Consider the following 54,978-nt stretch of genomic DNA (forward strand, 5'->3'; position numbering starts at 1 on the left):
CGCCACCACCGGCGCGTGATCCGACGGCTGCTCCCACTTGCGCGTCTCGCGGTCGATATGGCAGGCGGTGCAGCGCTCGGCCAGCGCCTTCGACAGCAGGATGTGATCGATGCGCAGGCCGCGGTTGCGGCGGAACGCCATCTGGCGGTAGTCCCACCAGCTGTATTGCTTCTCGGGCTGTTCGAACAGGCGGAATGCGTCCGACAGGCCTAGGGCCATCAGTTCCTGCAGCGCGGCGCGCTCGGGCAGCGAGAAGTGGATGCGGCCTTCCCATTCGGCCGGGTCGTGCACGTCGCGCGCTTCGGGCGCGATATTGTAGTCGCCCAGGATCGCGAACTGCTCGTGCGCCGCCATTTCGGCCGCCACCCAGGTGCGCAGCGCGTCCAGCCAGGCCAGCTTGTACGCATATTTGTCGGAACCGACTTCCTGCCCGTTAGGCACGTAAGCGCAAATGAAGCGCACGCCCCGGATCGTGGCCGCCAGCAGGCGCTGCTGGGCGTCTTCATAATGCGGGTTGTTCCTGACCACATCCTCGATCGGGTGCCTGGACAGGATGGCCACGCCGTTATAGGTCTTCTGCCCGGAAAACGCGACCTGGTAGCCGGCGGCGTTCAGTTCGGCCAGGGGGAATTTGTCATCCGTGAGCTTGGTCTCCTGGATGCAGAGCACGTCGACCGGATTGGCGTGGAGCCATTGCAGAAGATGCGAGAGTCGGACTTTCAGGGAGTTAACATTCCAGGTAACTATTTTCATTGTTCTATGTGTGTCATGGTAGAGTGTTGGCTGTAACATACTGTCGTGCGGCCAAGTTGCTTGCCAACGAGCTATTATCACCGAGTTTGCGGTGTTCCATCGGGCGACCGCCCTCTCCAGGGAGAGAGATGCAGGCTGGTCCCTTGGTGAAATCGCAACAGGTGATAATAAAATTGATTAACAGATTGCCAAAGAGTATTGCTCCATTGCCGGGTCGGCGCTATAAACCAGATCAGTGGAGTTGATGTGAACGAACTCGGCAGTGTGAGTTTGTTGCTTTTCGGTAATAATAAAATTGCGTGAGGGCAACTTCCATTGTACCATTAGCGGGTCGTGAAACAGGTTCGGTCGGACCGCACAGTTGTCCAGGGCCATCGACACGCGGTAGTGGTACTATTGTGAAATATTCGGTTTCACGAGTTAATAATCCGAACGCAGATTTGAAAAAGGACAGAAATGCGCAGTGCATTTGAAGCGTGGGCCCAGCGTGAGGGTCATATTGTTCGCCGCCGCGAAGACAAGCCCGAGGAATACCTCGTTTTTGAAACCCAGCGCCGTTGGGTGATCTGGCAGGCAGCGCTGGCGCATGGCGCCAAGGCCGCCGCCGATGCCCCGTCGAAGTTCGCCAAGGATGGCGAGCAGAAGCCGGCGATCGCCCAGGACGAAGCAGCCGTGCGCAATCGCGTGCTGAACGAAGTGCTGGACGCCTTCAGCGAACTGGACGAAACCGCCGGCATGGAAGGCGTGCTCAAGGTCATCCAGGGCCTGAAGAAGAAGCAGAAGGCCGAGACCGAGAAGGCTTGACCTCGTCCGCATGCCGACGCGTTACCGTCATTACAAGGGTGGCATCTACGAGCTGGTGTGCGAAGCAGTGCTCGAAGCCGATCACACACCCGTGGTCGTCTATCGCGGCCAGGATGGTGTCGTGTGGGTACGGCCCCGTGACGCCTTCTTCGAGGAAGTGACGGTCGACGGCAAGATCCTGCCGCGCTTCACCCTGCTCGACGCGCCGCGCGCGTGAGTAGCGGGCAGGGCTTCAGTTACGGCGCACCCCTGCCGTTAACGAGGCATCTGCCTCTCGATGCTCGCCATGCCGTTTCCATTCCGCCCGTTTGCCGTCGCCGCTCTCGCCTTCCTTGCCCTGGGCGGATGCGCGACCATGTCCGATTTCCCCGTGCAGCAGCTCGAGGTGCGCGCCGTGCTCGATTACCGCGAGATCGGCGGGGTCGGTTGCATCCTCAGCAATGACGTCGGCCGCTGGTACATGATCGCGCCCGGGCGCGTGACCGTCACCCGCAGCAGCCAGCCGCTGTCGATCAGCTGCAAGAAGGGTTCGGCGGCCACCGCCGCCGAAGTGGTCCAGGCCAGGCTCGACACCGGCAACCTGATGGGCAACCTGGCCATCAGCGCGGGTCTCGGGTATTTCGTCGACCGCCATTCGGGGGCCGGGTATGGTTATCCGGCCATCCTGACCGTCGTGATGCAGCCGTCCGCGCCGCCGCCCGAGGCGGCGGGCGCGAATCCGCTCGAGACGCGGGTATTCTGACCCACCAAGTACAACGGCCCCGCAAGCGGGGCCGTCTTCGTTACACGCCTCAGGTGGCAATTACACTCGGTTCATCAGGAACGTGGTCAGCAGCGGCACCGGACGGCCGGTCGCGCCCTTGTTCGCGCCCGATTTCCAGGCGGTGCCGGCGATGTCCAGGTGGGCCCAGGTGTACTTGCGGGTGAAGTTCTCCAGGAAGCAGGCCGCGGTGATCGAGGCCGCGCCCGGGGTGCCGATATTGGCCAGGTCGGCGAAGTTCGACTTGAGCTGGTCGTTGTAGATCTCGCCCAGCGGGAAGCGCCAGGCGACGTCGCCGGCCTGCTTGCCGGCGTCCAGCAGCTCGGTCGCGAGCGCGTCGTGGGCGGCGTCGTCGCGGGTGAACAGGCCGCTGGTGTGGTGGCCCAGGGCCACGATGCAGGCGCCGGTCAGGGTCGCGATGTCGACCACGGCGGCCGGCTTGAAGCGCTCGGCGTAGGTCAGGGCGTCGCACAGGATCAGGCGGCCTTCGGCATCGGTATTCAGGATCTCGATGGTGGTGCCGTTCATCGCGGTGACGATGTCGCCCGGCTTGCTGGCGCGGCCGGACGGCATGTTCTCGCAGGCGGCGACGATGCCAACCACGTTGAGCTTCAGGCCCATCTCGCCGATGGCGCGGAAGGTGCCCAGCACCGAGCCGGCGCCGCACATATCGTATTTCATCTCGTCCATGCCTGGGCCGGGCTTGAGCGAGATGCCGCCGGTGTCGAAGGTGATGCCCTTGCCGACCAGGACCACCGGCGCGTCCTTCGCCTTGCCGCCGTTGTGCTTGAGGACGATAAACTTCGGCGCTTCGTCGCTGCCCTTGGCCACCGACAGGAAGCTGCCCATCTTGAGCGCTTCGAGCTGCTTGCGTTCCAGGACCTCGATGTCGAAGCCATAGTCGTCGGCCAGCTTGCGCGCGGTGGTGGCGAGGAAGGTCGGGGTGCACACGTTCGGCGACAGGTTGCCCAGTTCCTTCGTCAGGTTCATGCCGTTGGCGATGGCCGCGGCCTGGGTCAGGGCAGCCTTGTCCAGGCCGGCGCTTGGTGCGGCAACGACGATCTTGCGCACGCCGGCAATGGCCGGATCCTTCTTGCTCTTCTGGCCGTCGGTACGGAATTCCGCATCGCTGGCGCCGATCACCAGGGCGCGCAGCGCCCAGTTTGCGTCGCGCTCTTTCACGCTGTCGAGCGGGAATGCGATAATGGCGTCCGCCGCGCCCAGGGTGGAGAACACCTTCAGTGCGGCGGTGACGCCGGTGGCAAAGCTTTTCTCGCTGACGACTTCATCGGCGCCGAGGCCGACCAGCAGCACGCGGCTAGCTGCCACGCCGGCCACGCCGCGCAGCAGCAGGGTCGAACCCGGCTTGCCGCTGATGTCGCCCGACTTGAGCGCCGCGCTGATGTCGCCGTTCACATCGAGTGCTTTTGCCGCAGCCGACAGTTTCTTGTTTTCGTACACCGCAACCGCGATGCAGCCGGATTTCGCAGCGGCCAGGGTGTTTTTTGTGTCGAATGCTTTTATGCTAAAGTCCATTTGGTTCTCCGTTTCGATGTTTGGCGGCGGACTGCCTAATCTGCAATTATAACTACTCTATTGAATGATTTTCCGACGTTCCCTGCAACGTGAACTGGCGAGCGCCGCGGGCGCCACTTTCACGGTGCTGTTTTCCATCCTCGTCACCTGGACCCTGATCGCCATCCTCGGCCGGGCCGCGGGCGGCAAGGTGGCATCCGGCGACGTGCTGGCGCTGATCGTCTTCCGCAGCGCCGAGCTCTTGCCGATCATCCTTATCCTGACGTCCTTTATCGCGGTGGTCGCGACCATCACGCGCAGCTACCGCGATTCCGAGATGGTGGTCTGGTTCGCGTCGGGGCAATCCCTTCTTGGCTGGATCCGTCCGGTGCTCACGCTCGGCCTGCCGATGGTGGCCCTGGTCGGCGCGCTGTCCTTCGTCGTCACGCCCTGGGCCAAGATGAAGAGCGCCGAATTCGTCGAGCGCTTCCAGAAGCGCGAAGACCTGCAGCGGGTGGCGCCGGGCCAGTTCCGCGAATCCAGCTCGAGCGACCGCGTGTTCTTCGTCGAACGCAGCGCCGAGGGCTCGACCGTGGTGCAGAACGTGTTCGTCGGCGGCGTCGACGGCGACAGCCACTCGGTGGTGGTGGCCAAGCAGGGCGTGATCGAATCGGACGGCAAGGGCGGCCAGTTCCTGGTGCTCAGCAACGGGCGCCGCTACGAGGGCGTGCCGGGCCAGGCCGATTTCCAGACCATGGAATTCGAGCGCTACAGCATGCGCGTGGCGACCCAGGCGCCGATGATCGGCGCCGACGTGCCGGTATCGGCGCTGTCCACGCCGGCGCTGCTGGTCGCGCCCAACCGCTTTACCCAGGCCGAGCTGCTGGCCCGCATCGCGGCGCCGATCACCTGCCTCGTCCTGATGCTGCTGGCGATCCCGCTTGGCTTCGTCAATCCGCGTGCGGGGTCGTCGGCCAACCTGATCGTCGCGCTCTTGATCTTCTTCACCTATAACAACCTGGTGCGCCTGTCGGAGGCCAGCGTCAAGCAGGGCAAGCTCGCCTTCGCCATGGGTTGGTGGCCATTGCACCTGACTGCGCTGCTGGTAGTGGTGGGGCTGTTCGCATGGCGCCTGAACGTGAACCACCGTTATCATCCGCTGGTCCTGATCAGCGCCTTCAAGCGCCGCCGCCATCTGAAGAAAGCGCCGGTCGCCAAGCGCGAGGAGGCGCGCGCGGAATGAAAATCCTCCAACGCTATTTCGCCGTCAATATTTTCCAGGCGGTGGCCTTCGTGCTGGCCGCCTTCCTGGCCCTGGTCGCCTTCATGGACCTGACCAGCATCCTGCCGTCGGTCGGCAAGAACGACTTCGGCATGCAGCACGCCTTGTTGTACGTGCTGCTGCTGGTGCCGGGCAATGTCTATCAGGTGATGCCGGTGGCCGCCCTGATCGGCACCATCTATACGATGGCGCAATTCGCCTCGAGCTCGGAATTCACCATCATGCGCGCCTCGTCGATGTCGACCCGCCAGGCCGCCATGATGCTGTTCAAGATCGGCGCGGTATTCGTCCTGGTCGCCTTCGTGTTCGGCGAGCTGATCACGCCGCGCACGGCGCCGATCGCCGAACGCATGCGCCTGACCGCCAAGGGCGGTTCGGTGTCGGCCGAGTTCCGCTCGGGCATGTGGACCAAGGACAGCGTGCACGCGGACGGCGTGCGCGGCAACATCACCGGCTCGCGCTTCTTCAATGTGCGCCGCATCGCGGCCGACGGCCAGCTCGAAGACGTGCGCCTCTACGAGTTCGACAACAATATGCGCATGCGCTCGGTGGTCACGGCGGCGCGCGGCACCTATGGCGGCAACAATACCTGGCGCCTTTCCGACGTCACCGAGACCATGTTCGCCAATAGCCGCGAGCTGCCGGCGCCCGGATCAAAGGTCCCGGCCGGACAGACCATCCAGAGCACCTATGGCCAGGAAACGGCCTCGGTCTCGACCCGCAAGCTCGACAGCTATGTGCTCGTTTCCGAGATCACGCCCAAGATCCTGTCGGTGTCGCGCTCCGACCCCGAACGCATGTCGGCCGCCGAACTGGCCGTGTACACGCGCCACCTGGCCGAGAACCGCCAAGAGACCGAACGATTCAAGGTCGCGTTCTGGAAGAAGGTCATCGATCCGTTCTCGATCTTCGTGCTGATGGCGCTGGCGCTGCCGTTCGCCTACCTGCACACGCGCAGCGGCGGCGTCAGCCTCAAGATCTTCATCGGCATCATGATCGGGGTGAGCTTCCTGCTCATCAATTCACTGTTCTCGCACCTGGGCGTGCTGACCATCCTGCCGGCCTTCCTGACGGCGGTGGCGCCCAGCCTGCTGTTCCTGCTGATGGCGCTCGGGGCGCTATGGTGGGTGGAAAGGCACTGATGACGCATTCGACCCAGCGCGGCCTGGTCCTGTTCGCTCACGGCGCGCGCGCCGCCAGCTGGGCGGCGCCGTTCGAGCGCCTGCGCGACGCCACGCAGGCGCAGGCGCCCGATTGCGCGGTGACGCTGGCCTTCCTGGAACTGATGACGCCGAACCTGCCGGACACGGTGGCGGCGATGGTCGCGCGCGGCATCGCGCACGTCACCGTGGTGCCAGTATTCCTGGGGCAGGGCGGCCACCTGCTGCGCGACCTGCCGGCCCTGTGCGACACCATCCGCGCCGCGCATCCCGGCCTGAACCTGAACGTGGTCGGCGCGATAGGCGAAGACCCGGGTGTGCAACGCGCCATGACCGATTATTGCGTGGCAGCCCTCGGCAATTAATATTTGCCTTGTCGGCTTTATGTTCAAATAATATGTTGGTTTTCCGTCATAAAGCCGCATAATATTTAGCGTCGCCCTATCAGGAACAGCTTGCCTGGTGCATGATCGCCTGAAGTCTTCTTCAGGATATCCGCATGAGCACCGAACTCGACTACGCACCGGTCGGCATCGTCGACGACCGCGACACGCTGCTGACCACCCTGCACGACGGCGACATCGCCGCCACCTTGCGCGCCATCGACACCGGTCCGCTGACCGGCGGCCGTTGGGTCATCGACGGTCAGGCGCAGCCCGGCCTGTTCCGCATCGCCTACGATCCCGCGCTCGACACATCGGCGCGGCTGATCGTGGCGAATGCGGCCTCGCTCGAGGAAGGCCGCTCGACCTCGGTGACCGTGCACTACTACGACCACAATCAGCTCGACGCGCGCGGCAATCCCTTGCCCGGCCTCGGCATCGCCGAGACGCTGGTGTATGCGGTGGAGGCGGGACGCACGCAAGACCTGGCGGGCTTCGGCGCCGAGTTCGCGGCGGGCGCGAACGGCGCCGCGAGCGATCCGGCCATGACCACGCTGGCCGATGGCCGCCTGGTCGCCGTGTGGCAGGCGGGCAGCGCAGGTTTGACGGCCCGGATCGGCGATGTCGTGTCCGGGATCGGCGGCGCCGCGCGCGAGCCGGCAGTGGCGGCGCTCGCGGACGGCGGCTTCGTGCTCGCCTACGGCGTGGATGGCGGCATCGCCTACCGCATCGTGGGCGCCGACGGCGGCATCGGAGAAGCGCACAGGCTTGACACCGGCGCGCATGCGGACGCCGCCATGCCCGACCTGGCGTGTTTGCAGGACGGTTCCTTCGCCCTGGCCTGGCGCGAAGGCGGGCAGGTCGCGGTGCGCCAGTTCGAGCCCGATGGCGCGCCGCGCGGCGCCGTCGAGACCTTCGGCGCGCTTGGCACGGCCTACAGTCCCCAGGTGGTGGCGCACGGCGACGGCTACGCCGTGTCCTGGGGCGAGATCGGCGACGGCAACGTCTACCTGGCGCGCGCCGGCGCGGCCCCGGTCGCCGTGAATGGCGACGGCATGGCGGCCAGCGCCGGCACCGGCGCGCCGCTGCCCGGCATGACCGCGCTGGCGGACGGCGGCTTCGTGGTCGCCTGGGACAGCTATGCCAACAACCCCTTCGGCTTCGCCAGCAGCGACATTTTTTTCCAGCGCTACGACGCCGCCGGCCAGCCGGCGGGCGGCATCACCCAGGTCAACACCGACTTCAGCATCGGCGGTCGGTTCGACGCCCAGGTGACGGCGCTCGCCGACGGCGGCTTCGTCGTGGCCTGGCAGGCGGGCGACTTCGATGGCAACGGGATTGTCGGACGCCGCTTCGACGCCCGGGGCGAGGCGATCGACGCGCGCGAGTTCGCGATCAGCGAGCTGCGCCAGGGCGACCAGGCCGGCCCGGCGCTGAGCGCGCTGGCGGACGGCGGCTTCGCCGCGGCCTGGGTCGACACCCAGGCCGACGGCGCTGGACGGATAGAGACCCGGATCGAGATGCGGGTGCTGGCCGGCGCCGTGCCGGAGGCACAGGAGCAGCCGCAGGCGCTCAGGCTCGACATCGACGGCGTCGCCGGACAAGCCTACCGACTGTACGCGGCGGCCTTCGACCGCACGCCCGACCCGGCGGGGCTGGGCTACTGGATCGCCGCGATGGACCGGGGCGTGAGCCTGCAGGCGGTCGCCGCCGGATTCACGGGCAGCCAGGAATTCACCGACCTGTATGGCGCCCACACGAGCGATGCGCAATTCGTCGACCTGCTGTACCAGAACACGCTGCACCGCGCGCCGGATGCGGCGGGACGCCAGTTCTGGGTCGATGCGATGCAGGCGCATCACGCGCCGCGCGAGGAATTGCTGGTGCAGTTCAGCGAGAGCCCGGAAAACCAGGCGCAGGTGATCGGGTCGATCCAGGACGGGATCGCGTTCACGCCGTGGGGCGGATAAGGACCGGCGTCAGGCCTGGTGTTCGCGTTTGGCGAGCGCCTCGCCCATCATCACCAGCACCGGCCCGTGGCCCGGCTCCAGGCCGCGCGCCAGCTCGAGGAGCGTCAGGCGCAGGATGCGCTCGTCGGCGCGGCTGCAGTTTTCCACCACCACCACCGGCAGGTCGGGACGCCGGCCCTCGGCCAGCAGGCGCTCGGCGGTGGCGGCGGCTTCGCGCCCGCCCATGTACTGGACCAGGGTGTCGGTTTCGGGCAATGCAGGATGATCGGGTTCGTCCGGCGCCGTGCTCGAGGTGAAGAAGGCGACGCTGCGCGCCAGGCCGCGCTTGGTCAAAGGCTGCTTGGTCGCTGCAGCCGCGGCGACGGCGGTGGTGATGCCGGGGACGACCTCGACCTCGATGCCTTCAAGCTCCAGCGCGCGCAATTCCTCGTCGGCGCGCCCGAACAGCATCGGATCGCCACCCTTCAAGCGCACCACCAGCGCATGTTTTTTCGCGCACTCGACCAGTTGTTCGTTGATCAGGGTCTGCGCCGTCGAGCGCTGGCCGGAGCGCTTGCCGACCGAGATCTTTTCTGCGCGTGCGCACAACGCCAGCATCTCGGGCGTGACGAGGGCGTCGTACAGCACCACGTCGGCCTCGGCCAGCAGGCGCGCGCCGCGCACCGTGATGAGGTCAGCCGCGCCGGGACCGGCTCCCACGAGATATACCTTGCCCAGCGCCGCCATACAGTCCTCTTGTAACGATTACTCTTCGATGCGGATCATACCCGCTGCGACGGTCTGGTGGGTGACTTCGTCGATCAGGATGAAGGCGCCGGTGGCGCGGATGTCGGCGTAGGCGTCGGCCGCCAGCGGCTGCTGGACCGTCAGCTGCACGCGCGCGATGTCGTTCAGCTTCAGGCCTTCGGCCGGATGGCGCTGTTGCGTGTTCACGTCCAGGATGGTGTCCAGGCGCGCCACCTTGGCCGCGGTCTGGCGGGTGCCGTGCTTGATCCAGTACTTGCGGCGCAGGTCGAGCGGCTCGTCGGCCATCCAGCACACGTCGGCCGTCACTTGCTTGAGCAGGGTCGCCGGTTGCTCGCTGCCGGCCAGCATGTCGCCGCGCGAGACGTCCACGTATTCGTTCAGCACCAGGGTCACCGACTGGCCGGCCACGGCCGATTCGAGCGAACCATCGAAGGTGACGATCTCTTTCACCGTCGCGCTCTGGTTCGAGGGTTGCACGGTCAGCTTGTCGCCGACCTTGACCACGCCCGATTCGATGCGGCCCATATAGCCGCGGAAGTCGTTCGCCTCGTGGCCGTTGTGGCGCGCCACCAGCTGCACCGGGAAGCGGAAGGGCGCGGCGTGCGACTGGTCATAGACCGACAGCGACTCGAGCAGCTCGATCAGGGTCGGGCCTTCGTACCAGGCGAGTTTTTCCGAACGATCGACGACGTTGTCGCCGGCCAGCGCCGACAGCGGGATCGCGGTGATGTCCTTCAGGCCCAGCGAAGCGGCGAATTTCTCGTATTCGGCCACGATGCGCTCGTAGACGTTGCGATCGTAGTCGACCAGGTCCATCTTGTTGAGGGCCACCACCACGTGCTCGATCTGCAGCAGCTTGGCGATGGTCGAATGGCGCTTGGTCTGCGTCAGGAGCTGGACGCTGCCGTCGTCGCCCAGCTTCACCTTCGACACGTCGATCAGGATGATGACGGCGTCGGCGGTCGAGGCGCCGGTGACCATATTGCGGGTGTATTGCTCGTGGCCCGGGGTGTCGGCGATGATGAACTTGCGCTTCGGCGTGGCGAAATAACGGTAGGCCACGTCGATCGTGATGCCCTGTTCGCGCTCGGCTTCGAGGCCGTCGGTCAGCAGCGACAGGTCGATGGTGTCGCCCACGGTGCGCTTGTGCTTGGCGCGCGAGACGGCGGCCAGCTGGTCGGCGAAGATGCCCTTGCTGTCGTACAGCAGGCGGCCGATCAGGGTGCTCTTGCCGTCGTCCACCGAGCCGGCGGTGATGAAGCGCAGCAGGGTCGAACCGGCTTGTTGCTTGAGTTGTTCAGTCATGGCGTTCATCAGAAGTATCCTGCTTTCTTGCGTTTTTCCATCGAGGCTTCGGAAGTCTGGTCGTCCATCCGGGTCGCGCCGCGTTCCGTCACTTCGGTGACGGCGGTCTCGGCGATGATGCCGGCCACCGTATCCGCACTTGATGCCACCGGGCAGGTGCAGGAGATGTCGCCGACGGTCCGGAAGCGCACGGTGCGGTTTTCGACGGTTTCGCCTTCGCGCGCCGGGGTGAGCGGGGTCAGCGGCACCAGCAGGCCGTTGCGCGGGATGACGTCGCGCTGGTGGGCGAAATAAATCGACGGCAGCGCCAGCTGTTCGCGGGCGATGTACTGCCACACGTCCAGCTCGGTCCAGTTCGAGATCGGGAACACGCGCATGTTCTCGCCCGGGTGCACGCGGGTGTTATACAGGTCCCACAGCTCGGGACGCTGGGCTTTCGGGTCCCACTGGCCGAACTCGTCGCGGAACGAGAAGATGCGTTCCTTGGCGCGCGCTTTTTCTTCGTCGCGGCGGGCGCCGCCGATGCAGGCGTCGAAGCCGTGCTCGGCGATGGTCTCCAGCAGCGTGACCGCCTGGGCCGCGTTGCGCGAATCCGTCTGCGGATTGCGCAGGCGCACGGTGCCGCGCTTGATCGAGTCTTCGACGCTGCCGACGATCAGGCGTTCGCCCAGTTCAGCCGCACGCGCGTCGCGGAAGGCGATCACTTCGTCGAAGTTGTGGCCGGTGTCGATGTGCACCAGCGGGAAGGGGAATTTGCCCGGGCGGAAAGCCTTCTCGGCCAGGCGCAGCAGGACAACCGAGTCCTTGCCGCCCGAGAACAGCAGGGCAGGGTTGCTGCATTCGGCCGCCACTTCGCGCAGGATGTGGATCGCTTCCGATTCCAGCGCGTCCAGGTGGGCGGCGTTCACGTCGCTCAGTATTACGTTGTCGCTGATAGTTGTCATTGCTGTGCCTGTTCTTTTCTCGGTCGTGGCTCAAGCAGCCACGGATTTGATGCGAATAAGTTTGCCGTCCACCACGTGCAAGCCGCATTCCTTCGATTCCGGGTTTTCCCACCACCAGCGTCCGGCGCGCACGTCCTCGCCCGGCTGGATGGCCCGGGTGCAGGGCTCGCAGCCGATCGACGGATAGCCGCGGTCGTGCAGGGCGTTGTAGGGCACGTCGTTGCTGCGCAGGTAGTCCCAGACGTTCTGCTCGCTCCAGTCGGCCAGCGGATTGAACTTCTGCATGCCGTGCGCAGCATCGTCTTCCTGCACCGCCAGCTCGGCGCGCGTGCTCGACTGGGCGCGGCGCTGGCCGGTGATCCAGGCGCGCTTGCCGGCCAGGGCGCGGCCCAGCGGCTCGACCTTGCGGATGCGGCAGCATTCCTTGCGCATCTCGACGCTGTCGTAGAAGGCGTTCAGGCCGTGGTCGGCGACGTAGCGCTCGACCGCCGCGGCTTCCGGCCGGTACAGGGCGATATCGTAGTCGTACGCTTCCTTGATGCGCTCGACCATCGACAGCGTCTCGGCATGCAGGCGGCCGGTCTCGAGCGAGAAGATCGCGATCGGCAATTTCGCTTTCAGGATCAGGTCGGTCAGCACCATGTCTTCGGCCGCCAGGCTCGATGCGAACACGGCCGGCGTGAAGTCGCGGGCAATACGGGTCAGTATCGCGTGGGTTTCTTCCACGCGATGATGCAGGTCGCTCATGCTGGAAGCTCCTAGATGCCGGCGCCGACGTCGCGGTGTTCCGCCGGGGTGTCGCGCGAGTGTTCCCGTGAAGCCCGGCGGAACAGCGGGATCGGATTGTCGACCGTCGCCTGGTAGGTTTCCGAAAACACCGACAGGCCCTTGAGCGCGTCGTGGATGCTGCGGTCTTGCCGGGTGGCGTAGGCGTCGAAGCCGCAGCGCGCCATCTGGAACAGCTGGTCGCGCAGCACGTCGCCGATCGCGCGCAATTCGCCGGTCCAGCCCAGGCGCTTGCGCAGGTTGTAGGCGATCGAATAGCCGCGGCCATCGGTAAATTTCGGGAAGTCGATGGCGATCACCTGGAAGCGCTGCAGGTCGTCCTTCAGCACGGCCGCGCTTTCGTCAGGCGCCAGCCACACGCCCAGTTCTGCACGCTGTGCAAGCGCTTCACGCTGGGATTGCCACACGGTCAGCGGCACGATGATCTTTCCGGCCGGGACGTCGACGCTGTCGGCGGTTTGTCCCTCGTCGAGTTTCAGCACGCTCCAGTCGTCATCGACCACTTCGCGACCCTTGATGATCTGTGGGTGTCGGTCAAGCATAGTGGTCCTCTCCAACCAGTTCGCCCGCCGCGATCGGCGTGGCATAGACGTGTTCCTTGAATGGGGCGATCCCCAGGCGTTGCACGGTGTCGACGAAGCGCTCACCCTCGACGCGACAGCGGACATAGACTTCGAGCAGGCGTCCGATGACTTCAGGCATCTGCACCGCCGAGAACGACGGGCCGATGATCTTGCCGATGGCGGACTCGTTGCCCTGGGCGCCGCCGATCGACACCTGGTACCACTCGCTGCCGTCCTTGTCGACGCCCAGCACGCCGATATTGCCGACGTGGTGGTGGCCGCAGGCGTTGATGCAGCCCGAGATATTCAGTTCGATGTCGCCGATATCGTGCTGGAAGTCCAGGTCGTCGAAGCGCTCGGCGATGGCGGCGGCGATCGGGATCGATTTCGCGTTCGCCAGCGAGCAATAGTCGCCGCCGGGGCAGGCGATGATGTCGGTCAGCAGGCCGATGTTCGGCGTCGCCATGCCTTTCGACTTGGCCAGCTGCCAGACCTCGAACAGCTTGCTTTGCTCGACGTCGGCCAGCACCAGGTTCTGCTCGTGGGTCACGCGCACCTGGCCGAAGCTGAAGCGGTCGGCCAGCTCGGCCACGAAGTCCATCTGCTCGGCGGTGGCGTCGCCCGGCGGCACGCCGGTCTTCTTGAGCGACAGCACGACGGCGGCGTAACCCGGCACCTTGTGCGGCTTGACGTTGCGATGGAGCCAGTTGGCGAAAGCGCGGTTATCAGGTTGCGACGCAGCGACGTCGCTATCGGCCAGCTCGCGGTAGGCATGCGGCTGGAACCACTTGGCCACGCGGTCGAATTCTTCCTGGGTGAGCGTCTCGGGGCCATCCTTGAGGTCGGCCCATTCTTGTTCGACCTGGCGCGTGAATTCCTCGACGCCGAGGGCCTTGAGCAGGATCTTGATGCGGGCCTTGTACTTGTTGTCGCGGCGGCCGTGGGTGTTATACACGCGCATCACGGCTTCGGTATAGGTCAGCAGGTGCTGCCACGGCAGGAATTCGCGGATCACGCTGCCCAGGATCGGGGTGCGGCCCATGCCGCCGCCGGCCATGAACTTGAAGCCGACTTCGCCGGATTCGCTGCGCACGACGGTCAGGCCGATGTCGTGCACGGCGATCGCGGCGCGGTCTTCCAGGGCGCCGTTGATAGCGACCTTGAACTTGCGCGGCAAGGCCAGGAATTCGGGGTGGAAGGTGCTCCACTGGCGCAGGATCTCGGCGAACGGACGCGGATCGATGATCTCGTCGGCCGCCACACCGGCGTACTCGTCAGTGGTAATGTTGCGGATGCAATTGCCCGAGGTTTGGATCGCGTGCATTTCGACCGAGGCCAGGTCGGTCAGGATGTCCGGCGTCTGCTCCAGCTCGATCCAGTTGTACTGGATGTTCTGGCGGGTGGTGAAGTGGCCATAGCCGCGGTCGTACTTGCGGGCGATATGGGCGAACATGCGCACCTGGTCCGCCGACAGCAGACCGTACGGCACGGCCACGCGCAGCATGTAGGCGTGGCGCTGCATGTACAGGCCATTCTGCAGGCGCAGGGGCAGGAATTCTTCTTCCAGCAGCTCGCCGGAGAGGCGCCGGGCGACCTGGTCGCGATACTGTGCGATGCGCTCGCGCACGATGAGGTGGTCGTAATGGTCGTAGCGGTACATTAGCGGGGTCCGTATGGAGAGGCGGATGGTGTTCGCCCATTAAATAATGTCCCGATGATACGGAGCTAAGCTTATATTCCAAACTACGGATAATTTATTTGCTTATATACGTAACCCGAATAAGCATCTTAGAATGTCGTTCGCAGCAGCTTGATGTCCTTTACACAACAATAATTATCAAATGAATCTCCACCAACTGCGCTTCGTGCGCGAGGCCGTACGCCAGAACTACAATCTGACCGATGCCGCCAAGGCATTGTTCACCTCCCAGCCCGGAGTCTCGAAAGCCATCATCGAGCTGGAAGAAGAGCTGGGCGTCGACATCTTCACCCGTCACGGCAAGCGCATCCGCGGCCTGACCGAGCCGGGGCGGCTGGTGCTGCAATCGGTCGAGCTGATCATGCAGGAGATCGACAGCCTGAAACGCATCGGCAAGGAGTACGCCGCCCACGACAGCGGCAGCTTCACCATCGCCACCACCCATACCCAGGCGCGCTACATGCTGCCGAAGGTGGTGCAGGGCTTCATGCAGAAGTATCCGAAGGTGCGCCTGTCGCTGCTGCAGGGCAATCCGAAGCAGATCGCCGACATGGTCAAGAACGACCAGGCCGACCTGGCCATCGCCACCGAATCGATCACCGCCGTCGAAGGCCTGATCACCTTGCCTGCTTACCAGTGGGAGCACGTGGTGGTGGCGCCGCCGGACCATCCGCTGTTCAAGTCGCGCGCCATTTCGCTCGAAGAAATCGCCAGCTACCCCGTGATCACGTATGATGCCGCCTTCGCCGGCCGCAGCAAGATCGACCACGCCTTCGGCTTGCGCAACCTGAAGCCGGATGTGCTGCTGGAAGCGATCGACGCCGACGTGATCAAGACCTATGTCGAGCTGGGCATGGGCGTCGGCATCATCGCCGGCATGGCCTTCGACCCCGAGCGCGACCGCAACCTGCGCGCGCTGCCGGTCGGCCACCTGTTCGGCATGAACACCTCGCGCGTGGCGATCAAGCAGGGCGCCTACCTGCGCAGCTATATCTATACCTTCATCGAGCTCTTGACGCCGACGCTCAACCGCAAGATGGTCGAGTCGGCGATGCGCGGTGGGGAAAACTACGAACTGTGATGGAATGACGATGGACAATAATTGTGCCGTAAACCCGGTGATTGCCTACTACGACGGCATTGCCGCCCACTACGACAACGCTAGCGCCGACTATTCGGAAGAGCAGCTGGAAGACCTGGACGAGGCGCGCGAGCAGCTCGCCACCTTGCTGGCCGGCCACCGCATCCTGGAGCTCGGTTGCGGCACCGGCGCCTGGACCGAGGTGCTGGCCGAGAGCGCGGATTTCGTCCTGGCGACCGACGCCAGCGCAGCCATGCTCGACCTGGCGCGCATGCACGGTGAAGACCTGGACAATGTCGACTACCGCCTGGTCGACGCGCTGGCGCTGCCGGATGATCTCGGCAGCGGCGACGACAAGTTCACGGCCGTGTTCATGGCCGGCCTGTGGTCGCGCCTGACGCGCGACCAGCAGGAAGCGCTGCTGCTGTCGCTCAAGAAGCGCCTGGGCAAGGACGTGCTGCTGGTGGTTTTCGACGACGCCTATGTCGAAACCGAGAGCGCCACCATCGCCCGCACCGACCTGCAGGGCAATACGCACGAATTCCAGCTCGACGCCGACGGCAACCGTCACGAGCTGGTCAAGAACTACCCGACCGACAGCTATCTGCGCAAGCGCCTGGACAAGGTCGGCCGCGAGATCAAGATCGCGCGCTGGGAGTTCTATTGGGTGCTGACCTGCCGGTTGAAGTGATGGATCAGGAAGCACCGCAGGACCTGCACATCTGGGTCGACGCCGACGCCTGTCCGGGCGTCGTCAAGGACATCCTGTTCCGGGTGGCCGAGCGCCTGCAGCTGAACGTCACGCTGGTGGCGAACCAGCTGATCCGGGTGCCGGGCTCGCGCTTCATCCGCGCGCTGCAGGTGCCGGCCGGGCCCGACGTGGCCGATGCCGAGATCGTCGCGCGGGTGAGCGCCGGCGACATCGTCGTGACCGGCGACATTCCGCTGGCGGCGCTGGTGCTGGACAAGGGCGGCCTGCCACTCAATCCGCGCGGCGAGTGGTACACCAAGGACACGATCGCTCAGCAATTGACGATGCGCGCCTTCATGGAAGAGTTGCGCGGGAGCGGCGTCGACACCGGCGGGCCGGCCGCCTTCAGCCAGGCCGACCGCCAGAACTTTGCGAATGCACTCGACCGCCAGCTGGCGCGGTCCAGGTCGCGCGCGCCGGATCGCCGGACCGGCGCCTAGCGTCGAACGGCAACATATATTGACCCGCGCACGATGCTGTTATTCTGTTGATAACAATGTTGTACTTGTTATAATTAGGCAAGGGTGCACGCTCCATTCCGGAGTGGGGCAGGATGCGCGATGGTCGGGCCGCCACGCGTAACAGTTCACGCCCATGTCAACCGGACGCAAGCGTGAACGTTGAGAGCTTGCCATGCACGCCAACGTCACACGCACTCGCCGCATCGAACCACTGTCAGCATTCCCGAAGGGGACCGCATGACGCGCACCCGCTACGGACTGCGTTCGCCCGACAGCCCCGATGGCCGCAGCGGCGCCAGCCTGCTGATCGAGCGCATGTACGCCTGGCGCGGCTACCAGGCGGCAAGGCTCGACGCCGATGACCCGTACCGCATCACCCTGACCGCGTCCGACCGGGACGAGGTGGTGGGCACCCTGACCATCGGGATCGATGCCGGCCACGGGCTGATGGCCGACCATATGTACAAGCAGGAACTGGATGGTTTCCGGCGCGACGGCGCGCGCCTGGCCGAGGTCACCAAGCTGGCGTTCGACCATTCGGTCCAGTCCAAGCATGCGCTGGCCAGCGTGTTCCACCTGGCCTTCATCTACGCCCGCGAGATGCACGGCTGCACCGACGCCGTCATCGAAGTCAATCCGCGCCATCGCCGCTTCTACCAGCGCATGCTCGGTTTTCGCCAGGTGGGGGACCTCAGGACGAACCCACGCGTCAACGCGCCTTCCTACCTGCTGCACGTCAGCCTGGCCTATGTGGCAGAGCAGGTCGAGGCGGTGGGCGGCGCGTTCAAGCGCGGCATCGACACCGGCGAGCGTTCCTTCTATCCCTATTTCTTCTCGCCCGAAGAGGAGCGGGGCATCGCGGCGCGGCTGCTGCGGACCGAGGCCGTCGACACCGGTCCGAGCCAGGACGTGGCCAGCCGGTGGGCTCAGGAAAAGAGCCTGGGATCGTAGTGCCAGCGCTTGAGCGTGGTGGCGCCGATTGCGGTGGCGCCGTCATGGCGGGGATTGATCAGGACATTGTATTCGTCGGGCACGATCACGGACGGGACCAGCAGCAGGGCCGTTTCGCGCCCCATGACCCAAGCGTCGCCGACGGTCCTGGAGGTGAGCCCGGCCGGAATCGCATCCCATCCCGCAGGCGGTGGATCGAGCACCCTGCGCGCAGCCCATAGCGCAGCGGGAATGTCGATCCTGACCAGGTAGCGGTTGTACGGCAGGCCTTCGCCGCTGAAATAGTGCACCGTTTCGAGCGTGGCGAGGGCGATGCTGCTGGCGCAATAGACGACGGGTGTACCCTTGCTGTTCCATCGTCCTCCCGTCGTCCTGGCGCCGATGCCTTGCATATCGTGGGCGTTGTAGTCAGGCGTTTCGCTGGCGATCCGCCAGGCCGTGACGGTCACGCGTAGACCCCGCTTTGCGTCCGCGCGAGCAGTTCGGCCACCAGGCGCTGGCCCTCGATGGTGTCCATATAGCTGGCCGGCGTCGCGCCAGCCAGCGCCGGAACCGGACTGGCGAGCCAGCCGGCCACCCAGCGCGCCGCATCGAAGCCATCCGGATCGCCCGATTGCTGCACCATGGTCTGCACCATGCCGATCAACATGCCCACCCCGAGCACGCGCTCCGACTCGTCCCTGGACAGGGGCGTGGCGTTTCTTTCCTTGCGATTGATCGTGGCCCGTGACAGGCCGAGGCTCGCGAGCAGGTTTTCCTTGCTGATGCCCATCTGCATGGAGAGCTCGCCGATGCTGGAGGCGGGAACACCTTCGCGGATGAGCGCGATCCTGGCCTGCGGGTCGACGTGGTAGAGCTGGCTTGCCTCGGCGACGAAGTGAGTGGATTCGCCAGTCGCGGCAGCGGCGAAATGGGGAGCATCGGCCCGGCCGGATGTCGCGCCGCCGGGGCTGGGCTTCCCGCCGCGCGCTGCGCTTGCTTTTGTCTTTGGTGACCTGGACATGATCGTCTCCTTTGATCCTTCACTCTAGTTCAGATGAGGCAAACGATCGTTGGAATGTGGTCGACCATTGATCGGTCACAAACGATGACCAAGGCGGCTGCAGAGATAGTTGAGGGCGCCATGAAAAACGCCGGCATGGCCGGCGTCAGGCGTCCCGCGGACGCGGGAACAAAGTGGAGACCTCGCACGCCGCCCGCAGGCGACGTGCGTGGCCCTGCGTATCAGAACGAGTGACGCAGGCCGACGGTGAACACCGACGGATCGGCGCCCAGCGCGGTGGCTGGCGGGGTCACGTTGTTCGACGAGGCGTTGATGCCGAACACGCCGCGGCTGTTGTTGCGCAGCTGGGCGTAGGTGGTATAAATGTTGGTGCGCTTCGACAGCGAGTAGGTGTACGACACCGACACGGTGTTGCCCTTGGCGTCGGTGTTGTCCAGCTTCTGTTGCTGGAAGTTCAGGAAGAACTTGTTCGCGCCGACGGCGTACGAAGCGCCGATGTTGGCGTTGGTGTATTCAGGGTTGACAGCGTTGCCGGCGCCTTCCAGCTCGGCCTTCATCCAGTTGCCCTTGATTTCGAACGCGCCGAAGTTGTAGCCGGCGCCGAACGCCATTTCCTTGTCGTCGCCTTCGGTCAGGCGCTCGATGGTGTGGTAGCCGGCGCCCAGGTACAGGCCGCCGTTCTTGTATTCCAGCGATGCGCCCATCAGGTCGCCCGACGGGTCGACGGTCGTTTCGCCGGTCGAGTAGGCGGCGTTGACGACGAAGCCCGACAGCGAGTTCGATTTGTAGTTGACCGAGTTCGCCAGGCGACGGGTCAGGCGGCTGGTGCCGAAGGCCGACAGGTTCGAGCCGTACAGGCCCTGGCCGTTGATGTCCGATGCGGCGGCGACGGCGGCGATCGGCGAGTATTCGCGACCGACGGTCAGGGTGCCGAACTCGCCCTGCAGGCCGACCACGGCGCGGCGGCCGAACGTCTGCGAGTCGGTGGCGCCGGTGTCGAGCGACACGCCGGCTTCGATGTTGAACAGGGCTTTCAGGCCATTGCCGAGATCTTCGGTACCGCGGAAGCCCAGGCGGCTGCTCGACTGGTTGCCCGAGCTGACGGTGGTACGGCGGTCTTGGCCCGGCGCATCGGTGTCTTCCAGGGCGATGGCCGCGTCCATCACGCCGTAGATCTGGACGTTGGTCTGGGCTTGGGCGAACAGTGGCAGGGACGACAGCACAGCGGCGGCCAGGAACTTATACTTCATGAAGATCTCCAGTTTGGTTTCGACAAGATGTTGAGTTATCAATCAACTCAGATCGACAGCGATCTTATCGAGCCAATATGTCGAGTTCATGACATCCTGACTATGTTGTTTTTACGCAATACACGAATAATATTCTTTACTTTCGGCATCCGTAGAACAGGTCAGACGACGTGTCCGCTCAGCGGCAGCACGATGTCGATGCGGGTGCCGGGCGGTTCGTCGCCGGCGATGGTGATGTCGCCGTGCATGGCCCAGACCCGCTCGCGCATGCCGACCAGGCCCAGCGACTGGGCCTTTTCCATGTCTTCGGCGCGGATGCCGCGGCCGTCGTCCTGGATCGTCACCAGCAGCTCGCCATTGGTGCGATACAGATTGAGCAGCACGTTCTGCGCTCCCGCATGGCGCGCGATATTGGTCAGCGCTTCTTGCACGATGCGAAACACGGCCGTGCTGGCGGCGTCGTCCAGGCGCAGCTCGGCCTCGTCGGCCAGCAGCGTGCAGGCGATGCCGTGGCGTTCGACGAACTCGTCGCGCAGGCCCTGCAGCGCGAAATACAGGCCGCCTTCGTCGAGCGCGCGCGGGCGCAGGTTGGTGGCGATGCGGCGCAGCGAGGTGATGGCGGTGAGCAGGTTGTTTTCCATGCCGGCGATCAGGCGCACGCTGGCGTCGGGCAGGTGGTCGACCCGCGTCAGCAGGGTCAGGTCCATGCGCAGCGAGGCCAGCAGCTGGCCCAGGTCGTCGTGCAGTTCGCGCGCGATGTGGGTGCGTTCTTCTTCGCGGATGCTCTGCAGGGCCGATGAAAGCTGGCGCAGCTGGTCGTGCGAGCGCGCCAGCTTTTGCTGCACCAGGTGGCGCTCTGACACGTCGCGCAGGATCACCGTGAACACGAGGCGGCCTTCGTGCTCGATGCTCGAGATCGAGCCCTCGACGGGAAACAGCTGGCCGCCGGCGCGGATGCCGGTGACGGCGTAGTCGGTGGCGCGCCGGCCGGCACGGCCGCTGCCGGCCGGGAAATAGTCGAATGGGGTATGCGCCTCCGGCGTGGGCTGCTGGATGAAACGCGACAGCCGGGCGCCCTGCATCGCGCTCACGCTCGAATTGAACATCTGCGCCGCGGCCGGGTTGGCCAGCAGGATGGTGGTGTCCTCGTCGACCGACAGGATGGCGTCGCTGGCGCTGTGGACGATGCGGCGGCTGTCGAAATCGCGCGCATTGCGCGTTGAACTGCGCGCCGGATTGCGGGCCCGGCGCAGGGCGGCCGCCATATTGCCGGCGCAATAGCCGCCCAGGAAGCCGGCCACCAGCACGGCCGGACCGGTGCGGCGACTGCGTGTCCTGCGCTGAGGTCTCATGCGGGAAAGATAGTTAGAGAAGACGGCCGCGGACGCGGGCCGGGATCTCTACATTACGCGCAAGAGCGGGGCGGGGCGTTGAGGGCAGACAAGGCGCCGGCGCGCCTCGGCGATCACATCTGCTTGAACAGGTGCAGGAAGCTGCGGCTGACCTCGAGCTTTTCCGGGCGGCCCTTGACCAGCACGAGGTGACGGCCGCGGATGTCGCGCGTCACGCCCTCGATCGCATTCACGTTGACCAGGGTCGCACGGTGGATCTGCCAGAACAGCGACGGGTCGAGCTCTTCGGCCAGGTCGCGCACCGGCTTGCGGATCAGCGCCTCGAAGCTGCTCGTCTGCACGGCCGTGTATTTCTCGTCCGAACGGAAGAACAGGATGTCCTCGACCGGGATCATGCGCAAGTCCTGGCCGATGCTGGCCTGGATCCATTGCAGGTGCTTTTGCTTCGGCGCGGCGATCTTCTCGGCCAGCTGGCTCAGCATGGCCGACACGCTGTCGTTGACGCCGCCGGCGGCCTGCGGTTTTTCCAGGCGTTCCTTGAGGCGGTCGACCGTGATCTTCAGGCGGTCCGGCTCGGTCGGCTTGAGCACGTAGTCGATCGCGCCGCGCTCGAAGGCTTCCACCGCGTACTGGTCGTAGGCGGTGACGAACACGATCTGGCTGGCGTCGCCGATCTCGCGCGCCGCTTCCATGCCGGTCTTGCCCGGCATGCGGATGTCGAGGAAGGTCAGGTCGGGCCTCAGTTCGCCGACCAGCTGCACGGCTTCTTCGCCATTCTTCGCTTCGCCGACGATCTGCAGTTCGGGCCAGGCTTCCTGCAGGCGCATGCGCAGCTGGTCGCGCATCAGTCTTTCGTCATCGGCAATAATCGCGGTAGGCATGGTGGTCTCTTCTCGGGTTTATTATTGAATGATTATTCAATGAAACAGGGCGTCAGGCAAGCCGGGCGGCTGACTGGCGGTTTCAAGTTTGTTTCGACAACTGATAAGGCACTTCGATCGTCGCGATCACGCCGCTCGGGCTGTTGGCGCCGATGTGCAGGCGGGCGCTGTCGCCGTGCAGCAGCTTGAGACGGTCGCGGATCGTCTGCAGGCCCAGGCCGGTGCCGTCGCTCGGCACCACGCCGAAACCCACGCCGTCGTCGGTCACGGTCACGCGCAGCTTGCTGTCGGCCACCTCGGCCACGATCCGGAGGGTGCCGCCTTCGGGCTTGCATTCCAGGCCGTGCTTGATCGCGTTCTCGACCATGGATTGCAGCATCATCGGCGGGAAGGCCGCGCTGCGCAGGCCGTCCGGGATCTGCAAGTCGACCGTCAGGCGTTCTTCCATCCGCATCTTGAGCAGGGCCAGGTAGGCGCTGACCATGTCCACCTCGCGTCCGAGGCCGGTGAGCACGGCGTTGTCGCGCATCTGCGGCAGCACCGCGCGCAGGTACTGGATCAGGCTGCGCTGCATGGCCGAGGCGCGCGGCGGGTCGACCCGGATCAGGTGCTCGACCGAGGCCAGCGTGTTGAACAGGAAGTGCGGTTCGACCTGGGCCTGCATCATCTGCATCTTCGTTTCCGACAGCTGGCGCTGCATGGCTTCGCGCTCGGCGGCGGCGTTGGCGACCTGGGCCACGGCATCGGCGCGCTTCTTGCCGCCGACCAGGGCCTTGGTGCCGAACAGGGCAAGCAGGAGCAGCAGCACGAAGTTCATGAACCAGGTCGAGGCCTGCTTGTGGTAGCGCGACACCTTCTGCTCGGCGGCGTCCTCGACCGCCGCTTCGATGGCGTTCGAGAGTTCCTCGCCGATCTGCGGCGGCAGCTCGATGTGGACCGAATCGTCGCCAGGGTGGATATTGACGCCGCCGGCGCCGATGGCGGGCGGCTTGGGCGGCAGCGGCGGACGGGGCGCCTCGGGCGCATCCGGATCCGCAGGGTCCGCCGGCGCCGCCGGCTCGGCAGGGTCCGCCGGCTCGGCCGCGCCGCCGCGCGCACGGGTGCGCGGATTGAAGCGGATGCCGCTTTCGTCGATCAGGATGCTGGCTTCGCTGCGCCGCCCCGCCTCGCGCTCGGCGCGCGCGATCTCTTCCTGGGCCGGGCCGTTGAACAGTTCTTCCTGCAGGATGCCGGCGGCGGTCAGGGTCAGGCAGGCGAACAGGAGGAATTTCCACCACGAGAGCTGGGTAACCCAGGTCGCCACCGCGTCGAAGGCCCGGTAGAGCCACGACAGGATGCCCGTCAAATACTGTTGTGTCGAACTGCGTGCTTGCATGGTCGTCAATCTTGTCTGGCTGCCATCGCCGGGGTGGCCGACGATGGAGCGTTGGAATGATGCAACTTTAACGCGCCGGACGCGTCAGGGCCAGCCCCCTGCGACAGCCTGCAGGATTCGGGGAATGGACGGTGCGCATGCGCAGCAAATGATCGAACTCAACAGCTATTAATTAGAAACATTGCAAGGTAAGATGTTCCTTACCGATGGCCGGGCCATGCCGGGACCAATCACAACCGACGACGAAAGGGTGTGCTAGATGTCCGCTATTCCCCACAAATTCCGCCTCGTGACCCGTAGCGACTTCGACGGTCTCGTGTGCGCCGTGCTGCTCAGGCATCTCGACCTGATCGACGACATCCTGTTCGTCCATCCCAAGGACATGCAGGACGGCAAAATCGTGATCACCGCCCGCGACATCACGACCAACCTGCCTTACGTCGCCGGCGCCCACCTGGTGTTCGACCACCACCTGTCGGAAACCATCCGCAATACCGGCCGCCGCGAGAACCACATCATCCATCCCGAAGCGCCGTCGGCGGCGCGCGTGGTGTATGACCACTATGGCGGCGCGCGCACCTTCCCGGCCGCCTGGAACACCATGATGGCGGCGGTCGACAAGGGCGACTCGGCGCGTTTCACGCGCGAGGAGGTGCTCGATCCGCAAGGCTGGGACCTGCTGAACTTCCTGATGGATGCGCGCACCGGCCTCGGACGCTTCCACGATTTCCGCATCTCCAACTACCAGCTCATGATGGACCTGATCGGCCACTGCGCCACCCAGGACATCGAACAATTGATGGCGCTGCCGGACGTCGTCGAACGCAGCACCCTGTACCGCGAGCACAGCGCGCGCTGCAAGGAACAGATCCGGCGCTGCGCCAGGGTCGAAGGCAACCTGGTGGTGCTCGACCTGCGGGGCGAATCCGTGATCTACGCCGGCAACCGCTTCATCATCTATGCGCTGTTCCCCGAGACGAACATCTCGATCCACGTGCTGTGGGGCGTGAAGCAGCAGAACACGGTGTTCGCCACCGGCAAGTCGATCCTCAACCGCACCTCGAACACGAATATCGGCGCGCTGATGCTGGAATACGGCGGGGGCGGGCACGAGAACGCCGGCACCTGCCAGGTGGACAATGAATTGGCCGAAGAGGTGCTTGGGGCGCTCATCAAGCGCATCACCAGCGAAGGCTGACGCCGCCGCGCGAAGTCACCGCTGCGCCAGCATCCGGCACGCGGCCTCGGCGGATAAGGGCTCGCTGAACCACTGGCCCTGCATCTGGTCGCAGCCATGGCTGCGCAGGAACTCCACCTGCGCCTCGGTCTCGACCGCTTCGCCGACCACCGTGATGTCGAGGTTGCGGCCGATGTCGATCAGGGCCTTGGCCAGCGAGCCGCCTCGGCCGTGGTCGGCGATATTGTGCACCGCCGCCTTCGACAGCTTGACCTGGCGCACCGACAGCTGCTGCAGGAAGTTCAGGTCGGAGATGCCGCGCCCGAACTGGTCGATCGACAGCATGGCGCCGACGTCGCGCAGCTGGGCCGCCAGGTCGCGTCCCAGTCCCGGATTCCGGATCAGGTCGGCCTCGGGGATCTCGATCTCGAGGGTGCCGGGCGGCAGGCCGTAGCGCGACATGCGTTCGGCGATGCCGGCGATGAAGGTGGGCCGGCTGTATTCGCGGTGCGAGACATTGACCGCCACCGGCAGCGCGGTATAGCCGGCATGGCGCAGCTCGCGCGCGAAGGCGCAGGCCCGGTCCAGCACCCGGTTGCCGATCTCGACGATCAGTCCGCTTTCCTCGGCCTCGGCCAGGAAGGCCGCCGGCAGCATCACCCCGTGTTCGGGATGGCGCCAGCGCAGCAGCGCCTCGAAGCCGCGCACCTTGCCGCTGCGCGCGTCCATGCGCGGCTGGAACAGCAGGAACAGTTCGTCGTCGTCGAGCGCGCTCTTCATATTGCCGGCCAGGATCGCGCGCGCCTCGCTGGCCGAGCGCATTTCGGTGGAATAGAAATGCACGCCGCCGCCATTGTTCTTGGCCCGGTACATGGCCATGTCGGCCGCGCGCACCAGGTCGGCCGAGGTGCGCCCGTCGTGCGGGAAGGCCGCCACGCCCAGGCTGGCGCCGACCGGGATTTCGCTGCCGCCGAAGGCCACCGGCATGGTCAGCGCACGGCGCACGCGCTCGACCATGCGCAGGGTGTAGCGCAGGCTGGGCTGGTCGACCAGCACCATCACGAACTCGTCGCCCGACAGGCGCGCCACCGTGTCGCTGTCACGCACGGTGGCCTGCAGGCGCCGCGCCACCACCTTCAGCACCGCGTCGCCGGCGTCGTGGCCGAAGGTGTCGTTGATGGTTTTAAAGTTGTCGAGGTCGATCAGCACGGCCGCCACCAGCGTCTGGTGGCGCTGGGCCAGGTGCACCGCGTGATCGAGCCGGTCCCATAGCAGCGTGCGGTTGGCCAGGCCCGTCAGGCTGTCGTGGTTGACCTCGTGCTCGAGGCGGTCGGCGCGCTGCTTGCTGGCGGTGACGTCGACCAGGATGCCGACGAAGTGGGTCACCTGGCCATTGTCGTCGTGCACCGGCGTGATGTTCAGGTCGTTCCAGAACAGTTCGCCGTTCTTGCGCAGGTTGCGCAGCACCACGTGGACCGAGCGCTGCTCGTGCAGCGCCTGGCGCATCCGGTTGCGCTCGTCCCCATCCAGCCCGGGCGCGGCCATGAAGCGCGGATCGCGGCCGATGATCTCGTCGGCCGCGTAGCCGGTGATGCGTTCGAAGGCCGGGTTGACGTATTCGGTCGGATGGTCGGGGCCGCCGTTATGCGCGATGATCACGCCGTTGCTCGCCGCGCCCAGGGCCCGCTTGTACAGGTGCAGCTGGCGCTCGCGCGCGCGGCGCTTGGAGATGTCGATGCCCATGCCGAACAGGTACTGACCGCCGTTGCAGTCGATGCGGGCGCCGCGCAGCAGCACGGGAGTTTCGCGTCCGCTGCGCGAGACGTAATCGACTTCCATCTCGAGTTCGACATTGTCGTCGAACATGCGGCGGACCTTGTCGGCGAATGCGCCGCGGTCACGCGGGTCGAGCATCTCGAACGCATTGGCCGTCGCCAGTTCTTCCGGCATCATTTCACAGACGCGTTCGAGGTTGTGGTTCCACATCAGGATGCGGCCTTCGCGGTCCAGGATGTAGAAAGTGCCCGGCAACAGGTCGACCACGTCCTTCAGCGCGGTGGCGCCGAGGCGCTCGGCCTCGGACAGGGGAGCGCTCGCCGGAATGACGGTGACGCTGTGGCTGCGCGCGGCGCCGCTGGCATCGAACTGGGCCGCAAGCGTGACGCGCGCCGCGCGCCCCGCCGGCAATGCGAGTTCGGCGGCGCCGCCGTCGCGCAGTGCAGGCCAGGACGGCGCGCCCAGCAACCATGCGGCCTCGCGGCCGAGGGCATCCGCCGCCGCCAGGCCGAACAGTGCGGCGCATTGGGGGTTCCAGGTGATGATCGTACCTGCGTCGTCGGCCAGGAAACTGGCCTGCTCGGAGGGGTCGAACGCTGACATGTCGGGCCGCCTTTCTCGCAACGGAGCGCGTGCCGCTGCGGCCCGCGCTTGCGTGAAGCCAGCTTACACCTGTTCCGAATTCACTTGGCAAGCGTTACGTGCCGTGCGCAACAGGGGCGGGCGCCAGGCGCCATGGATGCGTGTACACCACGTGGCGGTCGCCGCGCACGAAGCCGGCCAGAGTCAGTCCGGCGCGGTCCGCCAGCCGCACCGCCATCGCGGTCGGGGCCGAGATGGCGGCCAGCAAGCCAATGCCGGCGCGCGCCGCTTTCTGCACCATCTCGAAGCTGGCGCGGCTGGTGACGAGCGCAAAGCCGGCGCCGGCATCGATGTCCGCGCGCGCCAGCGCGCCGACCAGCTTATCCAATGCGTTGTGGCGGCCCACGTCTTCGCGCACCAGCAGCAGGCGGCCGTCGCGGTCGGCCCAGCCGGCCGCATGCATGGCGCCGGTGGCCTGGTGCAGGCGCTGCTGGCCGGACATGGCGGCCATGGCGCGCTGCAGCACTTGCGGCGCGAACGGGCCGGTCGTCTGGCAGATGGCGCCGTCGCGCGGGTCGTGCGGCGCCATCTCGCGCTCGAACCAGGCCAGGCTGTCGATGCCGCACAGGCCGCAGCCGGTCTTGCCCAGGCGTGCGCGCCGCGTTGCCTTCAGGCGCGCCATGGCGCCGGGCGCGATGTCGATGGCCAGTGCGATGCCGTACGGGCCGGCCTCGACCTCGACTTCACGCACGTCGCGCGCCGCGCGGACGATGCGTTCGGACAGCGAGAAGCCGACGGCGAAGTCTTCCAGGTCTTGCGGCGACGCCAGCATCACGGCGTGGCTGATGCCGTTGTAGACCAGCGCCACCGGCACTTCCTCGGCCAGCAGTTCGCTGCCGTCGTCGAGCACGCCGTCGCGCCAGCTTGCCGCCGGCACACGGCTGGCCAGCGCGAATGCCGTGTCGCCAGCCTCGGCGAAAGAAGCGCGCGCGTTCATGGGGCCGCCACGGCGGCGGCGCGCTCGAGCAGCACGTCGATCGACTTGGCCGCCGGCACCTTGCTTTCCTTCGCGTGGTGCCACAGCGGAATCAGGGGATTGCACTCCGGGTAGTAGCCGGCGATGCAGCCGGGTGGCACGTCGTAGGGCACGATCTGCAGGCCGTCGACGCGGCGCTCGACGCCGTCGTCGCTGTTCGTGCGCAGCGCCACCACGTCGCCTTGTCGCAAGCCATGGCGCGCCATGTCGGCCTCGCTCATGAACAGCACCATGCGGCTGCCGTGCACGCCGCGGAAGCGGTCGTCATTGCTGTAGATCGTGGTGTTGAACTGGCCGTCGCTGCGGATCGTGAACAGGCGCAGCACGCCCGCGCCGCCGTCCATGTCGGGGTTGCCCGGCAGTTCGTCCGGCGTCGTGAATTCGGCCTTGCCGCTCGGGGTCTTCCAGATCCGTTCGGCGGCGGCGAGCGGCTTGCGGAAACCGCCCGGCGTCCACATGCGTTCATTGAAATCGTGGAAGATCTCGGGGAAGGTGACGCCCATGGCGTCGCGCACCTTGCCGTAGTCGGCCACCCAGGCATCCCAGTCGACGCGCGGGTTCGGATCGAGCGTGGCCTTGGCGATGCCGGCCACGATGGCGGGCTCGGACAGCAGGGTCGCCGCGACCGGCTCGGCCATGCCGCGCGAACCGTGCATGCACGAGGTGCTGTCCTCGACCGTCACCGCCTGCGCTCCCGAACGCTGGCGGTCGATCTCGATCCGTCCCAGGCAGGGCAGCAGGTAGGCAGCCTTGCCGTGGATGACGTGATTGCGGTTGAGCTTGGTGGCCACCTGCACCGTCAGCGGCAGCGCGCGCCACGCCGCTTCCATCAGGCGGGTTTCCGGCACCGCGCGCAGGAAGTTGCCGCCCAGGCCAATGAAGGCTTGCAGCTCGTGCTTGAGGATCGCTTCGCAGGCATCGACGGTGGTCAATCCCTCGTCGCGCGGCGGCTCGAAACCGTACTGCTCCTTGAGTTGATCGAGCGGGGCGAGCTCGGGCTTCTCGGTGATGCCGACCGTGCGCTGGCCCTGCACGTTGGAGTGGCCGCGCACCGGGCAGATGCCGGCCCCGGGCTTGCCGATATTGCCGCGCAAGAGCAGCAGGTTGACCAGCATGGTCACGTTCTGCACGCCGTTGCGGTGCTGGGTCAGGCCCATGCCGTACACGCCCATCGCGGCGCCGGCCTTGCAATACACTTCGGCCGCCTGTTCGAGCGCGGCGCGCGGCAAGCCCGCTTCGCGCTCGATCGCGTCCCAGCCGCAGGCGCGCACGGCGCGCTCGAATGCGTCGAAGCCGTGGGTGTGTTCCTGGATGAAGGCGACGTCGATCACGCGCTGCGCGCCGCTTTCCCGGGCAGCGTCGTCCAGCGCGAAGATGACCTTGCACATGCCCATGATGGCGGCCGTGTCGCCGCCCGGCCTGATCTGGTGGTACTGGGTGCTGATCACGGTCTCGTGCCCGGTGAGCATCTCGAGCGGCGATTGCGGGTTGGTGAAGCTCACCAGGCCGCGCTCGCGCAAGGGGTTGAAGGTAATGATCGGCACGTCGCGTCCGCGCGCTTCCTGCAGCTGGTGCAGCATGCGCGGGCTGTTCACGCCCACGTTCTGGCCGAAGAACAGGATGCAGTCGGTGTGCTTGAAGTCGTTCAGGCCCACCGTGCCGACGCCGACGCCGATGGTCTTTTGCAGGCCGACCGAGGTGCTTTCGTGGCACATATTCGAGCTGTCCGGCAGGTTGTTGTTGCCGTACATGCGCGCCAGCAGCTGGTACATGTACGAGGTTTCCAGCGAGGCGCGGCCGGAGGCATAGAACACGACCTGCTTGCGATCGCAGGCGCGCAAGTGGGCGCCGATCTCGGCGAACGCGACTTCCCACTCGACCGGGCGGTACTTGTCGCTGGCGGGATCGTAGCGCAGCGGCGCCGTCAGGCGGCCGTGGTCTTCCAGCGCGTGGTCGCTCCAGCCTTCCAGTTCGGTGAGCGTGTGGCGGTCGAAGAAATCGGGGCCGATTGCCTTGGTCGTGGTTTCCCAGGCGGTGGCCTTGGCGCCGCTGGAACAGAACTCGAAAGGATGCGGGTCGGCCGGCTTGGCCCAGGCGCAGCTGACGCAGGCATAGCCGTCCGGCTTGTTCTGCTTGAGCAGCAGGCGCGTGTCCTTCAGCACCACGTTCTGGCCGGTCAGGGCGTTCTTGACGTCGTCCACCGAGCCCCAGCCGCCGGCAGGCATGGTGGCGGATTCGACGCGGACGGTTTTCTGTTGATTGCTCATGGGCTCTCCTTGCTGGTGGAAGGGCTACCGTAGCCGCCACCGGAGCCGACTCTCGGTGCGTCCGCGCACGTTGACGCGCATCTTGAACAAATGGCGGGTCATTTCGAGGGCGACAAGCTTCAGGGTGGGTAACCGGAAGTGCGATTATAGCCAAATACCTATCGTTTCTATAAAGATAATTGATTTCATAAATAACATACTCATCTATAAGATAGCTATCTCGACTTGAACTTAAATAGGTTTTGACTATGAGCTATGCTTTACCTTCCGCTGGGCGCCTGGCCCTGTGCGCACTGACCCTGACTGCCGGCGCCATGGCGCTGGCCCAGGGCGCCTATGCCCAGACGCTGACCAAGGACAATGGCGCTCCGGTTGGCGACAACCAGAACAGCCAGACCGCCGGTCCCGGCGGTCCGACCCTGCTGCAGGACGTGCACCTGATCCAGAAGCTGCAGCGCTTCGACCGCGAGCGCATCCCGGAACGCGTGGTGCACGCGACCGGCACCGGCGCCCACGGCAGCTTCGTCGTCACCGATGACTTGTCGGACTTGACCAAGGCCAAGATGTTCAAGCGCGATACCGTGACCCCGGTGTTCGTGCGCTTCTCGACCGTGATCCCGAGCCGCTCGGGCGCGGAAACCGTGCGCGACCCGCGCGGCTTCGCCACCAAGTTCTACACCCAGGAAGGTAACTGGGACCTGGTCGGCAACAACCTGCCGATCTTCTTCATCCGCGACGCGATCAAGTTCCCGGACATGATCCACGCGCTGAAGCCGGACCCGGTCACCAATGTGCAAGAACCCGAGCGCGTGTTCGACTTCTTCTCGCACGTACCGGAAGCGACCGCCATGCTGACCCGCGTGTATTCGAACTACGGCACGCCGGCCAACTACCGCCAGATGGATGGCAGCAGCGTGCACGCGCTCAAGCTGGTCAATGCCAAGGGTGAATATGTGTACGCCAAGTTCGCCTGGAAATCGCGCCAGGGCGAGCGTAACCTGCGTCCGCAAGAGATCCCGCTGATCCAGGGCAAGAGCACCGCCCACGCCACGGTCGACCTGTACGAATCGATCAAGGCCGGCAAGTTCCCGCGCTGGGACCTGACCGTGCAGGTGCTCAAGCCGCAAGAGCTGGACAAGTTCGACTTCGACCCGCTGGATGCGACCAAGATCTGGCCCGGCATCCCGGAGCGCAAGGTCGGCACCATGACCCTGGACCGCGTGCCTGACAACTTCTTCGAAGCGACCGAGCAAGTCGCACTGGCGCCGGGCAACCTGGTGCCGGGCATCGAGCCTTCGGAAGACCGCATGCTGCAGGGCCGCCTGTTCTCGTACATCGATACCCAGCACCACCGCCTGGGCGCGAACTTCCAGTCGCTGCCGATCAACAAGCCGCTGGTGCCGGTGCGTAATCACCAGCAAGATGGCCAGGGCAATATCGATGGTCGCAAGGGCAGCGTGAACTACCAGCCGAGCCGCCTGGCGCCGCTGGTCGAAGACCCGAATGCACGTTCGAGCAACCTGCCGCTGACCGGCACCACCCAGCAGCAGCGCATCGCCAAGACGCTGAACTTCCGCCAGGCCGGTGAGTTCTACCGCTCGCTGAGCAGCCAGGACAAGGACGACCTGATCGCCAACCTGTCGGGCGACCTGAAGCGCGTGCAGAACGTCGAGACCCGCGAGACCATGCTGGCGCACTTCTCGAAGGCCGATGCCGACTACGGCAAGCGCCTGGTGAAGGCGGTTGGCGCCGATCCGGCGAAGATCGCGGCGCGTGTCGCGGCGCTGAAGGAGTGATGTGATGGCTCCGCGCCGCATGAGTAGGTGGCGGCGCGGTGCCTGTAAGCAGTAACGCAAACGCAAATGCAAAAAGCCACGGCAATGCCGTGGCTTTTTGCATGGGAAGCCGTATTCCGGGCAGAAAAAAGCCACGGCATGACCGTGGCTCTCGTCGATACAGCGGAGACGCTTACGCCGCCGCCACTTCCTGCTTCACCGGCAGCGCGATCTCGTTGTTCACGCTGAACTGGTAATCCTTGAACACGTGTTCCGCGCTCAGGATCTGGTAGTTGCCGTCCGCCAGCAGGTGGGTGGTGTCCTTCAGGCGGTAGGTGTAGTGGCCGCAGGTCCAGCAATTGAAGTTGCGCATGTGCGTGCACAGGCAGGTCTTGTCCATCACGACCACTTTCTTCTGGTCGGGATGGGCCTGCACCTCGCGGTTGTACGAGTTGATGTAGGCGCAGTTGCCGGTGGCGTCCAGCAGGTAGCCGTAGGATTCGCAACCCGGGCGAATGCCGGAGCCGATCGCCGGGGTATTCTTGAGCATGCGCATCGGATAGCCGGTCGGCGACACGCCGTTGACTTCGATGTCTTCTTCGCTGGCGCGGAAGTATTCCTGCTTGACGTTGTCCGGCAGGCCGCATTCGTGGGTGACGGTGAAGCGGGTCGCCACCTGCACGCCGCCGGCGCCTTTTTCCAGGAATCCGGCCGCGTCCGAGCCCGTAAACACGCCGCCGGCCGCGATCACCGGGATGCCCAGCTGCTCGGCCTGCATGAAGGCGAGCACCTCGTCCATGATGGTGTGCAGGTCATACTGTTTCCAGTCATCGATGCCGAAACCCAGGTGGCCGCCGGCCAGCGGGCCTTCGACGATCACGAAATCGGGCTTGCGGTCCAGGCGCGACACCTTCTTGAGGAACAGCTGCAGCGCGCGCACCGAGGACACGATAATGCCCAGGTGGGCGTCGCGGAAGCGCGGGTGGTCCTTGATCAGCTCGAACGAACCGAGGTGCAGGCCGGCCGACAGGGTGATGCCGTCGATGCCGGCGTCCAGCGCCGAGGCCAGGCGCACGCGCAGGGTTTCCTTCGGCGCGTTCATGGTCAGCTTTTCCATGCAATTGACGTAGATAAGGCCATCGCCTTTCTTCGCTTCCATGGTCGCGCCGACGTGGCGACGGGTCGCCTCGGCCAGGTGATCCAGGTCGAACTGGACCACCGCCTTGTTCATATTGTTGATGTTGAACTTGTAGGTCTTGGTCTTGTCTTTAACGAAGGTGGTGTCGAACTTGCGGTCGGACACGTCCTGGGACATAGCGTCGGAGATATGACCGATACCACCGAGGCGGGCCGCTTCCAGGGCCAGCTCGGACGTCGAAATGTCCACACCCATTCCGCCGATCATGATGGGCACATATTCCTTGTTGCCCATACGTAGGCGGAAATCCTCAACACGTTTCATTGCTATCCTTAGACTACCTAATCTGCCCGGGGTTGCGGCGACGCGCAACGTCGTGGAAAACGCGCACGAATTTCGCACGGCGCCATTCTACTCCAAGCGGGGCAAGGCGCCGCAGAACATGTCCGCGCGCGCCTTGTCTCAAGCCGGTCATGCCGGCCACAAGCGACTCTGTGCTACGACAATCAGTCGCGGAAATTATTGAAGGCCAGCGGCAGGTCTTGCACGTCCTTGCGCAGCATCGCCATCGCCGTTTGCAGGTCATCGCGCTTGGCGCCGGTGATGCGCACCGACTCGCCCTGGATGCTGGCCTGCACCTTCATCTTGCTTTCCTTGATCAGCTTGGTGATCTTCTTCGCGTCTTCGGTCTCGATGCCGTTGCGCACCTTGATCACCTGCTTGACCTTGTCGCCGCCGATCTTCTCGACCTTGCCTTCGTCCAGGAAGCGCACGTCGACCTTGCGTTTCGACATCTTGTTGATGAGCACGTCCTTGACCTGGCCGAGCTGGAAATCGGAATCGGCGAGCAGGGTCAGTTCGCGCTCTTTTTGTTCGACATTGGCCGAGCTGCCCTTGAAGTCGAAGCGGGTCGTGATTTCCTTGTTCGATTGCTCGACCGCGTTCTTGACTTCGACCATGTCTGCTTCGCAGACCACATCAAACGATGGCATGGAGTGTCCTTTTCGAATATTGCTTTAGATGAATCCCTCTATTTTAGCGGACAACGGCCCGGATCGCGACCGTTTTGCCAGGCTGGAAAGTCGGGAATGCGTGAACCACTATAATGAAACGACATTTTCCATCCCGACCGTCATGCATCCAGACCTGCCCATCGTCCACGACCAGCCGCTCGCCGGCCTGAATACCTTCCGCATTCCCGCCTCGGCGCGCCGCTACCTGCGCGTCACCGGCGCCGAGCAATTGACTGCGGTGCGCGCCGATCCCGCGCTCGCCGATCTGCCGCGCCTGGTGCTGGGCGGCGGCAGCAACCTGCTGTTCACCCAGGACTTCGACGGCCTGGTGCTGCACATGGCCGGCCAGGGCAGGGAGATCCTCGGCCAGCAGGGCGACAAGATCCTCGTGCGCGCCCAGGCCGGAGAAAACTGGCACGCCTTCGTCGGCTTCACGCTGGACCAGGGCCTGGGGGGCTTGGAAAACCTGTCCCTGATCCCCGGCACGGTCGGCGCCGCGCCCATCCAGAACGTGGGGGCGTATGGCGTCGAAACCAAGGATGTGTTCCACAGCCTGACCGCCTTCGACATGGCCAGCGGCGAACTGCGCACCCTGGACGCCGCCGCTTGCCGCTTCGGCTACCGCGACAGCATCTTCAAGCACGCCATTGGCCGCGATCTCATCGTGCTGGACGTCACCTTCGCCCTGCCGGCGGCCTGGCAGCCGAACCTGCGCTATGCCGAACTGGCCAACGCGGTGCAGGAAGCGGCGTTGGCGGCGCCGACGCCGCGCGATATCGGCGCCATCGTCGAAGCGATCCGCCGCCGCAAGCTGCCCGATCCGCTCGAGATCGGCAATGCCGGCAGCTTCTTCAAGAACCCGGTGGTGTCGAACGAAGAATGCCGGCGCCTGCTGGAGACGTATCCGAACCTCGTCCACCACGCCCAGCCGGACGGCACCGAAAAGCTGGCGGCGGGCTGGCTGATCGACCAGTGCGGCTGGAAGGGGAAGCACATCGGTCCGGCCGGTGTCTACCCCAAGCAGGCGCTGGTGCTGGTGAATCTGGGTGGCGCGCTGGGTGCCGACGTGGTGCGCCTGGCCCAGGCCATCCAGTCCGACGTGGCGGCCCGCTATGGCGTGGCGCTGGAACCCGAACCCGTATTCATTTGAGGACTACAGCATGAAGAAGGCAATCGTCACCGGCCACACCCGCGGCCTCGGGGCCGCGATCGCGGCCGAACTGCATGGGCGCGGCATCGCCGTGCTGGGCCTGGCGCGCGGACGCGCGCGACTGGCCGGGATCGAACAGGTCGAAGTCGACATGGCCGACTCCGGCGCCCTGGCGGCCTGGCTCGCGGGCGACATGCTGCGCGACTTTCTCCAGGGCGCGGATGATGCGCTATTGGTGAACAACGCCGGCGTCGTCACGCCGGTTGGCCCGCTTGCCGCGCAAGACCCGACGGACGTGCTGCGCGCCGTCGCGCTTAACGTCGGCGCGCCGCTGGCGCTGGCCGCCGCCTTCGTGCGGGCCGCGCCGACCGCCCAGCGGCGCATCCTGCACGTGTCGAGCGGGGCGGCGCGCAATGCCTATCCCGGCTGGGCCGTGTATTGCGCGACCAAGGCCGCGCTCGACCAGCATGCGCGCGCCGTGCTCCTCGACGGCGACGTGCGCGTGCGCGCCTGCAGCCTGGCGCCGGGCGTGATCGATACCGATATGCAAGCCGCGATCCGCGCCACGCCGGATGCGGATTTCCCGATGCGCGAACGCTTCGTCGCGCTGAAGGAGGGCGGCGCGCTCGATTCGCCCGAGGCGTGCGCGAAGAAACTGGTCGATTACCTGTTGGCGCCCGGTTTCGGCAGCGAGCCGGTGGACGACTTGCGCACGTAGTTGACAGCATGGTTGACAGTAATGCGACACTTGTCGCATGATTGCGGCTATCGTCGCATTCCGGAGTGTTGTCCATGGCCGTCCCCTCGATTTCCGAACTGAGCCTGCTGAAAGCCCTGTGGCGCCGGCAGCCCCTGAGCGCGCGCGAAATCCATGACGCCGTGGTCGAGGAGCTGGCGTGGTCGTATTCGTCGACCCGCAAGACGCTCGAGCGCATGCTCGAGAAGAACATGGTGCGCCAGGAGCTGCGCCATGGCGTGCAGGTGTACGAGGCGGTGAGCGACAAGGTCGACACCCTGGCCGCCTTCGCCCACGACTTCGGCCGGCGCGTGATGGAAATCGACACGCCGCTGCCGGTCAATATGTTCACCGGCAGCAAGCTGGTCGACGATGCGGAGCTGGCGCGCCTGGAGCAGCTTCTCAACGACTGGCCCGATGACAAGGATGGCGCCCCATGAACCCGCTCGACCAGCTGGTCATCCGCTTCCTGTTCGCCGGCGCCGGCTGCCTGGCGGCGGGACTGGCGGTATGGGGCGCGACGTGGCTGGCGCGGCGCGCGCTGCCGGCGCTCGGCATGCAGCGCTCCACGTGGCTGCTGGGGCAAGTCGCGATCGCGGCCACCTTCCTCCTGCTGCTCGCGCCCCCGGCGCAGCAGGCGCCGATGCATCCGGTGTTCGAAGTCGACGTGGGCGCCGCGGCGGCAAGCCTGCCCGCCGCGCTGGCGCCGCCCGGGCTCGCCGCCGGTGTGCCGGCCTCCATCGCGGGTGAACGTTCCTGGCTGGCATGGCTGGCCTGGGCCTGGGCGTCGGTCTATGCCTGCGGCCTCGCCTGGACGCTCGGCCGGCTGTGGCGCGGCCAGCGGATCGTGCAGCGCCTGCTGCGCTGCGGCGCGCCCCAGGCGCATCCGGCATACCCTGCCGTCATCGAAGTCGACGCCCCGATACCGCCCATGCTGGTCGGCCCCTTCAAGCCGCGCCTGCTGCTGCCGCGTGGGCTGCGCGACATCGACCCGCTGCAGCGCGAGCTGATCGTGGCCCATGAACTGACGCACTGGCGCCGCGGCGACCTGTGGTGGCTGACGGTGGGCGCCGCGCTGCAGGCGCTGTGCTGGTTCAATCCCGCCATGCGCCTGCTGCGCGACAAACTCGCCTGGGCCCAGGAACTCGGCTGCGACCGCGACGTGCTGCGCGGCCGGCCGTCATTTGAGCGCCGCGCCTATGCCGCCGCGCTGCTCGCGCAGCTGCGCATGCAGCACCGTGTCGTGCATGGGGCACTGGCATTCGGCGGCGTGAGTCCCGATACGCTGGCGGCCCGCGTTGAACTGATCCGCAAGCCCGGCGCGGCGCGGCACGCGGCCTGGGCGCGCGGCGCGGGGCTCGCGATCCTGGCGCTGGCTTTTGGCGGCAACCTGGCGCTGCAGCCCGCGCTGGCCTGGAGCAATCCGCCGGCCAGTCCCGATTGCACGCTGATGCTCGACGCCGCGAGCGGCGCGCGCCTGGTCGAAGAGGGCGATTGCGACGTGCGCGCCACCCCGGCCTCCACCTTCAACATCGCCGTCAGCCTGCTCGGCTATGACGCCGGCATCCTGGTCGATGCCCACACGCCGGCGCTGCCGTTCAAGCCGGGCTATATCGACTGGCTGCCGGCCTGGCGCGCCACCACCGACCTGACGAGCTGGATCCGCAATTCGACCGTGTGGTACGCGCAGCAGGTCACGGCGCGCCTCGGGCTCGATGGCTTGCAATCGTACGTGCAGCGCTTCGACTACGGCAACCAGGACCTGTCGGGCGGCGTCGCCGATGCCTGGATCGGTTCCTCGCTGCAGATCTCGGCGCAGGAGCAGGCGGCCTTCCTGCGCAAGGTCGTCAACCGCGAGCTGGGTCTGAATCCGCACGCGTACGACATGGCGGAGACACTGTTGCGGCTGCCCTCGCTGCCGAACGGCTGGGACGTGTACGCCAAGACCGGCACCGCCGTAATGGAGCAGCCCAAGGGCGCGCAAGACGCGCCGCGCTCCTACGGTTGGTTCGTCGGCTGGGCCAGCAAGGAAGGGCGCACGATCGTGTTCGCGCGCCTGACCCTCGACCGCCAGCACCCCGATCGCGCGGCCGGACCGCTATTGAAAGAAGCCTTCCTGCGCGAACTGCCGTCAAGGCTGGACGCGCTCTGAACCCACCCTGAGGAACCCTTCATGAAGATCACAAGCCTGGCATTGGCCGCGGCTGGACTCGTCACGTGCATGCCCTTCGCATCCGCCAGCGACTGGAACACGCCGCAGGAACCGTTCGCCCTGTCCGGCGACAGCTATTACGTCGGCACACGCAGCCTGAGTTCGGTCCTGATCACGTCGAACGCGGGCCATATCCTGATCGACGGCGCCAGCCCGGAGGCGGCAAGCCAGATCGCGGCCAATGTCCGCAAGCTCGGACTCAAGGTCGAGGACATCCGCATCATCCTCAATTCGCACGAGCACGTCGACCACGCCGGCGGGATCGCCGAGCTGCAGCGACTGTCCGGCGCCGAGGTCAGGGCCACGCCCGCCGCGGCGCCGGTCCTGCGCACCGGCAAGGCCAGCCGCGGCGATCCGCAATATGCCGATCTGCCGGAGATGGCGCCGGTGGCCAGGGTCGGCATCGTGCGCGACGGCGAGACGGTCAAGGTCGGCCCGCTGGCCGTCACCCTGCATGCGACGCCCGGCCACACCCAGGGCGGCTCGACCTGGACCTGGACCTCGGGCGATGGCGGCAAGCGGGTGAACATGGTGTACGCCGACAGCCTGAATGCCATCGGCGCCGGGGCGTTCCGCTACAGCGGCGACCCGGCCTACCCGAACGCGCGCGGCGACATCGAGCGCTCGATCGCGAAGGTCGCGGCGCTGCCGTGCGACGTGCTGGTGTCAAGCCACCCGGAAGGCAGCGGCTTGTGGCAGCGCCACGCGCAGCGCGCCCTGCTGGGCAACGCGGCCTTCGTCGACAAGGGCGCCTGCCGCGCCTATGCCGACAAGGGCCGAGCGCGGCTGCAAAAGACGCTGGCAGAGGAAGCCGGGATGCCGGCCATCGTCTGGCGTGACGATGCGAAGATCGCCGAGATGTTCGACCAGGCGGGCGTAACCGGCACCTTCGTCGTGCACGACGTCGCCACTGGCGAATACGTGGGCCACGACCGCCAGCGCGCCGCCATCCGCTACCTCCCGGCGTCGACCTACAAGATTCCCAATTCGCTGATCGGCCTGGCCACCGGCGCCGTCTCCAGCGTCGACGAAGTGCTGCCGTACGGCGGCGGGCCGACCTATCTGCCGCAATGGGCCAGGGACATGCCGCTGCGCGAGGCGATCAGGATATCGAACGTCCCGGTGTACAAGGAGCTGGCGCGCCGCATCGGCATGCCGCGCATGCGCGAAGGCCTGCGCCGGCTCGATTACGGCAATATGGATGCCGGGTCCGTCATCGATGCCTTCTGGCTGGATGGTCCGTTGAAGATCAGCGCGCTCGAACAGACCCGCTTTCTGGGCCGGCTGGCGCAGGGCAAGCTGCCGTTCCCGAAAGCCGCGATGGCGGCGGTGCGCGAGATCGTGCGCCAGGACGATCACGCCAATCTCTACGCCAAGACCGGCTGGTACATGCCGGACGACCGCAAGAACCAGATCGGCTGGTGGGTCGGCTGGGTCGAGAAGGACGGCAAGGTGTATGCGTTCGCGCTGAACGTCGACATCACTGACGACACCGTCGCCGCCAAGCGGGTGCCGCTGGGGAAGGCTGCCCTGCAGGTGCTCGGCTTGTTGTAGCCGCTTACTTGAGGTTCGCCAGGGCGATCACCGACACCGGCTTGACCGGCGCGCGCGCCGTGTAGTGGCCGAGGCGTTCGACCGGCTTGCCGGTCGCCTCGCTGAGCAGTTGTGCGGTCGTGTGCTGGCAGTAGCGGCCCTGGCACATGCCCATACCGGTGCGGCAGGCCAGCTTGACGCTGTTGACGTCGCTCACGTGCGGGTTCGCGCGCAGGAAGCCGCGCACCTCGTCCGCGCCGACTTCCTCGCAGCGGCAGACCAGGGTGTCGCCGCTGGCCAGCCGCGCCAGCGCCGCCAGGTCCGGCGCGAAGAAATCGAGGACGACGTCGCTGAAGCGATGCGCCTTGCGAATCGCGCGCCGCACGCCGTCGAGCTCAGCGTCCGCCGGACGTTGCGCGGGCGCCGCCAGCGCGCGCGCAACGTCCAGCGCCGCCAGCCGGCCTTCGAGGTGGGCCAGTTCGGCTCCGCCGACGCCTCCTGGTTCGCCCGCGACCCAGATCCCGTCCACGCTGCTGCGCATGGTGGCGTCGCGCCGCACGATCCACCCGCCTTCGCGTGGCCCGTAGTCGACGGCGCAGCCGGCTTGGCGCGCCAGCTCGGTCGAGGCCAGCAAGCCATAGCCGACGACCAGCGTATCGGCCTCCAGGCGGCGCTCGGTGCCGGGCAGCGGCTGCCAGCTGCGGTCGACGTCCTGCATGGTCACCGCCTCGACCGCCTCGCCGCCGGATGCGGCCTTGATCATGCTGCCAAAGCGCAGCGGCACGCGGTGGCGCTTGAGGTTCCACACGGCGCGCGTGGCCTGCAGCATCAGGCCGAGGTGGCCAGGCAGGGCGCGCCAGCCGCGCAGCAGCTCGCCCAGGCCGGGACGCGGGCGGGCGATCGCGACTTCGAGCACGGTGGCGCCCGACTTGAGCAGCAGGTCGGCCACCAGCAGCAGCAGGGGATGCGAACCGGCCAGCACGAAGCGCTTGCCCGGACGCAGGAACTGGCTCTTGAGCAGGGTCTGTACGCCGCCGGCGCTCATCACGCCGGGCAGCGTCCAACCGGGGAAGGCCACCGGCAAGTCGTAGGCGCCGGTGGCGATGAGCAGCGCGCGGCCGTCGAGCATCGCGCCGGCGTCGCCGCTGCCGATGCCGACGCGCAAGCGCGCCTGCTGCGGCTCACGGAACACGCCCCAGGCGGTGGCGCCGTAGTGCCAGGCGATGCGGGTATCGGCGCGCGCGCGCCGCAGCAGTTCGGCGCCGAAGGGGTAGGCCGGCGCGGGACCGCCGTCCGGCAGCTGGAAGCGGTCCGGCGGCTGGCGGAAGATCTGGCCGCCCGGCGCGTGCTGCTCGTCGATCACGGCCACCTTCAGGCCGCGCCCGGCTGCCTCCAGCGCCGCCGACAGGCCGGCCGGGCCGGCGCCGACCACGAGCAAGTCGTAATTCTGATTGTTTTCGATATTCATGTCATGTGCTCTCGATCCGCATGCCGGCCGCGACCAGGGTCATGCAGGCGCGCGTCCCGGGACGGCCGTCGACCGTCACCACGCACTCGAAACACACGCCCATATTGCACACGGGCGCCCGCGGCGCGCCGCGCGCGGTGGTGCGAAAGCGCACGCCGCCGGCCGCCATCAGGGCGGTGGCGACGGTCTCGCCCGGATGGGCGGCGGTCGGGACGCCGTCGACGAAGATGGTGACTGGCGCCGGGCGCAAGGCCTCGCCGCGTTCTGGCTGGATGCGAATGGAATTAAACAAAGGTCAGGCTCGCGAATCGGTTGGGGTCGTAACGGCCGACGTCGAAGGCGGGCGGCTTGCCGAGCACCTTGTCGGCCAGCACGCGGGCGTAGGTGGGGCCGAGGGTGAACGCCGAGCCGCCGGTGGCGATGAAAGCGCCGGGCGCGCGCGGCACTTCGCCGATCAGGGGCAGCTGGTCGGCGACCAGGGCCGTCATCCCGGTCCAGACCCGCAGCACCGGCAGGTGGGCGACGCCGGGCACCACGGCGGCGGCGGCGGCCATATTGCCGGCCAGCGAAGACAGCAGCAGGTCGGGCTTGCGTTCCAGGTCGACCAGGCCATGCTCCTGGTGCAGGCGCGCCGGCCAGCCGCCGCCGATCAGGACGTTGCCTTCGCGGGTCTGCTTCATCGACAGGCGCCGTCCGGCATGCTGCACCAGGTGCGACACGAGCGGCGCGCTGCGCGCGGTGGCCGTCATCGTCAACCCGACCGGGCTCACCGGCAGCACGCTGCCGGCCATCTGCGCGACTCGGCCCGACCAGGCGCCGGCCGCGATCACGATGGTGGAGGCGCGAACGCTGGCGCCGTCGCCCAGGGTGGCGTTCCAGCCGTGGGCGGCCTTCGCGAGCGCAGCCACGCCGCAGGCGGTGCGCAATTCGGCGCCGAGCCGCGCGGCGGCATTGGCATAGGCCAGGCTGCAGTGGCGCGGGTCGGCCTTGCCTTCGGTGGGGCAGAAGGCCGCGGCCAGGATCGACGGCCCGAGATACGGCGCGCGGCGCCTCACCTCGGCACCGTCGAGCAGCTCGGTCACCAGGCCGCTCGACTGCTCGAGTGCGACCTTGCGGCCGAGGCGCTCGACCTGTTCGGCGGTCTCGGCCACCATGAACCCGCCATGCTGGACCACGCCCAGCGGGCTGCCCAGCTCCTGCTCGAGGCCGGCCCAGGCCTGCTGTGCGTGCAGGTGCAGCGGCATCGCCTCGGCCGCCTTGCGCGCCGCTTCCAGGCCGTTCTCGATCATCCGGTATTCGAGCTGGAAGTGCAGGCTGCCCGCGTTCTGGCCGGAGGCCTGGCGGTTGATCTGGCCCTTCTCGGCCAGCAGCACCCGGCTGCCGGCCTGCGCCAGGTAATAGGCCACGGCGCTGCCCAGCAGGCCGCCGCCGATCACCAGGGTGTCGACGACGCTCGCGGATGGGCGGCTGCTCATGGGGACGTGCGGCCGGTTCACGCGGCGCCGGTTTCGAGCCCCAGGCTTTCGAGCGTGGCGCGCACCCGTTCCACCTCTTGCGGGGTCAGGTCCAGCAGCGGGCGGCGCACGTAGCCGGCCGGCACGCCGCGCAGGCGCAGGGCGGTCTTGAGGATCGCCTGGGCGCTGCCGAAGTTGCCGGCAAAGTCCTTGTTGAACCAGGCTTTCATGATGACCCGGTCGCGCGCACCGAGGGCCACCGCGCCGTCCCTGTCGCCCTTGTCGATCAGGCGCCAGAAATCGGGGTGGTCGGCGCCGAGCACGCCGCCGGCGCCCATCAGGCCGTCGCCGCGGCCGATCGAGACCAGGTCGGCGCCCAGTTCCGAGGTCGGCACGTTGAAGTAGCGCACCTTCTCGCCCAGCGCATACAGGCCTTCCAGGAAGCCGGCGAAGTTCGGGGTCGAGTTCTTGATCGCGACCACGTGGTCGATGTCGCTGATCTCGTCCAGCAGCTCGGTGTCCATATCGACCACGCAGCCGCGCGGCCAGTTGTAGACGCAGATCGGGATGTCGGTGGCGTCCGAGACGTCCTGGTAGAACTGGACAAGTTCGCGCCGGCTCGGGACCATGTACGGGGGAGGGGTCAGCAGGATGCCGTCCAGGCCGGCCCTCTCGGCGGCGCGCGCATGGCGGATCGCTTCCTCGGCGGTATAGGCATTGCAGCCGCCCAGCACGGTGATGCGGCGGTCGATGGCGCGCGCGCTTTCGGCGAACAACTGGGCGCGCTCGGCCTCGCTCATGCTGAACCACTCGCCCGAGGTGCCGGCCAGGACCACGCCGTGCATGCGCTGCTCGACGTACCACTCGAGTTGCGCGGCCAGGTCGTCCCACGCCATCGCGCCGTCGCGGGTGAAGGGGGTGGTGATGGCCGGGATGTAGCCGGTCCAGTTGATGTCGTTGCGGTTCATGGTGGTCCCATTCCATTCAAAAAAAGGGCGAGCGCGGGCCGCCGGCCGCGCGCGGCGCAGCCAGGTCGGCAGGTGCGAAAACGATGTGCGGGTCAGGGCACGGGCGGTGTGATCGACACGATCACTTCGGCATCCTTGTCCCCGTTGTTGCGGTAGCGGTGCGACTGCTGGGCGTCGAAGGTGATGCTCTCGCCGGCCGCCACGGTGTGGACGGTGCCCGCGATCTCGGCGGTCAGGATGCCTGTGATCACGTACACGCACTCCAGCGAAGGATGGCGCAGGCCGTCCTCGGCCGAGAACTGGCCGGGCGCGAACACGGCGCGCAACACCTCCATCTGGCCATTGCCGCGGGTCAGGCGTTCGTAGCTGACGCCGCCCTTCGGACCCATCAGGGTGGTGCGTTCGCCAGGGCGGCTGTGCCAGACCGCCGGCGCGCCGGGATCGGCGAACAGGGCCGACATCGATTCGCCGAACACCGCGCTCAGGCTGCGCAGGGTGGTCAGGCTGGGCTCGGTCACTTCGCGCTCGACCTGGCTCAGCAGGGTCGGCGAGACGCCCGCGATCTCGGCCAGCCCGCGCAGGGACAGGCCGCGCGCCACGCGCAGGTCATGCAGACGTTTACCAATCACAGGAACTCCTCATCGTGTACATCCGGGGCGCATGCACCATGGCGCGCACCAATCCGGGGCATTCGTGCATTATTACTGCACGCTTTTTGATTATTTCACCTGATGTGAACCTTGTCAATTATTTGCTGTTCGCCATAGATTTGTGGCGTTTACCTCGTTTTGAGACGGAATATGACAATCCTGTTCAAAAATCTTGACTTCGCACATTTCTTAAAATAAGTTTCGTTGTGCAGTTTGGCTGCACAAACATCTCATCGTATTGAAAAGGTCCCGTCATGAAGTCCGATTCGCATACCGCCGCACCCACTCGGGTGATCCGCCGAGGCCACCTGTGGCTGCTGACCTTGCCCTTCGTCTGGCAGCTCGGCATGGCGCCTTTCGTCAACGATGTGAGCTACAAGCCATTCGGCCTGCCGTTCCCTATGGCCTGGCAGATGGCCGGCGTGATCCTGTCCGCCGTGCTGTTCGCGCTGGTATTCGAGCTCGACCGCCGCGCCGGCGTGCAGGACGAAGAAGAGGCCTTCATGGCCGCCATCGCCGCCAGCGAGGGCGCGCCGGCGCAGCTGAAGGGGCACGCATGAAACTGACCATCGTACTCCTGCTGCTGCTGGCGACCGTGGTCGGCGCCATCGGCTTCGGCCGCGCCAGGACCCGCAACAAGACCGTCGCCGACTGGGCGCTGGGCGGCCGTGGAATGGGCACGCTGCTGTTCTGGTTCATGAATGCCGGCGAGATCTACACGACCTTCGCCGTGTTCGGCATCGCCGGCTATGCCTGGGCGCTGGGCGCGCCGGCCTACCTGGCCTTCTGTTCGGTGTCGCTGTCCTACGCCATCGGCTACCTGGTGATGCCGAAGATCTGGCGCGCCGGGCGTAGCGCCGGCCTGGTGACCCAGGCCGACTTCTTCGCCGCGCGCTACGAGGCGCCGTGGCTGGGCGTGGTCACCGGCGTCGTCGGCATCGGCGCCCTGATCGTCTACGTGCAGATCCAGCTGGTGAGCCTCGGCCTGGTGGTCGCGCTCACCTTCGGCGACGCCGTCTCGCCGCTGGTCTCCCACTTGCTGGCCGGGCTGGTGATGGTGACCTTCGTGCTGTTCGCCGGCCTGCGCTCGGCAGCCTACGCGGCGGCGATCAAGGACATCCTGATGGTGGTGCTGGTCGTGATCCTGGCCTGGACCCTGGCCGACAAAGTCGGCGCCAGTTCGCTGCTCGACGTGTTCACCCTGGCCGAGCAGAGCTATCCGGGCATCACCAAGCTGCCCGGCATCGACCCCAACGCGACCACCACCGGCATCTGGTTGATCACGTCGGCCCTGAACATCGCGCTCGGCAACTGGGTGTTCCCGCACCTGTTCCAGATCTCGTATTCGGCCCACAGCCCGACCGCGATCCGCCGCAACGCCATCTGGCAACCGATCTATTCGCTGGCTTTCTTCTTCATCATCGTGCTCGGCATGGGTGCGCTGGTGGCGGGCACCCAGCCGCCCGGCGGCAACATGAACGCGGCCCTGCTGCAGTTCGTGTCGAACCAGTACCCGGAGTGGGTGATCGGCCTGCTGGCCGGCACCGGCTTCCTGCTGGCGCTGGCGCCAGGGTCGGTGCTGCTGCTCACCGCCGCCTCGATCTTCACCCGCAACGTGGTCACGCCGCTGGCGCCGCACCTGGGCGAACGCAAGGCGCTGCTGCTCTCGCGCATCTCGGTAGTCGGCTTCGCGCTGGTCGCGGTCGCGGTCTCGCTGCTGCAAAAGGGTTCGCTGATGTCGATCCTGCTCAACGCCTATTCGGCCATCGGCATGCTGGCCCCGGGCGTGTTCCTGGCCTTCCTGTGGCGCCGCGCCACCGCCGTCGGCGTCATCTGCGGCGTGGTCGCCGGCTTCACCGCGCTGGTCGCGCCATTCGCCAAGGGCTACTGGGCGGCGACCCTGCCGGGCTGGGAACCGGGCCTGCTGGCGATGGCCATCAATGCCGCCGTGATGGTCGCGGTCAGCCTGGTGACCAGGGCGCCGGGCAGCGCCGGCCTGGCCCTCGGGCCCGGCCAGCCGGCGGCGCCCGCGTCCACCCCGTCGGCGGCCAGGCCGGTCACCGCCTGAACCTGCGAGGCGGCGCCGGGTGCGCCGCCTCGACCCCGCTCCTTCAATCCACCGTTGTTCACGCATGACGCCCGCGCGTCAGGAAAGGTCACGCCTTGAACCAGGCACTTATCAGTTTCCGTTGCATCGACCACGTCTCCTGGACGGTCGCCGAACTGGAACCCGTCATCGATTTCTACCGCCGCGTGTTCGGCGTCACGCTGCTCTATGCCATGGGGCCGCTGGATGCGGCCGACATCCCGCGCGACGCCCGCGGCCGCGACTGGACCGAGGCCCATCTCGGCATCCCGGATGCGCGCCTGCGGCTGGCGATGCTGCAATTCCCGGACGGCTTCCGCCTCGAGCTGTTCGAGTACGGGCGCCCGCAGGGCGGCGGCAGCGCGCCGCCGCCGGGCAACCACGTCGGCGGCCACCATCTCGGCATCGAGGTCGACGACCTGGAAGCGTCAGCCTCGGTGCTGCTGGCGAACGGCTGCACCGTCATGGAGCGCATCGCCCTGGACGAGGGGCCGACCGCCGGCTCCGCCTTCCGCTATTTCCGCGACCCGTGGGGGAACATCTTCGAACTGTGCCAGCACGGCGCAGGCGCCGCGTGAATCCCCGTCCGCATCCCGACCATCAACCGCAATCGAACCAGGAGCATCCCATGACCCGCCGCGCCATCAACCCCGACACCATGTACGCCAGCGTCCCGTTCGGCTTTTCCCACGCCGTCGAGCAGCAGCCCGGCCGCACCCTGCACCTGGCCGGCCAGGTGGCCTGGGACGGCCAGTACCAGCTGGTCGGAGGCGCCGACGTGGTGGCCCAGGCGCGCCAGGCGCTGGCCAACCTGAAGCAAGTGCTGGCCGCGGCCGGCGCCGCCCCGGCCGACGTGGTGCGCCTGCGCACCTACATCGTCAACCACGATCCCGAGCAGCTGGGGCCGATCTGCGCCGAGATCGCCGCCTTCTACGACGGCGCCGAGCCGGCCGCGAACACGGTGGTGGGCGTGGCGGCGCTGGCGCTGCCGGATTTCCTGATCGAGATCGAGGCCACCGCCGCCTTGCCCTGAGCGGCCCGACGTTCTCGAACCGTTTCCGATGATGACAACGATGGAGTGAGAAGATGAGTAGAAGTGACCGACTGCGCCTTTCCGGCGCCTGCGCCCTGGTCTGTGCGATGGGCGCCGGCGCGGCCTGGGCCCAGGCCCCGAATCCGGCGCGCGCCGGCGCCACCGACGCCGCGGCCGCCACCGAAGCCGCGCGCAAGAACGTGCCGCAACAGCCCACCGACAGCGGCGTGCTGGCCGCGCTGGCCGAGCGCGGCATCTATACCCGCCTGTTGCTGAACATGGAGCTGGCGGCCAACCCCAGCGGCGGCATCGACCAGGGCGCCACCGCGTCGCAATACGTGGTGGGCGGCGCCGACTTCGACCTCGACAAGCTGGTGGGCTGGAGCGGTGGCCGCATCCAGGCCACCATCATCGGCATCAAGAGCCGCAGCCTGACCAGTTTCTACATCGGCGGCGGCACCTCGGCGCAGGAGAACTCGGCGCCGTTCACGCTGTTTCGCTTCCTCGACCTGAGCTTTCACCAGAATTTTTCGCTGTATAACAAGAACGACCTGGCGTTCTCGATCGGCCGCATGAGCGCCTTCCAGACCTTCGCCAAGTCGCCGTTCTCGACCCTGTTCCAGAACCATGCGCACAGCGGCGCGCTGTATGGCTTCAGCCAGTCGTCCGGCACCGTCCTGGCTCCGTTGTCGACCTGGGGCGGGCGGATCAGCTACCGTCCCAGCGACAAGACCTATGTGCACGCCGGTTCGTTCTCGATCGACCCGGCCACGCTGGACGCGGGCACCCACCTGTGGGATTTCAGTTCGAGCCGCATCACGGGCCAGAACTACATGCTGGAGACCGGTTACGAGACCGACTTCCACAACGATCCGATGCCGGGCCGCATTCGCCTGGGCGCCTGGTACCTCGACGCGGCGCGCAACGATGTTTACCTGAACACGGAAGGGCGCTCTTTCACCCGCTACGGCGGCGCCCGCCTGACCCACCGCCACGGCAACGGCATCTACATCATGGGCGATCAGGTGCTGTCGCGGCCCGACCTGAAGTCGCGCCGCAACCTGGCCATGTTCGCCAGCATGGTCTATAACCGCAGCGACGCCGAGGCGATCAAGTACACGGCCAAGGTCGGCCTGGTCAAGACCGGCACCTTCGCCGGCCGCGACAGCGACACCTTCGGCGTCGTCGCCAGCACCCTCAAGATGCCGGACAAGCAGGTCGCCTTCCTGAGCGAGCGCCGTGCGCTGGGCGGCGGCGCCGGCCGGGTGAACTCGGAGGGATACGTGCTCGAGGCGGCCTACAGCTACGCGCTGGCGCCGGGCGTGACGGTGGCGCCGAACATCCAGTACCTGCACAAGCCCGATTCGCGGGTGACGCCGAACTACCCGCGCGACATCCAGGATGCGCTGGTGCTGGGCGTGCGCATCAACGCCAACCTCGGCGCGCTGTTCAATTTCCCGCGCATCCAGTGAGCGCCTTGACTTTTCGATCCACGACCAAGACCATGAAGGCTGACATGAATTCCAAACGACTGTTCCTGACCACCGGCGCCAAACTCCTTCTCGCGTCCGGCCTGCTGCTGCAGGCGCCCGCCTGGGCCGCCGCGTTCACCGACCCGACGCCCGAACTGCGCACCCCGTCCGGCGCGCTGCGCGGCCAGGACGGCGGCGACGTCGCGCGCTACCTCGGCATCCCGTATGCGCAGCCGCCGGTCGGCGCGCTGCGATTCAAGGCGCCGCAGGCGGCGCCGCCGTGGAGCGGCGTGCTGGAAGCGAAGGCTTTCCCGAAGGCGCCGATCCAGATGCCGATCGGGCCGAGCAAGTACGTGCCGGTCGGCCCGGAATATTCGGAGGATTGCCTGTACCTGAACGTGTGGACGCCGAAGACGCCTGGCCCGCATCCAGTCTACGTCTACATCTATGGGGGCGGCAACGTGGCCGGCACCACCAGCATGCCGGTGTTCGACGGCGCCAACATGGCGCGCCAGGGCGTGGTGGTGGTCTCGGTCGCCTACCGCGTGGGCGTGTTCGGCTTCATGGACGTGAGCAGCGTGCTGGGCAAGGACTACGCCGGCAGCGGCAACAACGGCTTGCTCGACCAGGTCAAGGGCCTGGAGTGGATCCGGAAGAACATCGCAGCATTCGGCGGCGACCCGAAGCGGGTGACGATCGGCGGCCAGAGCGCTGGCGCCAAGAACGTGGTTTCGCTGCTGGCAATGCCGGCCGCCAAGGGCCTGTTCCACGGCGCGATTAGCCAGAGCGGCGGCGGCCAGACCCTGGCCACTCCGGCGATGGCGAGCGCGGTGACCGAAGGCATCCTGGCGCGCGCCGGCCTGGACAAGCGTCGTGCGCGCGAGCTGACCACCTTGCCGGCCAAGGACTTGCTGGCGGCCCAGGTCAAGCTGATCGCCGAGAACGCGTACAAGTATCCGTTCCGTGGCGTGGTCGACGGCGTCACGATGCCGCTGCTGCCGGTGGCGGCCCTGGCGCAAGGCGCCGCGCGCGACATCCCGGTCATCATGGGCACCACGCGCGACGAGAACGCCTTCTTCGGGCCGGCCAAGACCATGAACGGCAATATCGAAGGGCGCGAGTTGGCCAACCTGTCGCTGGCCGAATTCGACAAGGTCTTTTCGAAGTATCCGCAAGCCTTCCCCGGCCTGAACGATGCCCAGCGGCGCTACAAGGCCCTGAGCGCAGTGGAATACTGGATCCCGACGGTGCGCATGGCCGAGGCGCAGGCCAAGGGCGGCGGCAAGGCCTACGTCTACCGCCTCGACATGCCGTTCGCCAGCGGCGAGAAGGCAGGCTACGCGGTCCACGGTTCGGAACTGGCGCTGGTGTTCGACAATCTGCACGATTCGACCGCGCCGCACCTGGGCCCGGTCGGTCCGGAGGCCGAGCAATTGAAGGAGGTGATGTTCGGGCAGTGGCTTTCGTTCATCAAGACCGGCCGCCCGGCCGCCAGCGGCGCACCGGCCTGGCCGGCCTACGACCTGGCCAAGCGCCCCACGATGGTGTTCGACGCCAGGCCGAAGCTGCGCGTGCAGTCCGACCTCGATGCGACCGAGCGCAAGCTGTGGGCGGGATGGGAGCCGCGCTGAGCGCTCCGGCGTGATGACCGCCGGCCGCTCATCTAGGCATGAGGGCGGCCAGCGGCTGCAGACCATGCCGCTCGCGCGCCCCATTGCACTTGCCATCCCCGACCTCGACCTCGCGGCACGCCGACGGCCGCTGCGCATACACGCCGCAAGCCATCGGCCCGGCATCGCCGGTCCCCAGTGCGATGCAATAGGGGCGGGAAGCATTGGTCCCTTTCATGCACGAAATATGCGGCGTGACCTGCTCGGTCATGGCGTCGGGCAGGCCGAGGTCGAGGGCTTCGGCCCAGTAGAAGGACACGCGGTAGCTCTTGCAACACGCTCCGCAGCTCAGGCAGGGAAGGACGTCGTCGGCGCTCATGGTGGCCAATTCTAGCGCGGACGCGGGACGAAAAAAAGCCGCCCGAAGGCGGCTTCCCGATTGGTTTGAAACCGGCTGCGAAGCCGGCTGTGAAGCCGGTTCGGTCGACCTTTATTGGCCGCGTTTCGCGCGCGCCTTGGCCGCGATGCGCATGCGCAGCGCGTTCAGCTTGATGAACCCGCCCGCATCCGCCTGGTTGTAGGCGCCGCCGTCTTCGTCGAAGGTGGCGATGTTCATGTCGAACAGCGAGTCGGTCTTCGAATCGCGCGACACGACGATCACATTGCCCTTGTACAGCTTGATGCGCACCCAGCCGTTGACGGTCTGCTGGGTGTGGTCGATCAGGGTCTGCAGCGCGACGCGCTCCGGCGCCCACCAGTAGCCGTTATAGATCAGCGAAGCGTAGCGCGGCATCAGGTCGTCCTTCAGGTGCGCCACTTCGCGGTCCAGCGTGATCGATTCGATTGCGCGGTGCGCGCGCAGCATGATGGTGCCGCCCGGGGTTTCGTAGCAGCCGCGCGACTTCATGCCGACGTAGCGGTTTTCGACCAGGTCGAGGCGGCCGATGCCGTGCTTGCCGCCCAGGCGGTTCAGCTCGGTCAGGACGGCGGCCGGCGACAGGCGCTTGCCGTTCAGGCCGACGATGTCGCCCTTTTCGTATTCGATGTCCAGGTACTCGGCTTCGTCCGGCGCCTGCTCGGGCGACACGGTCCAGCGCCACATCGATTCCTCGGCTTCGGCGCTCGGGTTTTCCAGGTGGCGGCCTTCGAACGAGATGTGCAGCAGGTTGGCGTCCATCGAGTACGGCGCGCCGCCGTTCTTGTGCTTCATGTCGACCGCGATGCCGGCGTCTTCCGCATATTTCAGCAGTTTTTCGCGCGACAGCAGATCCCATTCGCGCCATGGCGCGATGATCTTGACGTCGGGTTTCAGCGCGTAGGCGCCCAGCTCGAAGCGCACCTGGTCGTTGCCCTTGCCGGTCGCGCCGTGCGAGACGGCGTCGGCGCCGGTTTCGTTGGCGATCTCGATCAGGCGCTTGGCGATCAGCGGACGCGCGATCGAGGTGCCCAGCAGGTATTCGCCTTCGTACACGGTGTTGGCGCGGAACATCGGGAACACGAAGTCGCGCACGAACTCCTCGCGCACATCGTCGATGTAGATGTTTTCTGGCTTGATGCCGAACTTCAGCGCCTTGGCGCGCGCCGGTTCCAGTTCCTCACCTTGGCCGAGGTCGGCGGTAAAGGTGACGATTTCGCAGTTGTAGTTGTCCTGCAGCCATTTCAGGATGACGGAGGTGTCGAGACCGCCGGAATAGGCAAGGACTACTTTCTTGATGTCGCTCATGGGAGTTCCAGTGATGGAGGGATGGTAGAGGAGAGATGGTCAGCTGGCGCACAGGTTCACCGCCCGGCAGGGCGATGAACGGCCAACGATCAAGCTTCAGTGGGTGAAAAAATCAATTATCTTCGATACGACCGAGCAGCAGGTACTCGATCAGGGCTTTTTGCACGTGCAGGCGGTTCTCGGCTTCGTCCCAGACCACCGACTGCGGGCCGTCGATGACGCCGGCCGAGACTTCCTCGCCGCGGTGCGCGGGCAGGCAGTGCATGAACAGGGCGTCGTCGGTCGCGCGCGCCATCTTGGCCTCGTCGACGATGAAGCCGTCGAACGCCTTCAGTCGTTCTGCGTTTTCCTTCTCGTAACCCATGCTGGTCCAGACGTCGGTCGTCACCAGATGCGCGCCTTCGCAGGCGTCGGAAGGGTTGTCGAACAGGGTGTAACGCTTGGTCGACACCAGGCTCGGATCCAGCTCGTAACCCTTCGGCGTCGAGACGTTCAGGTGGAAGCCGAATACCTCGGCCGCCTGCAGCCACGAGTACAGCATATTGTTGGCGTCGCCGATCCAGGCCACGGTCTTGCCGGCGATCGAGCCGCGGTGTTCCCAGAAGGTGAACACGTCGGCCAGCACCTGGCAGGGGTGGTGTTCGTTGGTGAGGCCATTGATGACCGGGACCCGCGAGTTGGCGGCGAAGCGTTCGATGATGTCCTGGCCGAAGGTGCGCACCATGATGATGTCGCACATGCGGCTCATCACCTGGCCGGCGTCTTCGACCGGCTCGCCGCGGCCCAGCTGGCTGTCGCGGGTGTTCAGGTAGATGGCGGCGCCGCCCAGCTGGTGCATGCCGGCCTCGAACGAGAGGCGGGTGCGGGTCGAGCTCTTTTCGAACACCATCACCAGGGTGCGGTCGACCAGCGGATGATAGACCTCGTAGGCCTTGAACTTGCGCTTGATGATCGCCGCGCGCTTGATGACGTATTCGAACTCGTCGCGCGTGAAGTCGGAGAACTGCAGGAAGTGCTTGATCGGAGTGGTGCCTGGCATAGTGGGGTCTACTCGAATGTTATCCCTTGAATTATAAGGGGTTTTTCTTTTCGTTAGGGAAAGTATAGTCTTCAGTACCTGGTCTTCAATACAGGGTCTGCGCCGATTCGTGCAACAGCTGCGCATACAGCTCGTGGCGCATGCGCGCGATCTTGCCGTCTGCGACCGCATCCAGCACGGCGCACTGCGGTTCGGCCAGGTGGCGGCAGTTATAGTACTTGCAGCCGCCCAGATAGGGCTTGAACTCGACGAAGGCGCGTTCCAGCATGCCTTCGGTCAGGTGGTACAGGCCGAATTCCTGGAAGCCGGGCGAATCGATGATCGTGGACGTCTTCCCATCCGCGCCGGGCAGCCGGTACAGGCGGGTGAAGGTGGTGGTGTGCTTGCCGGTGTCGAGCGCGGCCGAGATTTCGCGCACCGCGATGTCGGCGTCCGGCACCAAGAGGTTGATCATCGACGACTTGCCCATGCCGGACTGGCCGATGAAGATCGACGAGTGGCCTTCGAGCAGCGGCGCCAGGGTCGCCACGGTCTGTTCGGGCTGCCCGGTGGCCGATACCTCGTGCACCGGATAGCCCAGCGCGGCATACGGCGCAACGCGTTCGCGCGCGCGCGGCAGCAGGTCTGCGACATCAAGCTTGTTCAGGATGAGGTGGGCCTCGATGCCGGCCGCCTCGCAGGCGACCAGCGCGCGCGAGACCAGGTCGTCGGTGAAACCGGGCTCGGTGGCGACGACGATGAACAGGCGCGAGATGTTCGCCGCCAGCAGCTTCGATTTGTATTGGTCGGAGCGGTAGAGCAGGGTGGTGCGCTCGGCGATCTTTTCGATCACCGCCTGGTCGGCGGAGGTGCGCTTCAGGTGCACCACGTCGCCCACGGCGACGTTGGTCTTCTTGCCGCGCGTGACGCATTGCAGCTTTTCGCCGTCCACGTCGGCCAGGTAGTGACGGCCGTGGGCCGCGATGATGGTGCCAGTCAGGGGGGTAACTAAGTCGCTCATGCGCTGGTCATTTCAAGATAAAGCGCATTCACTTTCGCGGCGCAGATAAAATCGTTTTCGGTCAGGGCGCCGCCGGCGGAGTGGGTGGTCCAGCTCACCCTGCAGGTCGCATGGCCGACCGTCAGCTCCGGATGGTGGTCCTGGGTTTCGGCGACCTGCGCCACCGCGTTCACGAGGGCGATGGTGGCGCGGTAGTCCGGCGAGCGGAATTCGCGCAACAGGATGCCGTCGATCGCGGTCCAGCCGGGCACGTCGTTCAGCAAGGCGTCGATCGCCCACGGATCGAGCGCCCTGGCGTTGCGGA

53 protein-coding genes and 1 pseudogene (2 of these 54 only partly in view) are annotated in these 54,978 nt (G+C 66.4%); 25 read left to right on the forward strand and 29 right to left on the reverse strand.

Features of this window, described 5'->3' with window-relative positions:
- On the reverse strand, positions 1-753 hold the 5' portion of the coding sequence (xth, locus tag ABIB42_RS01025) for an exodeoxyribonuclease III (RefSeq protein WP_429247730.1). The gene continues 15 nt to the left of window position 1, outside the view; only the first 753 of its 768 coding nucleotides appear in the window; its start codon is at positions 751-753; its stop codon lies off the left edge, out of view.
- Between the two features lie 456 nt (positions 754-1,209).
- On the opposite strand from xth, the gene ABIB42_RS01030 reads away from it, so the two are divergent.
- From ABIB42_RS01030 to ABIB42_RS01040, 3 genes are all read left to right on the forward strand, one after another.
- Positions 1,210-1,557, forward strand: coding sequence for a hypothetical protein (locus ABIB42_RS01030; protein WP_005669287.1), 348 nt, complete (start codon positions 1,210-1,212; stop codon positions 1,555-1,557).
- A gap of 10 nt (positions 1,558-1,567) precedes the next feature.
- On the forward strand, positions 1,568-1,774 hold the full coding sequence (locus ABIB42_RS01035) for a DUF1653 domain-containing protein (RefSeq protein WP_005669289.1): 207 nt from the start codon (positions 1,568-1,570) through the stop codon (positions 1,772-1,774).
- Positions 1,775-1,912: 138 nt separating this feature from the next.
- Positions 1,913-2,299, forward strand: a complete 387-nt coding sequence (locus ABIB42_RS01040) for a hypothetical protein (RefSeq protein WP_184234426.1) — start codon at positions 1,913-1,915, stop codon at positions 2,297-2,299.
- Positions 2,300-2,359: 60 nt separating this feature from the next.
- Here the strand turns inward: ABIB42_RS01040 and ABIB42_RS01045 are convergent, their stop codons facing one another.
- Positions 2,360-3,853, reverse strand: a complete 1,494-nt coding sequence (locus tag ABIB42_RS01045) for a leucyl aminopeptidase (protein WP_005669292.1) — start codon at positions 3,851-3,853, stop codon at positions 2,360-2,362.
- Between the two features lie 64 nt (positions 3,854-3,917).
- Between ABIB42_RS01045 and lptF the strand changes: the two genes are divergently transcribed.
- From lptF to ABIB42_RS01065, 4 genes are all read left to right on the forward strand, one after another.
- Complete coding sequence (gene lptF, locus ABIB42_RS01050; protein ID WP_429247731.1) at positions 3,918-5,075, forward strand: LPS export ABC transporter permease LptF; 1,158 nt, start codon at positions 3,918-3,920, stop codon at positions 5,073-5,075.
- Entirely contained in the window at positions 5,072-6,256 is a 1,185-nt protein-coding gene (gene lptG, locus ABIB42_RS01055) for an LPS export ABC transporter permease LptG (protein WP_005669296.1), read from the forward strand. Before lptF ends, lptG begins: the two co-directional genes overlap by 4 nt.
- Positions 6,256-6,639 carry a sirohydrochlorin chelatase gene (locus ABIB42_RS01060; RefSeq protein ID WP_005669298.1) on the forward strand — a complete coding sequence of 128 codons (384 nt, stop codon included), beginning with the start codon at positions 6,256-6,258 and terminating at the stop codon, positions 6,637-6,639. Before lptG ends, ABIB42_RS01060 begins: the two co-directional genes overlap by 1 nt.
- A 134-nt stretch (positions 6,640-6,773) precedes the next feature.
- Entirely contained in the window at positions 6,774-8,627 is a 1,854-nt protein-coding gene (locus ABIB42_RS01065) for a DUF4214 domain-containing protein (protein WP_429247732.1), read from the forward strand.
- A 9-nt stretch (positions 8,628-8,636) separates the two neighbouring features.
- Here the strand turns inward: ABIB42_RS01065 and cobA are convergent, their stop codons facing one another.
- The 6 genes from cobA to ABIB42_RS01095 are packed head-to-tail and all read right to left on the reverse strand — an operon-like array spanning position 8,637 to position 14,632.
- Positions 8,637-9,353, reverse strand: a complete 717-nt coding sequence (cobA, locus tag ABIB42_RS01070; RefSeq protein ID WP_429247733.1) for a uroporphyrinogen-III C-methyltransferase — start codon at positions 9,351-9,353, stop codon at positions 8,637-8,639.
- An 18-nt stretch (positions 9,354-9,371) separates the two neighbouring features.
- Positions 9,372-10,688, reverse strand: a complete 1,317-nt coding sequence (locus ABIB42_RS01075) for a sulfate adenylyltransferase subunit 1 (RefSeq protein WP_005669304.1) — start codon at positions 10,686-10,688, stop codon at positions 9,372-9,374.
- Positions 10,688-11,623, reverse strand: a complete 936-nt coding sequence (cysD, locus tag ABIB42_RS01080; protein WP_005669306.1) for a sulfate adenylyltransferase subunit CysD — start codon at positions 11,621-11,623, stop codon at positions 10,688-10,690. Before cysD ends, ABIB42_RS01075 begins: the two co-directional genes overlap by 1 nt.
- 30 nt (positions 11,624-11,653) lie before the next feature.
- A complete protein-coding gene (locus ABIB42_RS01085; protein ID WP_429247734.1) occupies positions 11,654-12,370 on the reverse strand; it encodes a phosphoadenylyl-sulfate reductase in 717 nt (238 codons plus the stop codon).
- Between the two features lie 11 nt (positions 12,371-12,381).
- Positions 12,382-12,951 (reverse strand): DUF934 domain-containing protein, encoded by a 570-nt coding sequence (locus tag ABIB42_RS01090; RefSeq protein WP_312484584.1) that lies wholly within the window; start codon positions 12,949-12,951, stop codon positions 12,382-12,384.
- Positions 12,944-14,632: a nitrite/sulfite reductase gene (locus ABIB42_RS01095; RefSeq protein ID WP_184234410.1), complete on the reverse strand. Its 1,689-nt coding sequence runs from the start codon at positions 14,630-14,632 to the stop codon at positions 12,944-12,946. The genes ABIB42_RS01090 and ABIB42_RS01095 overlap by 8 nt, the downstream gene beginning before the upstream one ends.
- Positions 14,633-14,813: 181 nt before the next feature.
- On the opposite strand from ABIB42_RS01095, the gene ABIB42_RS01100 reads away from it, so the two are divergent.
- The 4 genes from ABIB42_RS01100 (at position 14,814) to ABIB42_RS01115 (ending at position 17,915) form a co-directional block, all read left to right on the forward strand.
- On the forward strand, positions 14,814-15,752 hold the full coding sequence (locus tag ABIB42_RS01100; RefSeq protein ID WP_005669314.1) for a CysB family HTH-type transcriptional regulator: 939 nt from the start codon (positions 14,814-14,816) through the stop codon (positions 15,750-15,752).
- Positions 15,753-15,762: 10 nt separating this feature from the next.
- The gene (locus ABIB42_RS01105) at positions 15,763-16,443 is read left to right on the forward strand and encodes a class I SAM-dependent methyltransferase (protein ID WP_005669316.1); all 681 of its coding nucleotides are present in this window, start codon (positions 15,763-15,765) and stop codon (positions 16,441-16,443) included.
- Between the two features lie 23 nt (positions 16,444-16,466).
- On the forward strand, positions 16,467-16,943 hold the full coding sequence (locus ABIB42_RS01110; RefSeq protein WP_040777535.1) for a YaiI/YqxD family protein: 477 nt from the start codon (positions 16,467-16,469) through the stop codon (positions 16,941-16,943).
- A 258-nt stretch (positions 16,944-17,201) separates the two neighbouring features.
- On the forward strand, positions 17,202-17,915 hold the full coding sequence (locus ABIB42_RS01115) for an N-acyl amino acid synthase FeeM domain-containing protein (RefSeq protein WP_005669320.1): 714 nt from the start codon (positions 17,202-17,204) through the stop codon (positions 17,913-17,915).
- Here the strand turns inward: ABIB42_RS01115 and ABIB42_RS01120 are convergent.
- From ABIB42_RS01120 to ABIB42_RS01145, 6 genes are all read right to left on the reverse strand, one after another.
- Positions 17,891-18,364, reverse strand: coding sequence for an RES family NAD+ phosphorylase (locus tag ABIB42_RS01120; RefSeq protein WP_184234400.1), 474 nt, complete (start codon positions 18,362-18,364; stop codon positions 17,891-17,893). The two genes, ABIB42_RS01115 and ABIB42_RS01120, sit on opposite strands and share 25 nt — an antisense overlap.
- Positions 18,361-18,918 (reverse strand): type II RES/Xre toxin-antitoxin system antitoxin, encoded by a 558-nt coding sequence (parS, locus tag ABIB42_RS01125; RefSeq protein ID WP_005669324.1) that lies wholly within the window; start codon positions 18,916-18,918, stop codon positions 18,361-18,363. The genes ABIB42_RS01120 and parS overlap by 4 nt, the downstream gene beginning before the upstream one ends.
- Before the next feature lie 221 nt (positions 18,919-19,139).
- A complete protein-coding gene (locus tag ABIB42_RS01130) occupies positions 19,140-20,168 on the reverse strand; it encodes a porin (protein WP_429247735.1) in 1,029 nt (342 codons plus the stop codon).
- A 161-nt stretch (positions 20,169-20,329) separates the two neighbouring features.
- Complete coding sequence (locus tag ABIB42_RS01135) at positions 20,330-21,520, reverse strand: histidine kinase (RefSeq protein ID WP_429247736.1); 1,191 nt, start codon at positions 21,518-21,520, stop codon at positions 20,330-20,332.
- Positions 21,521-21,633: 113 nt separating this feature from the next.
- Positions 21,634-22,401 (reverse strand): LytR/AlgR family response regulator transcription factor, encoded by a 768-nt coding sequence (locus tag ABIB42_RS01140; RefSeq protein ID WP_429247737.1) that lies wholly within the window; start codon positions 22,399-22,401, stop codon positions 21,634-21,636.
- An 82-nt stretch (positions 22,402-22,483) separates the two neighbouring features.
- Positions 22,484-23,776: a sensor histidine kinase gene (locus tag ABIB42_RS01145; RefSeq protein WP_429247738.1), complete on the reverse strand. Its 1,293-nt coding sequence runs from the start codon at positions 23,774-23,776 to the stop codon at positions 22,484-22,486.
- Between the two features lie 259 nt (positions 23,777-24,035).
- On the opposite strand from ABIB42_RS01145, the gene ABIB42_RS01150 reads away from it, so the two are divergent.
- Positions 24,036-24,974 (forward strand): exopolyphosphatase, encoded by a 939-nt coding sequence (locus tag ABIB42_RS01150; RefSeq protein ID WP_273034583.1) that lies wholly within the window; start codon positions 24,036-24,038, stop codon positions 24,972-24,974.
- Positions 24,975-24,989: 15 nt separating this feature from the next.
- Here ABIB42_RS01150 and ABIB42_RS01155 read toward each other — a convergent pair whose 3' ends face one another.
- The 3 genes from ABIB42_RS01155 to ABIB42_RS01165 all read right to left on the reverse strand — a co-directional run bounded on the left by ABIB42_RS01155 (position 24,990) and on the right by ABIB42_RS01165 (position 30,614).
- A complete protein-coding gene (locus ABIB42_RS01155; RefSeq protein ID WP_429247739.1) occupies positions 24,990-27,332 on the reverse strand; it encodes a sensor domain-containing protein in 2,343 nt (780 codons plus the stop codon).
- Between the two features lie 94 nt (positions 27,333-27,426).
- On the reverse strand, positions 27,427-28,308 hold the full coding sequence (gene fdhD / locus ABIB42_RS01160; protein ID WP_429247740.1) for a formate dehydrogenase accessory sulfurtransferase FdhD: 882 nt from the start codon (positions 28,306-28,308) through the stop codon (positions 27,427-27,429).
- The gene (locus tag ABIB42_RS01165) at positions 28,305-30,614 is read right to left on the reverse strand and encodes an FdhF/YdeP family oxidoreductase (protein WP_429247741.1); all 2,310 of its coding nucleotides are present in this window, start codon (positions 30,612-30,614) and stop codon (positions 28,305-28,307) included. The genes fdhD and ABIB42_RS01165 overlap by 4 nt, the downstream gene beginning before the upstream one ends.
- Before the next feature lie 248 nt (positions 30,615-30,862).
- Here ABIB42_RS01165 and ABIB42_RS01170 point away from each other — a divergent pair, with 248 nt between their 5' ends.
- Positions 30,863-32,410: a catalase gene (locus ABIB42_RS01170; protein ID WP_071363466.1), complete on the forward strand. Its 1,548-nt coding sequence runs from the start codon at positions 30,863-30,865 to the stop codon at positions 32,408-32,410.
- A gap of 172 nt (positions 32,411-32,582) precedes the next feature.
- On the opposite strand, the gene ABIB42_RS01175 is transcribed toward ABIB42_RS01170, so the two are convergent.
- Together ABIB42_RS01175 and ABIB42_RS01180 are read right to left on the reverse strand one after the other, a co-directional pair.
- On the reverse strand, positions 32,583-33,851 hold the full coding sequence (locus tag ABIB42_RS01175) for a nitronate monooxygenase (protein WP_005669345.1): 1,269 nt from the start codon (positions 33,849-33,851) through the stop codon (positions 32,583-32,585).
- Between the two features lie 182 nt (positions 33,852-34,033).
- Positions 34,034-34,519: a YajQ family cyclic di-GMP-binding protein gene (locus ABIB42_RS01180; protein ID WP_005669348.1), complete on the reverse strand. Its 486-nt coding sequence runs from the start codon at positions 34,517-34,519 to the stop codon at positions 34,034-34,036.
- A 142-nt stretch (positions 34,520-34,661) separates the two neighbouring features.
- On the opposite strand from ABIB42_RS01180, the gene murB reads away from it, so the two are divergent.
- The 6 genes and pseudogenes from murB (at position 34,662) to blaOXA (ending at position 40,192) form a co-directional block, all read left to right on the forward strand.
- Positions 34,662-35,690 (forward strand): UDP-N-acetylmuramate dehydrogenase, encoded by a 1,029-nt coding sequence (murB, locus tag ABIB42_RS01185; protein WP_429247756.1) that lies wholly within the window; start codon positions 34,662-34,664, stop codon positions 35,688-35,690.
- A 10-nt stretch (positions 35,691-35,700) separates the two neighbouring features.
- Complete coding sequence (locus ABIB42_RS01190; protein ID WP_312160128.1) at positions 35,701-36,408, forward strand: SDR family oxidoreductase; 708 nt, start codon at positions 35,701-35,703, stop codon at positions 36,406-36,408.
- A 74-nt stretch (positions 36,409-36,482) separates the two neighbouring features.
- Positions 36,483-36,866, forward strand: coding sequence for a BlaI/MecI/CopY family transcriptional regulator (locus ABIB42_RS01195; protein WP_005669361.1), 384 nt, complete (start codon positions 36,483-36,485; stop codon positions 36,864-36,866).
- A complete protein-coding gene (locus tag ABIB42_RS01200) occupies positions 36,863-38,578 on the forward strand; it encodes a penicillin-binding transpeptidase domain-containing protein (RefSeq protein ID WP_429247742.1) in 1,716 nt (571 codons plus the stop codon). The genes ABIB42_RS01195 and ABIB42_RS01200 overlap by 4 nt, the downstream gene beginning before the upstream one ends.
- Before the next feature lie 69 nt (positions 38,579-38,647).
- A pseudogene (gene bla, locus ABIB42_RS01205) lies at positions 38,648-39,436 on the forward strand (subclass B3 metallo-beta-lactamase); the annotation flags it as partial.
- A gap of 18 nt (positions 39,437-39,454) precedes the next feature.
- Entirely contained in the window at positions 39,455-40,192 is a 738-nt protein-coding gene (blaOXA, locus tag ABIB42_RS01210; protein ID WP_429247757.1) for a class D beta-lactamase, read from the forward strand.
- Between the two features lie 4 nt (positions 40,193-40,196).
- On the opposite strand, the gene ABIB42_RS01215 is transcribed toward blaOXA, so the two are convergent.
- From ABIB42_RS01215 to ABIB42_RS01235, 5 genes are all read right to left on the reverse strand, one after another.
- On the reverse strand, positions 40,197-41,639 hold the full coding sequence (locus tag ABIB42_RS01215) for an FAD-dependent oxidoreductase (RefSeq protein ID WP_005669367.1): 1,443 nt from the start codon (positions 41,637-41,639) through the stop codon (positions 40,197-40,199).
- A gap of 1 nt (position 41,640) precedes the next feature.
- Positions 41,641-41,931, reverse strand: a complete 291-nt coding sequence (locus tag ABIB42_RS01220) for a (2Fe-2S)-binding protein (protein WP_005669369.1) — start codon at positions 41,929-41,931, stop codon at positions 41,641-41,643.
- Positions 41,924-43,114: an NAD(P)/FAD-dependent oxidoreductase gene (locus tag ABIB42_RS01225; RefSeq protein ID WP_005669370.1), complete on the reverse strand. Its 1,191-nt coding sequence runs from the start codon at positions 43,112-43,114 to the stop codon at positions 41,924-41,926. The genes ABIB42_RS01220 and ABIB42_RS01225 overlap by 8 nt, the downstream gene beginning before the upstream one ends.
- A gap of 17 nt (positions 43,115-43,131) precedes the next feature.
- Complete coding sequence (locus tag ABIB42_RS01230) at positions 43,132-44,061, reverse strand: dihydrodipicolinate synthase family protein (protein ID WP_005669371.1); 930 nt, start codon at positions 44,059-44,061, stop codon at positions 43,132-43,134.
- Positions 44,062-44,153: 92 nt separating this feature from the next.
- Complete coding sequence (locus ABIB42_RS01235) at positions 44,154-44,690, reverse strand: helix-turn-helix domain-containing protein (protein ID WP_005669372.1); 537 nt, start codon at positions 44,688-44,690, stop codon at positions 44,154-44,156.
- Positions 44,691-44,965: 275 nt separating this feature from the next.
- On the opposite strand from ABIB42_RS01235, the gene ABIB42_RS01240 reads away from it, so the two are divergent.
- The 6 genes from ABIB42_RS01240 (at position 44,966) to ABIB42_RS01265 (ending at position 50,933) form a co-directional block, all read left to right on the forward strand.
- Positions 44,966-45,271 carry a DUF3311 domain-containing protein gene (locus tag ABIB42_RS01240; RefSeq protein ID WP_005669374.1) on the forward strand — a complete coding sequence of 102 codons (306 nt, stop codon included), beginning with the start codon at positions 44,966-44,968 and terminating at the stop codon, positions 45,269-45,271.
- Positions 45,268-46,779 (forward strand): sodium:solute symporter family protein, encoded by a 1,512-nt coding sequence (locus tag ABIB42_RS01245; RefSeq protein ID WP_005669375.1) that lies wholly within the window; start codon positions 45,268-45,270, stop codon positions 46,777-46,779. The genes ABIB42_RS01240 and ABIB42_RS01245 overlap by 4 nt, the downstream gene beginning before the upstream one ends.
- A gap of 95 nt (positions 46,780-46,874) precedes the next feature.
- Positions 46,875-47,375 carry a VOC family protein gene (locus ABIB42_RS01250; protein ID WP_429247743.1) on the forward strand — a complete coding sequence of 167 codons (501 nt, stop codon included), beginning with the start codon at positions 46,875-46,877 and terminating at the stop codon, positions 47,373-47,375.
- 50 nt (positions 47,376-47,425) lie between these two features.
- Entirely contained in the window at positions 47,426-47,830 is a 405-nt protein-coding gene (locus ABIB42_RS01255; RefSeq protein WP_005669377.1) for a RidA family protein, read from the forward strand.
- Positions 47,831-47,883: 53 nt separating this feature from the next.
- Positions 47,884-49,302, forward strand: a complete 1,419-nt coding sequence (locus tag ABIB42_RS01260) for a carbohydrate porin (RefSeq protein WP_005669379.1) — start codon at positions 47,884-47,886, stop codon at positions 49,300-49,302.
- Positions 49,303-49,346: 44 nt separating this feature from the next.
- Positions 49,347-50,933: a carboxylesterase/lipase family protein gene (locus ABIB42_RS01265; RefSeq protein ID WP_005669380.1), complete on the forward strand. Its 1,587-nt coding sequence runs from the start codon at positions 49,347-49,349 to the stop codon at positions 50,931-50,933.
- Positions 50,934-50,961: 28 nt separating this feature from the next.
- Here the strand turns inward: ABIB42_RS01265 and ABIB42_RS01270 are convergent, their stop codons facing one another.
- The 5 genes from ABIB42_RS01270 to ABIB42_RS01290 form a co-directional block, all read right to left on the reverse strand.
- Complete coding sequence (locus tag ABIB42_RS01270) at positions 50,962-51,291, reverse strand: YkgJ family cysteine cluster protein (protein WP_005669382.1); 330 nt, start codon at positions 51,289-51,291, stop codon at positions 50,962-50,964.
- A 111-nt stretch (positions 51,292-51,402) separates the two neighbouring features.
- The gene (locus tag ABIB42_RS01275; protein WP_005669383.1) at positions 51,403-52,635 is read right to left on the reverse strand and encodes an argininosuccinate synthase; all 1,233 of its coding nucleotides are present in this window, start codon (positions 52,633-52,635) and stop codon (positions 51,403-51,405) included.
- Between the two features lie 112 nt (positions 52,636-52,747).
- A complete protein-coding gene (gene argF / locus ABIB42_RS01280) occupies positions 52,748-53,674 on the reverse strand; it encodes an ornithine carbamoyltransferase (protein ID WP_071363460.1) in 927 nt (308 codons plus the stop codon).
- A gap of 85 nt (positions 53,675-53,759) precedes the next feature.
- Positions 53,760-54,674 (reverse strand): ribosome small subunit-dependent GTPase A, encoded by a 915-nt coding sequence (gene rsgA, locus ABIB42_RS01285; RefSeq protein WP_005669385.1) that lies wholly within the window; start codon positions 54,672-54,674, stop codon positions 53,760-53,762.
- Positions 54,671-54,978: the 3' portion of a 4a-hydroxytetrahydrobiopterin dehydratase gene (locus ABIB42_RS01290; protein ID WP_005669388.1), read on the reverse strand. The gene runs 25 nt beyond the window's last position; the window shows 308 of its 333 coding nt (coding positions 26-333); its start codon lies beyond the right edge, outside the window — the gene reads right to left on this strand; it ends in the stop codon at positions 54,671-54,673. Before ABIB42_RS01290 ends, rsgA begins: the two co-directional genes overlap by 4 nt.

Source organism: Massilia sp. UYP32, assembly GCF_050434365.1.
GTDB lineage: Bacteria > Pseudomonadota > Gammaproteobacteria > Burkholderiales > Burkholderiaceae_D > Telluria > Telluria timonae.

What these genes read in the sequence shown, in the direction of transcription:
- ABIB42_RS01030 (WP_005669287.1), top strand. Translation starts at nt 1,210, where the DNA reads ATGCGCAGTGCATTTGAAGCGTGGGCCCAGCGTGAGGGTCATATTGTT.
- ABIB42_RS01085 (WP_429247734.1), bottom strand. Translation starts at nt 12,370, where the DNA reads ATGAGCGACCTGCATCATCGCGTGGAAGAAACCCACGCGATACTGACC.
- cysD (WP_005669306.1), bottom strand. Translation starts at nt 11,623, where the DNA reads ATGACAACTATCAGCGACAACGTAATACTGAGCGACGTGAACGCCGCC.
- ABIB42_RS01155 (WP_429247739.1), bottom strand. Translation starts at nt 27,332, where the DNA reads ATGTCAGCGTTCGACCCCTCCGAGCAGGCCAGTTTCCTGGCCGACGAC.
- fdhD (WP_429247740.1), bottom strand. Translation starts at nt 28,308, where the DNA reads ATGAACGCGCGCGCTTCTTTCGCCGAGGCTGGCGACACGGCATTCGCG.
- ABIB42_RS01270 (WP_005669382.1), bottom strand. Translation starts at nt 51,291, where the DNA reads ATGAGCGCCGACGACGTCCTTCCCTGCCTGAGCTGCGGAGCGTGTTGC.
- ABIB42_RS01045 (WP_005669292.1), bottom strand. Translation starts at nt 3,853, where the DNA reads ATGGACTTTAGCATAAAAGCATTCGACACAAAAAACACCCTGGCCGCT.
- ABIB42_RS01105 (WP_005669316.1), top strand. Translation starts at nt 15,763, where the DNA reads ATGGACAATAATTGTGCCGTAAACCCGGTGATTGCCTACTACGACGGC.
- ABIB42_RS01195 (WP_005669361.1), top strand. Translation starts at nt 36,483, where the DNA reads ATGGCCGTCCCCTCGATTTCCGAACTGAGCCTGCTGAAAGCCCTGTGG.
- ABIB42_RS01275 (WP_005669383.1), bottom strand. Translation starts at nt 52,635, where the DNA reads ATGAGCGACATCAAGAAAGTAGTCCTTGCCTATTCCGGCGGTCTCGAC.
- ABIB42_RS01150 (WP_273034583.1), top strand. Translation starts at nt 24,036, where the DNA reads ATGTCCGCTATTCCCCACAAATTCCGCCTCGTGACCCGTAGCGACTTC.
- ABIB42_RS01255 (WP_005669377.1), top strand. Translation starts at nt 47,426, where the DNA reads ATGACCCGCCGCGCCATCAACCCCGACACCATGTACGCCAGCGTCCCG.
- lptF (WP_429247731.1), top strand. Translation starts at nt 3,918, where the DNA reads ATGATTTTCCGACGTTCCCTGCAACGTGAACTGGCGAGCGCCGCGGGC.
- ABIB42_RS01170 (WP_071363466.1), top strand. Translation starts at nt 30,863, where the DNA reads ATGAGCTATGCTTTACCTTCCGCTGGGCGCCTGGCCCTGTGCGCACTG.
- ABIB42_RS01200 (WP_429247742.1), top strand. Translation starts at nt 36,863, where the DNA reads ATGAACCCGCTCGACCAGCTGGTCATCCGCTTCCTGTTCGCCGGCGCC.
- ABIB42_RS01240 (WP_005669374.1), top strand. Translation starts at nt 44,966, where the DNA reads ATGAAGTCCGATTCGCATACCGCCGCACCCACTCGGGTGATCCGCCGA.
- ABIB42_RS01095 (WP_184234410.1), bottom strand. Translation starts at nt 14,632, where the DNA reads ATGTACCGCTACGACCATTACGACCACCTCATCGTGCGCGAGCGCATC.
- ABIB42_RS01090 (WP_312484584.1), bottom strand. Translation starts at nt 12,951, where the DNA reads ATGCTTGACCGACACCCACAGATCATCAAGGGTCGCGAAGTGGTCGAT.
- blaOXA (WP_429247757.1), top strand. Translation starts at nt 39,455, where the DNA reads ATGCCGGCCATCGTCTGGCGTGACGATGCGAAGATCGCCGAGATGTTC.
- ABIB42_RS01260 (WP_005669379.1), top strand. Translation starts at nt 47,884, where the DNA reads ATGAGTAGAAGTGACCGACTGCGCCTTTCCGGCGCCTGCGCCCTGGTC.
- parS (WP_005669324.1), bottom strand. Translation starts at nt 18,918, where the DNA reads ATGTCCAGGTCACCAAAGACAAAAGCAAGCGCAGCGCGCGGCGGGAAG.
- ABIB42_RS01165 (WP_429247741.1), bottom strand. Translation starts at nt 30,614, where the DNA reads ATGAGCAATCAACAGAAAACCGTCCGCGTCGAATCCGCCACCATGCCT.
- ABIB42_RS01225 (WP_005669370.1), bottom strand. Translation starts at nt 43,114, where the DNA reads ATGAGCAGCCGCCCATCCGCGAGCGTCGTCGACACCCTGGTGATCGGC.
- ABIB42_RS01060 (WP_005669298.1), top strand. Translation starts at nt 6,256, where the DNA reads ATGACGCATTCGACCCAGCGCGGCCTGGTCCTGTTCGCTCACGGCGCG.
- cobA (WP_429247733.1), bottom strand. Translation starts at nt 9,353, where the DNA reads ATGGCGGCGCTGGGCAAGGTATATCTCGTGGGAGCCGGTCCCGGCGCG.
- ABIB42_RS01140 (WP_429247737.1), bottom strand. Translation starts at nt 22,401, where the DNA reads ATGCCTACCGCGATTATTGCCGATGACGAAAGACTGATGCGCGACCAG.
- rsgA (WP_005669385.1), bottom strand. Translation starts at nt 54,674, where the DNA reads ATGAGCGACTTAGTTACCCCCCTGACTGGCACCATCATCGCGGCCCAC.
- ABIB42_RS01035 (WP_005669289.1), top strand. Translation starts at nt 1,568, where the DNA reads ATGCCGACGCGTTACCGTCATTACAAGGGTGGCATCTACGAGCTGGTG.
- ABIB42_RS01245 (WP_005669375.1), top strand. Translation starts at nt 45,268, where the DNA reads ATGAAACTGACCATCGTACTCCTGCTGCTGCTGGCGACCGTGGTCGGC.
- ABIB42_RS01215 (WP_005669367.1), bottom strand. Translation starts at nt 41,639, where the DNA reads ATGAATATCGAAAACAATCAGAATTACGACTTGCTCGTGGTCGGCGCC.
- ABIB42_RS01040 (WP_184234426.1), top strand. Translation starts at nt 1,913, where the DNA reads ATGTCCGATTTCCCCGTGCAGCAGCTCGAGGTGCGCGCCGTGCTCGAT.
- ABIB42_RS01100 (WP_005669314.1), top strand. Translation starts at nt 14,814, where the DNA reads ATGAATCTCCACCAACTGCGCTTCGTGCGCGAGGCCGTACGCCAGAAC.
- ABIB42_RS01145 (WP_429247738.1), bottom strand. Translation starts at nt 23,776, where the DNA reads ATGCAAGCACGCAGTTCGACACAACAGTATTTGACGGGCATCCTGTCG.
- ABIB42_RS01115 (WP_005669320.1), top strand. Translation starts at nt 17,202, where the DNA reads ATGACGCGCACCCGCTACGGACTGCGTTCGCCCGACAGCCCCGATGGC.
- murB (WP_429247756.1), top strand. Translation starts at nt 34,662, where the DNA reads ATGCATCCAGACCTGCCCATCGTCCACGACCAGCCGCTCGCCGGCCTG.
- argF (WP_071363460.1), bottom strand. Translation starts at nt 53,674, where the DNA reads ATGCCAGGCACCACTCCGATCAAGCACTTCCTGCAGTTCTCCGACTTC.
- lptG (WP_005669296.1), top strand. Translation starts at nt 5,072, where the DNA reads ATGAAAATCCTCCAACGCTATTTCGCCGTCAATATTTTCCAGGCGGTG.
- ABIB42_RS01265 (WP_005669380.1), top strand. Translation starts at nt 49,347, where the DNA reads ATGAATTCCAAACGACTGTTCCTGACCACCGGCGCCAAACTCCTTCTC.
- ABIB42_RS01130 (WP_429247735.1), bottom strand. Translation starts at nt 20,168, where the DNA reads ATGAAGTATAAGTTCCTGGCCGCCGCTGTGCTGTCGTCCCTGCCACTG.
- ABIB42_RS01230 (WP_005669371.1), bottom strand. Translation starts at nt 44,061, where the DNA reads ATGAACCGCAACGACATCAACTGGACCGGCTACATCCCGGCCATCACC.
- ABIB42_RS01065 (WP_429247732.1), top strand. Translation starts at nt 6,774, where the DNA reads ATGAGCACCGAACTCGACTACGCACCGGTCGGCATCGTCGACGACCGC.
- ABIB42_RS01075 (WP_005669304.1), bottom strand. Translation starts at nt 10,688, where the DNA reads ATGAACGCCATGACTGAACAACTCAAGCAACAAGCCGGTTCGACCCTG.
- ABIB42_RS01135 (WP_429247736.1), bottom strand. Translation starts at nt 21,520, where the DNA reads ATGAGACCTCAGCGCAGGACACGCAGTCGCCGCACCGGTCCGGCCGTG.
- ABIB42_RS01180 (WP_005669348.1), bottom strand. Translation starts at nt 34,519, where the DNA reads ATGCCATCGTTTGATGTGGTCTGCGAAGCAGACATGGTCGAAGTCAAG.
- ABIB42_RS01190 (WP_312160128.1), top strand. Translation starts at nt 35,701, where the DNA reads ATGAAGAAGGCAATCGTCACCGGCCACACCCGCGGCCTCGGGGCCGCG.
- ABIB42_RS01175 (WP_005669345.1), bottom strand. Translation starts at nt 33,851, where the DNA reads ATGAAACGTGTTGAGGATTTCCGCCTACGTATGGGCAACAAGGAATAT.